The sequence below is a fragment of the Candidatus Didemnitutus sp. genome, from assembly GCA_019634575.1.
Taxonomy (GTDB): Bacteria; Verrucomicrobiota; Verrucomicrobiia; order Opitutales; family Opitutaceae; genus Didemnitutus.
In genome coordinates this window covers 1488951-1546422 of record JAHCAY010000001.1, presented here as the reverse complement: position 1 = coordinate 1546422, position 57472 = coordinate 1488951, and the positions used below count along the sequence as shown (strand labels likewise).

Annotated in this window: 54 protein-coding genes and 1 tRNA gene (2 of these 55 only partly in view); 26 read left to right on the top strand and 29 right to left on the bottom strand. The window is 66.2% G+C overall.

All coding sequences use genetic code 11. The features are described from left to right. The 11 genes from KF715_06580 to KF715_06530 form a co-directional block, all read left to right on the top strand. Positions 1-1546, top strand: partial view of a TAT-variant-translocated molybdopterin oxidoreductase gene (locus KF715_06580; protein MBX3736331.1) — the 3' end only. The gene continues 1778 nt to the left of window position 1, outside the view; the window shows 1546 of its 3324 coding nt (coding positions 1779-3324); its start codon lies beyond the left edge, outside the window; it ends in the stop codon at positions 1544-1546. Continuing rightward, the gene (nrfD, locus tag KF715_06575; GenBank protein MBX3736330.1) at positions 1546-2967 is read left to right on the top strand and encodes a polysulfide reductase NrfD; all 1422 of its coding nucleotides are present in this window, start codon (positions 1546-1548) and stop codon (positions 2965-2967) included. Before KF715_06580 ends, nrfD begins: the two co-directional genes overlap by 1 nt. Positions 2968-2982: 15 nt before the next feature. Then, positions 2983-3513, top strand: coding sequence for a DUF3341 domain-containing protein (locus KF715_06570; protein MBX3736329.1), 531 nt, complete (start codon positions 2983-2985; stop codon positions 3511-3513). A 3-nt stretch (positions 3514-3516) separates the two neighbouring features. After that, positions 3517-4149 (top strand): cytochrome c, encoded by a 633-nt coding sequence (locus KF715_06565; protein MBX3736328.1) that lies wholly within the window; start codon positions 3517-3519, stop codon positions 4147-4149. Position 4150: 1 nt separating this feature from the next. Next, a complete protein-coding gene (locus KF715_06560; GenBank protein ID MBX3736327.1) occupies positions 4151-5443 on the top strand; it encodes a hypothetical protein in 1293 nt (430 codons plus the stop codon). Position 5444: 1 nt separating this feature from the next. Beyond that, positions 5445-5786 (top strand): hypothetical protein, encoded by a 342-nt coding sequence (locus KF715_06555; protein ID MBX3736326.1) that lies wholly within the window; start codon positions 5445-5447, stop codon positions 5784-5786. Between the two features lie 7 nt (positions 5787-5793). Continuing rightward, positions 5794-7257, top strand: a complete 1464-nt coding sequence (locus KF715_06550) for a cbb3-type cytochrome c oxidase subunit I (protein MBX3736325.1) — start codon at positions 5794-5796, stop codon at positions 7255-7257. Beyond that, entirely contained in the window at positions 7254-7907 is a 654-nt protein-coding gene (locus tag KF715_06545) for a cbb3-type cytochrome c oxidase subunit II (protein MBX3736324.1), read from the top strand. Before KF715_06550 ends, KF715_06545 begins: the two co-directional genes overlap by 4 nt. A 1-nt stretch (position 7908) precedes the next feature. Next, positions 7909-8541: a cytochrome c gene (locus KF715_06540; GenBank protein ID MBX3736323.1), complete on the top strand. Its 633-nt coding sequence runs from the start codon at positions 7909-7911 to the stop codon at positions 8539-8541. A gap of 124 nt (positions 8542-8665) precedes the next feature. Then, positions 8666-9631 carry a LysR family transcriptional regulator gene (locus KF715_06535; GenBank protein MBX3736322.1) on the top strand — a complete coding sequence of 322 codons (966 nt, stop codon included), beginning with the start codon at positions 8666-8668 and terminating at the stop codon, positions 9629-9631. Between the two features lies 1 nt (position 9632). Beyond that, positions 9633-10304: a hemolysin III family protein gene (locus tag KF715_06530; protein MBX3736321.1), complete on the top strand. Its 672-nt coding sequence runs from the start codon at positions 9633-9635 to the stop codon at positions 10302-10304. 6 nt (positions 10305-10310) lie between these two features. On the opposite strand, the gene KF715_06525 is transcribed toward KF715_06530, so the two are convergent. From KF715_06525 to KF715_06505, 5 genes are all read right to left on the bottom strand, one after another. Beyond that, on the bottom strand, positions 10311-10532 hold the full coding sequence (locus KF715_06525; protein ID MBX3736320.1) for a tryptophan-rich sensory protein: 222 nt from the start codon (positions 10530-10532) through the stop codon (positions 10311-10313). 48 nt (positions 10533-10580) lie between these two features. Next, on the bottom strand, positions 10581-10787 hold the full coding sequence (locus KF715_06520; protein ID MBX3736319.1) for a tryptophan-rich sensory protein: 207 nt from the start codon (positions 10785-10787) through the stop codon (positions 10581-10583). Positions 10788-10821: 34 nt separating this feature from the next. Continuing rightward, positions 10822-11346: a chemotaxis protein CheD gene (locus KF715_06515; protein ID MBX3736318.1), complete on the bottom strand. Its 525-nt coding sequence runs from the start codon at positions 11344-11346 to the stop codon at positions 10822-10824. A 193-nt stretch (positions 11347-11539) separates the two neighbouring features. After that, entirely contained in the window at positions 11540-12025 is a 486-nt protein-coding gene (locus tag KF715_06510) for an asparaginase (GenBank protein ID MBX3736317.1), read from the bottom strand. 60 nt (positions 12026-12085) lie between these two features. Further along, positions 12086-12478 (bottom strand): hypothetical protein, encoded by a 393-nt coding sequence (locus KF715_06505; protein MBX3736316.1) that lies wholly within the window; start codon positions 12476-12478, stop codon positions 12086-12088. Positions 12479-12577: 99 nt separating this feature from the next. Between KF715_06505 and KF715_06500 the strand changes: the two genes are divergently transcribed. Continuing rightward, entirely contained in the window at positions 12578-13795 is a 1218-nt protein-coding gene (locus KF715_06500; GenBank protein MBX3736315.1) for a sulfatase-like hydrolase/transferase, read from the top strand. Between the two features lie 149 nt (positions 13796-13944). On the opposite strand, the gene KF715_06495 is transcribed toward KF715_06500, so the two are convergent. The 11 genes from KF715_06495 to KF715_06445 form a co-directional block, all read right to left on the bottom strand. Then, a complete protein-coding gene (locus tag KF715_06495) occupies positions 13945-17874 on the bottom strand; it encodes a response regulator (GenBank protein ID MBX3736314.1) in 3930 nt (1309 codons plus the stop codon). Positions 17875-17972: 98 nt separating this feature from the next. Beyond that, entirely contained in the window at positions 17973-20777 is a 2805-nt protein-coding gene (locus KF715_06490; GenBank protein ID MBX3736313.1) for a hypothetical protein, read from the bottom strand. An 82-nt stretch (positions 20778-20859) separates the two neighbouring features. Next, positions 20860-22839 (bottom strand): DUF4340 domain-containing protein, encoded by a 1980-nt coding sequence (locus KF715_06485; protein ID MBX3736312.1) that lies wholly within the window; start codon positions 22837-22839, stop codon positions 20860-20862. A gap of 141 nt (positions 22840-22980) precedes the next feature. Continuing rightward, the gene (locus tag KF715_06480; protein ID MBX3736311.1) at positions 22981-24462 is read right to left on the bottom strand and encodes a GldG family protein; all 1482 of its coding nucleotides are present in this window, start codon (positions 24460-24462) and stop codon (positions 22981-22983) included. 4 nt (positions 24463-24466) lie between these two features. Then, positions 24467-25228, bottom strand: a complete 762-nt coding sequence (locus KF715_06475; GenBank protein MBX3736310.1) for an ABC transporter permease subunit — start codon at positions 25226-25228, stop codon at positions 24467-24469. Positions 25229-25374: 146 nt separating this feature from the next. After that, on the bottom strand, positions 25375-26397 hold the full coding sequence (locus tag KF715_06470; protein MBX3736309.1) for an ABC transporter ATP-binding protein: 1023 nt from the start codon (positions 26395-26397) through the stop codon (positions 25375-25377). 139 nt (positions 26398-26536) lie between these two features. Further along, positions 26537-27532: a biotin--[acetyl-CoA-carboxylase] ligase gene (locus tag KF715_06465; protein ID MBX3736308.1), complete on the bottom strand. Its 996-nt coding sequence runs from the start codon at positions 27530-27532 to the stop codon at positions 26537-26539. A 61-nt stretch (positions 27533-27593) separates the two neighbouring features. Further along, positions 27594-28175, bottom strand: coding sequence for a hypothetical protein (locus tag KF715_06460; GenBank protein MBX3736307.1), 582 nt, complete (start codon positions 28173-28175; stop codon positions 27594-27596). A 22-nt stretch (positions 28176-28197) separates the two neighbouring features. After that, on the bottom strand, positions 28198-28617 hold the full coding sequence (locus KF715_06455) for a hypothetical protein (GenBank protein MBX3736306.1): 420 nt from the start codon (positions 28615-28617) through the stop codon (positions 28198-28200). Beyond that, positions 28614-29630 (bottom strand): adenosine kinase, encoded by a 1017-nt coding sequence (locus KF715_06450; GenBank protein MBX3736305.1) that lies wholly within the window; start codon positions 29628-29630, stop codon positions 28614-28616. Before KF715_06450 ends, KF715_06455 begins: the two co-directional genes overlap by 4 nt. A gap of 43 nt (positions 29631-29673) precedes the next feature. Further along, positions 29674-30057 carry a hypothetical protein gene (locus tag KF715_06445; protein MBX3736304.1) on the bottom strand — a complete coding sequence of 128 codons (384 nt, stop codon included), beginning with the start codon at positions 30055-30057 and terminating at the stop codon, positions 29674-29676. A 127-nt stretch (positions 30058-30184) separates the two neighbouring features. Here KF715_06445 and KF715_06440 point away from each other — a divergent pair, with 127 nt between their 5' ends. From KF715_06440 to KF715_06430, 3 genes are all read left to right on the top strand, one after another. After that, positions 30185-31789, top strand: coding sequence for a CTP synthase (locus KF715_06440; GenBank protein ID MBX3736303.1), 1605 nt, complete (start codon positions 30185-30187; stop codon positions 31787-31789). A 109-nt stretch (positions 31790-31898) separates the two neighbouring features. Beyond that, entirely contained in the window at positions 31899-32693 is a 795-nt protein-coding gene (gene kdsA, locus KF715_06435; GenBank protein MBX3736302.1) for a 3-deoxy-8-phosphooctulonate synthase, read from the top strand. Between the two features lie 120 nt (positions 32694-32813). Then, positions 32814-33299 (top strand): E3 binding domain-containing protein, encoded by a 486-nt coding sequence (locus KF715_06430; GenBank protein MBX3736301.1) that lies wholly within the window; start codon positions 32814-32816, stop codon positions 33297-33299. 105 nt (positions 33300-33404) lie between these two features. Here the strand turns inward: KF715_06430 and KF715_06425 are convergent, their stop codons facing one another. After that, on the bottom strand, positions 33405-34163 hold the full coding sequence (locus KF715_06425) for a 16S rRNA (uracil(1498)-N(3))-methyltransferase (protein MBX3736300.1): 759 nt from the start codon (positions 34161-34163) through the stop codon (positions 33405-33407). A gap of 108 nt (positions 34164-34271) precedes the next feature. On the opposite strand from KF715_06425, the gene KF715_06420 reads away from it, so the two are divergent. Beyond that, positions 34272-34359 (top strand) — tRNA-Leu (locus tag KF715_06420). Positions 34360-34527: 168 nt separating this feature from the next. Here KF715_06420 and KF715_06415 read toward each other — a convergent pair. Genes KF715_06415 through KF715_06405 form a run of 3 tightly spaced genes read right to left on the bottom strand, consistent with a single transcriptional unit; the run spans position 34528 to position 37685 of the window. Then, complete coding sequence (locus KF715_06415; GenBank protein ID MBX3736299.1) at positions 34528-35784, bottom strand: SgcJ/EcaC family oxidoreductase; 1257 nt, start codon at positions 35782-35784, stop codon at positions 34528-34530. Next, on the bottom strand, positions 35781-37022 hold the full coding sequence (locus KF715_06410; protein ID MBX3736298.1) for a YceI family protein: 1242 nt from the start codon (positions 37020-37022) through the stop codon (positions 35781-35783). The genes KF715_06415 and KF715_06410 overlap by 4 nt, the downstream gene beginning before the upstream one ends. 33 nt (positions 37023-37055) lie before the next feature. Next, the gene (locus KF715_06405; protein ID MBX3736297.1) at positions 37056-37685 is read right to left on the bottom strand and encodes an NAD(P)H-dependent oxidoreductase; all 630 of its coding nucleotides are present in this window, start codon (positions 37683-37685) and stop codon (positions 37056-37058) included. A 130-nt stretch (positions 37686-37815) separates the two neighbouring features. On the opposite strand from KF715_06405, the gene KF715_06400 reads away from it, so the two are divergent. Next, a complete protein-coding gene (locus tag KF715_06400) occupies positions 37816-38754 on the top strand; it encodes a LysR family transcriptional regulator (protein MBX3736296.1) in 939 nt (312 codons plus the stop codon). A 136-nt stretch (positions 38755-38890) separates the two neighbouring features. Here the strand turns inward: KF715_06400 and KF715_06395 are convergent, their stop codons facing one another. The 4 genes from KF715_06395 to KF715_06380 form a co-directional block, all read right to left on the bottom strand. After that, positions 38891-39862: a hypothetical protein gene (locus KF715_06395; GenBank protein MBX3736295.1), complete on the bottom strand. Its 972-nt coding sequence runs from the start codon at positions 39860-39862 to the stop codon at positions 38891-38893. Between the two features lie 373 nt (positions 39863-40235). Continuing rightward, positions 40236-40982: an IS21-like element helper ATPase IstB gene (gene istB / locus KF715_06390; GenBank protein MBX3736294.1), complete on the bottom strand. Its 747-nt coding sequence runs from the start codon at positions 40980-40982 to the stop codon at positions 40236-40238. Then, positions 40979-42541: an IS21 family transposase gene (istA, locus tag KF715_06385; GenBank protein MBX3736293.1), complete on the bottom strand. Its 1563-nt coding sequence runs from the start codon at positions 42539-42541 to the stop codon at positions 40979-40981. The genes istB and istA overlap by 4 nt, the downstream gene beginning before the upstream one ends. Before the next feature lie 65 nt (positions 42542-42606). After that, on the bottom strand, positions 42607-43551 hold the full coding sequence (locus tag KF715_06380) for a LysR family transcriptional regulator (GenBank protein ID MBX3736292.1): 945 nt from the start codon (positions 43549-43551) through the stop codon (positions 42607-42609). Positions 43552-43617: 66 nt separating this feature from the next. On the opposite strand from KF715_06380, the gene leuC reads away from it, so the two are divergent. Together leuC and leuD are read left to right on the top strand one after the other, a co-directional pair. After that, a complete protein-coding gene (leuC, locus tag KF715_06375) occupies positions 43618-45036 on the top strand; it encodes a 3-isopropylmalate dehydratase large subunit (protein ID MBX3736291.1) in 1419 nt (472 codons plus the stop codon). A 112-nt stretch (positions 45037-45148) separates the two neighbouring features. After that, a complete protein-coding gene (gene leuD / locus KF715_06370) occupies positions 45149-45751 on the top strand; it encodes a 3-isopropylmalate dehydratase small subunit (protein MBX3736290.1) in 603 nt (200 codons plus the stop codon). A 166-nt stretch (positions 45752-45917) separates the two neighbouring features. Here leuD and KF715_06365 read toward each other — a convergent pair whose 3' ends face one another. Beyond that, positions 45918-46832 carry a DMT family transporter gene (locus KF715_06365; GenBank protein ID MBX3736289.1) on the bottom strand — a complete coding sequence of 305 codons (915 nt, stop codon included), beginning with the start codon at positions 46830-46832 and terminating at the stop codon, positions 45918-45920. After that, a complete protein-coding gene (locus KF715_06360) occupies positions 46829-47803 on the bottom strand; it encodes an acetyl-CoA carboxylase carboxyltransferase subunit alpha (protein MBX3736288.1) in 975 nt (324 codons plus the stop codon). Before KF715_06360 ends, KF715_06365 begins: the two co-directional genes overlap by 4 nt. Before the next feature lie 212 nt (positions 47804-48015). On the opposite strand from KF715_06360, the gene KF715_06355 reads away from it, so the two are divergent. Continuing rightward, positions 48016-49044 (top strand): hypothetical protein, encoded by a 1029-nt coding sequence (locus KF715_06355; protein ID MBX3736287.1) that lies wholly within the window; start codon positions 48016-48018, stop codon positions 49042-49044. Positions 49045-49256: 212 nt separating this feature from the next. Here KF715_06355 and KF715_06350 read toward each other — a convergent pair whose 3' ends face one another. The 3 genes from KF715_06350 to queA form a co-directional block, all read right to left on the bottom strand. Continuing rightward, entirely contained in the window at positions 49257-49616 is a 360-nt protein-coding gene (locus KF715_06350) for a hypothetical protein (protein ID MBX3736286.1), read from the bottom strand. Between the two features lie 83 nt (positions 49617-49699). Beyond that, a complete protein-coding gene (locus KF715_06345) occupies positions 49700-50284 on the bottom strand; it encodes a YceI family protein (GenBank protein MBX3736285.1) in 585 nt (194 codons plus the stop codon). 186 nt (positions 50285-50470) lie between these two features. Continuing rightward, positions 50471-51559, bottom strand: coding sequence for a tRNA preQ1(34) S-adenosylmethionine ribosyltransferase-isomerase QueA (queA, locus tag KF715_06340; GenBank protein MBX3736284.1), 1089 nt, complete (start codon positions 51557-51559; stop codon positions 50471-50473). 87 nt (positions 51560-51646) lie between these two features. On the opposite strand from queA, the gene KF715_06335 reads away from it, so the two are divergent. From KF715_06335 to ilvC, 6 genes are all read left to right on the top strand, one after another. Beyond that, complete coding sequence (locus tag KF715_06335; protein MBX3736283.1) at positions 51647-52630, top strand: putative sulfate exporter family transporter; 984 nt, start codon at positions 51647-51649, stop codon at positions 52628-52630. Between the two features lie 297 nt (positions 52631-52927). Beyond that, positions 52928-54601 carry a dihydroxy-acid dehydratase gene (ilvD, locus tag KF715_06330; GenBank protein MBX3736282.1) on the top strand — a complete coding sequence of 558 codons (1674 nt, stop codon included), beginning with the start codon at positions 52928-52930 and terminating at the stop codon, positions 54599-54601. A gap of 34 nt (positions 54602-54635) precedes the next feature. After that, complete coding sequence (gene ilvB, locus KF715_06325; protein MBX3736281.1) at positions 54636-56528, top strand: biosynthetic-type acetolactate synthase large subunit; 1893 nt, start codon at positions 54636-54638, stop codon at positions 56526-56528. Positions 56529-56546: 18 nt separating this feature from the next. Then, a complete protein-coding gene (gene ilvN, locus KF715_06320; protein MBX3736280.1) occupies positions 56547-57122 on the top strand; it encodes an acetolactate synthase small subunit in 576 nt (191 codons plus the stop codon). Continuing rightward, positions 57119-57259: a hypothetical protein gene (locus KF715_06315; GenBank protein MBX3736279.1), complete on the top strand. Its 141-nt coding sequence runs from the start codon at positions 57119-57121 to the stop codon at positions 57257-57259. The genes ilvN and KF715_06315 overlap by 4 nt, the downstream gene beginning before the upstream one ends. A gap of 53 nt (positions 57260-57312) precedes the next feature. After that, positions 57313-57472 carry the 5' portion of a ketol-acid reductoisomerase gene (gene ilvC, locus KF715_06310; protein MBX3736278.1) on the top strand. 851 nt of this gene lie beyond the right edge of the window, so the window shows 160 of its 1011 coding nt (coding positions 1-160); its start codon is at positions 57313-57315; the stop codon falls past the right edge of the window.

Below are 57472 nucleotides of genomic sequence, written 5' to 3'. Positions count from 1 at the left end.
AGAGTGCCCGGACCCGATCACCAAGATCTCCTGGGACAACGCCATTCTCATCTCCCCGCGTCTCGCGAAGGAGCTGAAGGTTTACCCGCACGGCAGCAACCCGCAGGTCGCGCGTGTCGAGAATGCCGATTTCCCGCAGGGCAAGGAACTCGCCTACATTGGCGAAGTGGCGATGGCGGACGGCCGCAAGGTCTCCGGCCCGATCCACATCCAGCCCGGTCTGGCGAATTACACGATCATCCTTCCGCTCGGCTACGGCCGCACGCATGTGGGCCACGTCGGCAACGGCGGCGGCTTCAACGCCTACTCGGTCCGCACCAGTGCCGCGATGTCGTTCGCGACCGGTGCGAAGCTCACGGTCACCGGCACGAAGCAGAAGCTCGCGAACACGCAGGAGCACTGGTCGATGGAAGGCCGCGACATCGTGCGCGAAGCCAACCTCGACGAGTTCAGCTCCAATCCCGCGTTCGTCGCCGGCATCGGCATGGAGTCCCACACGCCTGCCGTTTACGGCAAGGACAAGGACCAGCCGCTCGCCTTCAAGGCGACGAACACGCCGCGCGGCAACTCGCTCTACGAGCAGCCCAACTTCGACGGCATCCACCAATGGGGCATGTCGATCGACCTCAACACCTGCATCGGCTGCAACGCCTGCGTCATCGCCTGCCAGGCGGAAAACAATATTCCGATCGTCGGCAAGGACCAGGTCATGCGCGGCCGCGAGATGCACTGGATCCGCCTCGACCGTTACTACAGCGACGGCAAGGCCGACGCCGCAGCGTTCGGCGGCGAGGGCAACAAGGAGATTCCGGAAGATCCGCAGGCGGTCGTGCAGCCCATGACCTGCCAGCACTGCGAAACCGCGCCGTGCGAAACCGTGTGCCCCGTCAACGCCACCGTGCACGACGACGAAGGCATCAACACGATGGCTTACAACCGCTGCATCGGCACGCGTTACTGCGCCAACAACTGTCCCTACAAGGTCCGCCGCTTTAATTATTTCGATTTCAACAAGCGCGCGACCGACGCCCTCTACATGGGCCCGCTCGGCCACCAGAAGGAGATGCCGGAGCTGGTCAAGATGGTGAAGAACCCGGACGTCTCGATCCGCATGCGCGGTGTGATGGAGAAGTGCACCTTCTGCATCCAGCGCATCAATCAGGGCAAGATCGCCCAGAAGCGCAAAGCCGGCGCCAGCGGCGATGTCGAAGTGCCGGACGGCACGATCCGCACCGCCTGCCAGCAGGTCTGCGCGGTCGACGCCATCGTGTTCGGCAACATCAAGGACCCGCACAGCCAGGTTTCGCAACTCAAGGCGCAGGAACGCGACTACGCGGTGCTCGGTTACCTCAACGTTCGCCCGCGTCTCACCTACCTGGGCAAGATTCGTAATCCCAACCCGCACATGCCGGACTATCAGGCCCTCCCGTTCAGCCGGGTGGAATACAACAGCAAGAATCACCCGTCGCACGGCGGCAGCGAAGGCCACGGCGCCTCGCACGGCGAGCACGCGGCGGGTGAAGCTCATCACGGAGGGTCGATCTAATGGGCGCACACTCCGCTGAGCACGCTGCTCACCCGATCCTCGCCGAGGTCAAGCCCGCGATCCTCCCGCGCGCCGAGCTCGTCGAGCACCATCGCGACTTCAAGTGGATCACCGACAAGATCTGCGGCATGGTCGAAGGCACCACGCCCGCGTGGTGGTGGTGGTGCTTCGGCATCGCCGCCTTCGTCGCGTCGTTCACCGTCGCCGGCCTGATCTACCTCGTCGGCACCGGCGTCGGTGTCTGGGGTCACGCCAATCCGGTCAACTGGGCGTGGGACATCGTCAACTTCGTCTTCTGGATCGGTATCGGCCACGCCGGCACGCTCATCTCCGCGATCTTGTGCCTGCTGCGTCAGAAGTGGCGCACGTCGGTCAACCGCGCCGCCGAGGCGATGACGATCTTCGCCGTCGTTTGCGCCGCGATCTTCCCCGTGTTCCACGTCGGTCGCGTGTGGATGGCCTGGTATCTCTTCCCGATCCCGAACGCCAACTACATCTGGCAGAACTTCCGTTCGCCGCTCGAGTGGGACGTGTTCGCGGTCTCGACCTACGGCACGGTTTCGGTGCTGTTCTGGTATATCGGTCTGATCCCCGACCTCGGCACGCTGCGCGACCGCTTCACCGCGGCCGGCAATCTGCTGAAGGCGCGCATCTACGGTTTCTTCGCGATGGGCTGGCGCGGTTCCAACCGCCACTGGAGCAACTACGAAATGGCTTACCTCATCCTCGCGGGTATCGCCACGCCGCTCGTGCTCTCGGTGCACACGATCGTTTCGTTCGACTTCGCTGTCTCGCTGCTCCCCGGCTGGCACACGACGATCTTCCCGCCCTACTTCGTGGCGGGCGCGATCTTCTCGGGCTTCGGCATGGTGCTCACGCTCATGCTGCCGCTCCGCGCCATCTACGGCCTCGAGGACCTGATCACGCAGTATCACATCGACTGCATGACCAAGATCACTTTGGCCACCGGCACGATGGTCGGCTACGCCTACTCGATGGAGTTCTTCATCGCGTGGTATGGTGCCAATCCGTATGAAGGCTTCGCGTTCATCAACCGCGCGTTCGGCCACTACGCCTGGGCCTACTGGATCATGATCGGCTGCAACGTCATCACGCCGCAGTTCTTCTGGTTCAAATCCATCCGCCAGAACACGACGCTCGTCTGGATCCTCTCGATCTTCGTCAACGTCGGCATGTGGTTCGAGCGCTTCGTGATCATCGTCACCTCGCTCGCCCGCGACTTCCTGCCGTCCTCGTGGGGTTACTACTCTCCGTCGATCGTCGAGATCTTCACGTTCTTCGGCACCTTCGGCGTCTTCTCGTTCCTGTTCCTCCTCTTCATCCGCTTTGTGCCCATCATGCCGATGTCGGAAGTGAAGGCGGTCATCCCGCAAGCCGACCCGCACGGCGCGGGCCACTAATCGGAGGCCACGACCATGAAAAAGACTTACGGACTCATCGCCGCCTTCGACACCGTGCCCGCGCTCTACCATGCGTGCGAGCACGTGCGCGACGCGGGCTACTCCAAGTGGGACTCGCTCACGCCGTTCCCTGTGCACGGCCTCGACGCCGCCATGGGCATGCGCCGCTCGCGCGTGCCGCGCTTCTCGCTCGCCGGCGGCATCACTGGCTTCTGCACCGGCATGAGCCTCATCTGGTTCACCGGCGCGTTCGACTATCCCCTCATCGTCGGCGGCAAGCCCTACTTCTCGCCCATGTTCGCCTTCCCGGTGAGCTACGAGCTGACGATTCTCTTCACCGCGTTCGCGACCATCATCGGCATGTTCCTCCTCAACGGTCTGCCGATGCACTACCACCCGGTGATGAAAGCGCCGCAATTCGTGCGCGCGCTCGACGACCGCTTCTTCATCGTGATCGAGGCCAACGACCCGAAATTCAACGCCTCCGCCACTCGCGAGCTGCTCGCGAAGATCGGCGGTCAGGACATCGCGGAGCTGGAGGAATAACCCATGCGTTACGCCTACTACACGCTCCTCTTCGCCGTCGCCCTGACGATCTCCATCGCGGGCTTCCGCGGCATGCGCTCCACGCAGCCGCCGATCATCGTGTTCCCCGACATGGATTTTCAGGCGAAATACAAGCCGCAGGCCGCCTCGAAATTCTTCGCCGACGGCCGCGCCGATCGCCCTGCTCCCGCCGGCACTGTGCCGCGCGGCCGCAGCACTGCCGCCGACCCGGATTTCCTCCGCGCCGACGACGCGCACTACCTCGGCAAGGCCGCCGACGGCTCCTTCGTGAAGGGCTTCCCGATCCCCGTCACCGAGACGATGATCCGCCGCGGCCAGAACCGCTTCAACATCTACTGCGCGCCGTGTCACGGCGTGAACGGCGACGGCCAGGGCATCACCAAAGCCTACGGCATGGTCGCCACGCCGACCTACCACGACGACCGCCTCCGCAACATGGCCGAAGGCGAAATCTTCAACACGATCACCAACGGCAAGAACACGATGTCGCCCTACGCCGACAAGCTCTCGCCCGACGAGCGCTGGGCCGTCATCGCCTACGTCCGCGCTCTCCAACGCGCCCACAATGCGAAGCTCGACGACGTCCCGCTCGCGAACCGAGGGGAGCTGAAATAACATGGCCACTTCGTCCACTCCCGTCGCTCCCCAGACCGGCACCGCGCTCGTCGTCGGTGTCGCCGGCCTCGCGGTCACCGCGCTCGGCCTCGCCGTCTCGCCGGTCCAGCACGTCGCCACGTCCTACCTCGTCGGCTTCGCTTTCTGCACGGCCATCGCCATCGGCATGCTGATGTGGGTGCTCATCCACCACATCTTCGACGCCGGCTGGTCCGTCGTCCCGCGCCGCCAGCTCGAGCACGGCCTCGCCGCGTTCGTGCCGCTCGCCGTTCTCTTCCTTCCGTTGCTCATCTCGGCATGGGTGAAGCCTGGCCTCATCTGGTCGTGGATGGACCTCAGCCATCCGCTGCACGGCGGCCACGGCACCGTCGCCGATGACCCGCTCTACGTGAAGAAGGCCGGCTTCCTCAGCCGGAACATGTTCACCGGCATGTCCGTCGCGTTCTTCGCGATCTGGATCTGGCTGTCGGCCCGCCTCCGCAAGGCCTCGTTCGCGCAGGACAAGGATGGCGACGTGAAGTGGACGCTCAAGAGCCGCGTCACCGCCGCCATGGGCATTCCGCTAAACGCTCTCGCGCTCACCTTCGCGGCGATCTTCTGGATGAAGAGCCTCGAGTATCACTGGTTCTCCACGATGTATGGCGTGTGGTTCTTCGCGAACTGCATGCGCGGCGCGCTCGCCGTGCTCGTGTTCATCATGATCTGGCTGCTCAACCGCGGCGACTACAAGGGCGTCGTGAACACCAACCACTGGCACTGCGTCGGCACGCTCTCGCACGCGTTCACGATCTTCTGGGCCTACGTCACCTTCTCTCAATACTTCCTGATCTGGAACGCCAACGTCCCCGAGGAAACCTTCTGGTATAACCTCCGCGAAATTAACAACAGCGACGGCCTCCCAAATCAGTGGAAGTATGTCGGCATGGTGATCCTCTTCGGTCACTTCTTCCTGCCGTTCCTCTATCTCCTCAGCTATCGCTTGAAGAGCACGCCGCGCGGCCTCCGGTTCATCAGCGTCGCGATCCTCACGACGATCCTGATCGACCTCTGCTACAACATTCTTCCCGCGCTCAAGAACGAGCACGGCGACCCGCTGCCGTTCCTCTCGCTGAACCTCCTCTGGGTGCTCAGCACTGTGGTCGGCGTGGGCGGCTTCGGCGTCTGGGCTTACCTGCGCAGCTTCGCCACCGCCGACGCGAAACTCATCCCGATCCGCGACCCGCGTATCGTCGAATCCCTCACGCATCACGACGCCACCGCCCCGGAAGCCGGCGCCGCCTCCACCGCCCACTAACATGAGCGACAACCCGCAAGCCTACGCCTTCCCGCAGCGCACGCCGGTGTTCACCGCCGTCGTGGTGATTCTCGTCGCCGTCCTCTGCGGCTGGCTCGTGAACCGCTACTATTCGCCCGCGCCGGCCTTCGACAATCGCGGCACCGTCAACCCCGCCGATTTCGACGAGGCCACGCGCTGGAAATTCACCGCCGAAGGCCGCGCCAAGGCCCTCGCCGATCTCCAGCAGAAGGCACAGGCCGACGCGACCACCTACGGGTGGGTCGACCAGCCGAAGGGCGTCGTCCGCCTCCCGGTCGACCGCGCCATCGAGCTCACCGTCCAGGAGCACGCCCGGAAGTAATTTGCCGATGAATTCCACCGTCCCCAACGCTCGCGCCGAGCAGCAGGAGATCGACGCCTCCGCCAAGTGGCCCGTTCTCGTGTTCTTCAGCCAGGCCATCGCCTGGTTGATCATCGGCGGCGCGCTCCAACTCATCGCCGCCACGCAGCTGCACACGCCGAACTTCCTCGGCTTCCTGTCCGGCTGCGAGTGGTTCACCTACGGCCGCGTCAACGCCGCCGCAAATTTCCTCCTCGCCTACGGATGGGGCTTCAACGCCGGCCTCGGCGTCGCCCTTTGGCTGATGGCCCGCCTTTCCGCCGCCGCGCTCCGCCACGGCGGCTGGCTCATCGTCGCCTGCAAGGCGTGGAACATCACCCTCGGCCTCGGCATGCTCGGCATCCTCATGGGCGGCACGACATCCTTCGATCTCCTCGAGATGCCGCGCTGGATCACCGTCATGATGCTCGTCTGCTACGCCGCCATGGGCGTGTGGGCGATCACGACCTTCAGCGTGCGCAACACCGACAACGTGTTCGCCGCGCAGTGGTATATCTTCGGTGCCGTCCTCTGGTTCCCGTGGCTCTTCGCCGTCGCGCAGACGATGCTCTTCAACCTCCCGACGCACGGCGTCGTGCAGGCGATCGTCGGCGCGTGGTATGTGAACGGCATCTATGGGCTGTGGTTCACGCCGCTCGCTTTGGCGTGCGCCTACTACTTCGTGCCGAAGATCACCGGCCGGCCGATCAACCATTACTACCTCACCGGTGTTTCGTTCTGGTGGTTCATCGTCACGACCGCGTTTGCCGGTGGCTCTCGCCTGCTCGGCGGTCCGGTTCCCGCGTGGGTGTCGACCGTCGGCACGACCGCCAACTTCCTGCTCGTGCCCGCTCTCGTGATCATCTTCGTGAATTTCTTCCGCCCGCTCGCCTCCGGCTTCGAGACCGCGAAGGGCAGTGTCTCCTTCAAGTTCATCGTGCTGAGCATCGTCGCCTTCTTCTTCGCGGCGGGCCTCAACCTCGTGCTCGCGAACCGTCCGCTCGCCGCCGAAATGCAGTTCACGCTCATCCCCGAGTTGCGCGATTGGGTGATCGCCTACGCGTGCTTCTCCACCGCGATGTTTGGCGCCGCCTACTTCATCATCCCGCGGCTCGCGGGCCGTCCGTGGCACTCCTCGGCGTTGGTCGGCATCCACTACTGGCTCACGCTCGTCGGCATCGTCGGCATCGTGGTCGGCGTAGGTTACGCCGGTTCCGAGCAGGGTCGCATGCTGAACACCAACGTGCCCTTCGCGGACATCACCGCGATGCTCAAACCCTGGCTCGCGTTCCGCACCGTCACCCTGATGGCACTGCTCGTCGGCCACGTCGCCTTCGCAATCAACTTCTTCTGGACCGCCTTCAACTCCGTCATCGAGACGGGACCGAAGGCCGAGTTCGCCAACCCGCCCGCCATGGCCGCCACGACCGCCTCGGAGGGGCAGCACGCATGAAAAACGGTCTCGCCCTCTTCTTCGGCGCCTTCGCCATCCTCGCGCTCTCGACCGGCGCCGTCCTCTATTCCGCGCACCAGCAGCTCGGCTCGCTGACGCAATACAAGGACCCCGTCGACGAGGCGCTCCACCCCGCGCCGCTCACCGGTCTCGCCGATCAAGGCCGCGCCGTTTATCAGGATCTCGGTTGCGCCTCCTGCCACACGCAGCAGGTGCGCCGCGAAGGCTTCGGCGGCGACACCACCCGCCAATGGGGCACGCGCCAGAGCGTCGCCCGCGACTACATCCGCGAGAAGACGGTGTTCCTCGGCAACAGCCGCCTCGGTCCCGATCTCCGCAACGTCGCCGCGCGCGCCTACGCCGACGAGACCTACCTCTACACGATCCTCTACGCGCCGCACGCCGTCGCCCCCGGCACGAACATGCCGAGCTACGACTTTCTCTTCGACGTCCGCCCGGCTCGGCCCGGCCAGGCTTCCGCGTATGCGTTGAAGCTCTCCGGCAAAGCTGCCGCTCCGGCCGGCGCCGAGATCGTCCCGACGCACCGCGCTCGCGCCCTCGTCGCGTATCTCCGCAGCCTGAACGACTCCTACGAGTATCCCGAAGCCAAGCCCTTCGTCCCCACGACCGCCAAGGAGGAGGGCAAATAAGATGAGCGACGAAAAACACTCTCACCTCGAGCAGTCCGGCGCGTCCGACGAGTCGATCCAGCAGGTTCATGCCCGCGAGCAATCCTCCACGGCGTGGCACGGCAGCTTCTCGCTCACGCTGATCGGCGTCATGTGCATCGCGATCTATCTCGGCGCGATCTACCTGGTCAACTATTCGGGCCACTTCGATCCCTCGATCTACAACGAGCATCAGAAGCCTTCCCTGCAAGCCGCGGCCGGTCCGACGCTCACGCCCGCGATGTTCGGCAAACGCGTGTTCACCGCGAACTGCATGGCCTGTCACCAGGCCACCGGTCAGGGCGTCCCCGGCGTTTACCCGCCGCTCGCCGGCTCGGAATTCGTGCTCAAGCCCGAACACGAAAAGCACATCATCAAGATCGTCCTCTTCGGCCTCAACGGCCCGATCACCGTCAAGGGCGCGAATTTCAACAACGCGATGACACCCTTCGGCAGCCTCCTGAAGGACGAGCAGATCGCGCAAGTGCTCACCTACGTTCGCTCCGAGTGGGGCAACAACGCTCCCGAGATCAAGCCCGAGCAGGTCGCCGCGATCCGCGCCGAACTCGGCGCGCGCGGCCCGTGGACCGTCGAGGAACTGCTGAAGACGCCGTAAGCACTGGAACTGCTCCCGCTTTTCAAGGCCGCCCGCGAGGGCGGCCTTTTGCTTTCCCGCGTCCTTTGCTCGGCGCCACAACGCAGGCTCGACCTGAACGAAATTAACGTTACGCCTCACTAACGTGAAATCTGCTCAAGGCGCTGCGAGCGATCCCTTCACCCGCTACACCGGGGTGGAGCTGCGGCACCTGCGCCTCGTCTGGACCGTCGCGGAGGAACGCAGTCTCACCCGCGCGAGCGAGCGCCTCAACCTCACGCCCTCCGCGCTCAGCCATCAGCTCCGTGTGCTGGAGGAGATCGTCGGCGGTCCCATCTTCCATCGTGAAGGCAAGACCATGCGCCTCACGCCCGCCGGCGACGTGCTCCTCGACGCCGCCGTGCGCGTGCTCGGCGCCGTCGCGGACGCCGAGGACCGCCTCGCCAAACTCAAGCAAGGCCGCGCCGGCACCGTGCGCCTCAGCACGCATTGCTACACCGGCTACCACTGGTTGCCGGCCGTGATCCGCTCCTTCCGCGCCGAGCATCCCGAGGCCGACGTGCGTGTTGTCGGCGAGGTCACGCACCGCTCGCTCGAGGCGCTCTACAACCGCGAAATCGACCTCTCGATCACGACCGAAAAGCCCGAGCGCACCGGCATGCTCGCCCGCGCCGTGTTGCGCGACGAGGTGCGCCTGCTCGTGCCGCACGATCATGCGTTGGCCCGCAAGCCCTGGCTCGAGCCCGGCGAAATCGCGCGCGAGCACCTGCTCATGTATGCCGCCCGCCCTGAGGAGTCGTCGCTCTGCATCGACATACTTCGCCCCGCCGGCGAGTGGCCGCGCCGTTTCACCTGCGTGCAACTTACCGAAGCGATCCTTGAGCTCGTGAAGGCCGGCATGGGCGTCGCCGCGCTCGCCGAGTGGGCCGTGAAGCCCGCGCTCGCCGACGGCCAGCTCGTGGCCAAGCGCATCACGCGCAAGGGCTGGCACCGCACGTGGCACGCCGTCACGTGGCCCAAGGCCGAGGCCGGCCCGCTGGTGATGAATTTCGTCGACCACCTCGCGACCGAATTCGCCTCGCGTGGGAAGGCCGAAAAAATCTCCGCCTGAAATGTCCGCCTCCGCCAAACACGTTCCCGACAGTTATCCGCCGCTCGAGGAGCTGGCGAACCGCCTCACGCACGGAGTCGGCGCGCTGCTCTCCATTGCGGGCCTCGTGTTCCTCGTGGTCTACTCTTCGCTCTACGGTAACGCGTGGCACGTCACGAGCACTGCGATCTACGGCGCCACGCTTGTGCTGCTCTACAGCGCTTCCACGCTTTATCACTCGGTGAAATCGGAGAAATGGCGCCGTCGCTGTCAGCGTTTCGACCACGCGGCGATCTTTCTGCTCATCGCCGGCACCTACACGCCGTTCGTGCTCGGACCGCTCCGCGGCGGCTGGGGCTGGAGCCTCTTCGGCGTCGTCTGGGGCTGCGCGGTCGCGGGCGTGATCCTGAAATTTTTCTTCGCCGGCCGCTTCGATGTGCTGTCGACCGTCATCTATCTCGCGATGGGCTGGCTCGTGATCATCGCGGCCAAGCCTCTGTTCGCCGCGCTGCCCGCCGGCGGCATCTGGTTCCTGCTCGCGGGCGGGCTGTGCTACAGCTTCGGCACGATCTTCTACCTCTGGGAAAAACTGCCGTTCAATCACGCGGTCTGGCACCTGTGGGTGCTCGCCGGCAGCGTGTGCCATTGGGTGGCCGTGTTCGGCTACGTCGTGCCACGCGCGGCGCTGCCGTAACCGCGCTCAGCGGTTGAGCCACCACACGGTGCCGTTCAGCACCGACGCGAACGACACCCAAGCGAGATACGGCACCCACAACGCGCCGGCGAAGCGGTCGAGGTGCGCGAATTTCAGCCCCGTGATCACGAGCGCAATCCAGAGCGCGATCACCTCGGCGAACGCGAGACCGGGATTCCGCAGTCCGAAAAACAGGCACGCCCACAGCGCGTTCAAGGCGAGCTGCACGAAATACCATGTCAGCGCTGAGCGCCGCACCGCCGATTCAGCGCACCGCTAGACGCGCCACGCGGCGATCGCCATCAACGTGTAGAGCGCCGACCACACCGGCGCGAACAACCAGCTCGGCGGATTCCACATCGGCTTGTGCAGCGTTGGATACCACGTGACGACGCTGCTGCTTGTCGCGGCACCGCCGATGCCGGCGGCCGTAAACGTCACAACGAGAAACCCGAGTAAGACCAGCCCTGAACGTGCGCGCATGGCGGCAGGCTAGCCGCTTCCGGCGCTGCGCCAACTACGAGTTCAGGGAATGCTGGATGTTCTCCGTCGGCGTCTTCATCGACACCTGGCCGGAGCTGACCTCGAGGTGAACCGTGCGGTTGATGTTGCCGCCGGTTTCCGTGCGGCGAACGAGGTATCCTTGCTTCGAAAGATAATCGAGTGTCACCCGCGAATTGCGCTCGCCGATGCGGAACGGGTCCGTGCCCGCGATGACGCTGGCGCCACCGGCGACGAAAATTCTCAGTCGCGAGCGCTCGGCGCGCAGGCCGGCGAGGGCCTTGAAGAAGGCAGGCAATCCCGTGTCGGCGAACATCGCCGGTTGGCGCGCGGCCTTGTCGGGCGAGATCGAGGACTCCGGCAACATCAGATGCAGGATGCCGGCGGCCTTTACCGCCGGATCGTAAGCGATCACGCCGATGCAGGATCCCAACGCATAGGTGCTGAGGATGACCTGCGAGTTGTTCGAGACGGCCATGTCCCCGACGCCGATGACGACGCGTTGGGCAAACAGCGAAGCGACTGTGGGAGAGCCGGCCATAGGTCAGGCGGGCACGTCGCGGAAAGGGCGGCTTGCGGGCGCGTTGGTAACGGGAAAAAGCATGGGCGCCGGGCGCAATTGCCGGCTCACTGTGGTTCGGCTCCCGTCGGGCCAACTTTAGGGGATTCCCCGTAACCGGGTTATTTCCCTCCTGAGCAGCAGGCAAATAAGGCCGGTTCTCGGTGGCTCGGCGCTAGCTTTTTGGCTCGAAACGGCTCGCAGCGCGGTTCTTGCGCACCGTATCAGCGGCGGCGACGACGCCGTTCATGGCGATGTAAACGCCCGGCGGCAGCACTTGCAGAGCGCCGATCGCGCAGCCGACATTGAAGACCGCGTCGCTGTCGCGAAAGCGGGCCGGTTGCATGGCGCCTGTAAAAACAACCGTCTTGTCGACGATGTCCTGCAGCTTGGCTGCGGTGGCCGTCATCGTGTCGGTGCCGTGCGTGATGAGGATGAGCTTCTCCGGGGCCGCTTCCACGCGGGCGCGGATCAAGGCGCGGTCCTCATCGGTCATCGCGAGGCTGTCTTTTTGCAGCACCGACTCGACGACGAAGTCGAAGGTGACGTTCGAGTCCCGCAGCAACGGGCCGATCTGGGGCTCGCCGACTTCGTAGGTGCTGGCGGCGTCGAAGTAGACCTTGTCGATGGTTCCACCGGCGGTGATGACACGGAGGCGCATGGGCGGACGATGAAGCCGAAGCCGGTCCGGCGGCAAAGATTTTCCGTTCCGCCTTCCGGCCTAAAAAAGGCCGCGTGCCATGCCGGCGAGCCACGGGGCCGCCGCCAACACGAGCATGCCGAAGCCGAGCAGTCCGCCGCGGCGGAGATCGAACTCCGCGAAGACGCGCGGCCACGAGGCGTGAAACAGTCCGCGGCCGACCCACACCTCGAACACGAACATGAGCCCGAACCACAAGGCGCCGACGGCCCATGCGGACGCGGCGCTCGGAGCGGCGAGCCACGGCGCGGTAAGCCAGGCGATGGCGAGGATGAGCGCCGATCCGGTGAAGACGCCGACCTGTCGCGCGCGAAGGTCGCCGAGCGGGCGGTTCAGATAACGCACGCGCAAGCTGCCGTGCACGGTCTCCGCCAGCGCGATCAGCGCGAAAATCGCCAACGCTTTCCACCACATGCCGCCAGCTTAGCGGGTCGGCGCGCGCGTGGCTCCGCAGCGATTGCGGTCCGGCTTTTTTGTGCGCCTTTTCCGCGTTTTGTGGCCAAGTTCCCCCTCGTGCCGCAACAGCCGAACATCCTTTGGATCGTGACCACCCAGTGGCGCGCGCAGGCGTTCGGCCGGACCGGAGATGCGAACGCGCGCACACCGTGGCTCGACGGATTCGCGAGCGAAGCGGTGGACTTCGCGCAAGCGGTCACGCCGCACCCGCTCGGTCCGCAGGCGCGCGCGGCGCTGTTGACGGGAAAACTCTGTCCGGAGAGCGGAGTGAGCGACTACTGGGACGCGTTGCCGGGCACATCGCGCACCGTCGCGCACGCGCTGGGCGATCGCGGTTATCGCACGGCGTGGTTCGGCAAATGGCATTTGAGTGCGCGCGATCGCACGGCACCATTCGTGGGCGAGGCGCACGCGAAGCAGCTCGTGCCGCCGGAAGCGCGCGGCGGTTTTGCGCTCTGGGAAGGGTTCGAGGGCGGATTCCTGCTCAACGATCCGTGGCTCCACGGCACGCGCCTGCCAGAGCCGAAGCACTTCAAGGGTTACCAGGCGGATGTGTTGGTGCAGCGTGCGGCGGATTGGCTGCGCGAGCCGCACGACGCGCCGGCATTTTGCGTCGTGAGCCTCGAGGCGCCGCATCCGCCGTATCACGCGCCCGCGCCGCATGTGCGTGAGGTGCGACCGGACGAGATCGAATTGCGGGCGAACGTCCCATTGGGCGGCGACGCGGAGAAAAAGGCGCGCGACGAGCTCGCGGGCTACTACGCGCACATCGAGGCCACGGACCGGGCGATCGGGCGCTTGCTGGCGGAGGTTGACCTGAGCGGGACGATCGTGGCGTTCACGTCGGTGCACGGCGACATGCACGGCAGCCACGGTTTGTTTCGCAAGGCGTGGCCGCACGAGGAAAGCGTGCGCGTGCCGCTGTTGATCAGAGGACTGAGAGCGGAGAACCGAGGACGAAGCGACGATGCGCCCGTGAGTCTGGTCGATTTGCCGCACATGGCGGTGGCGTGGGCGGAAGGGCGCGAGTGGGTGTGCAAACGCGACAGCGCGGCGATCTCGATGCCGAGCGCGACGGAAATTCCGTTGCAGTGTCCGCACGCTTGGCGCGGTTTCCGCACCGCGCGGCACAAGCTCGTGCTGCGCCGCGCGCCGGACGGACGCGAGTTGCCGTGGCTTTTTTTCGACCTCGCGCGCGACCCGCTGGAAATGAGAAACCTCGCCGACGAGCCGGCAAGGTCTGAGGAAATGCGCGAGCTGCTGCGCTGGCTCTGAGGTGACGAGGAGTGCGTCGCGGGTTCAGCCGGACTCAGGCAGTTGGGCGCGCTTCTCGACTCTAGCGATCCGCACTGAAAAGTCGTCGTTGCCGGTCCTGACGACGACTGGCGTCGGCAGGGACGCCGACGCCCACCCACTGAATGAGCTCAGGTCTTTTCGGCGAAGTATTTCCGCACCATGGCGTGAAGGTCGTCGAGCTTCACGGGTTTCGGCAGATAGTCGTCCATGCCGGCGGCGAGGCAGCGTTCGCGGTCGCCTTGCACGGCGTTGGCGGTGAGGGCGACGACGATGGGTTGGCGCGGTTTGGGGAGGCGGTTGCGAATCTCGCGCGTGGCGGTCAGGCCGTCCATTTCGGGCATCTGGACGTCCATGAAAACCAGGTCGTAGTCGCGTTGCTCGATCGCGCGGATGGCTTCGAGACCGTTGCTGACGGCGTCGGACTGGTAGCCGAGGCGGTTGAGCAGGTGGAGGGCGACTTTCTGGTTAACCGGATTGTCCTCCACGAGGAGGATGTCGAGCGGGATGCTGCGGGCGAGTTCGCTGTGCGGTGCGACGGCGGTGGGCGTGGGCGGGGGCGCCAGGGCGCCGCCTTTCATCAGGCGCGAGAGGCATTCGCCGAGGAAGGTCGGCTTGATCGGCTTGGGCAGCCGCATAATGAACGGCTCGGCGCTCTGGCCTTGGCGAACGCCGTCCGATGCGGCGGTGAGCAGGACGATGGGCAGGCCCGGCTGGAGCGCGTGGAGCTGCTTCACGAGTTCGTCGCCGGCGGTGCCGGCCAGATCGTGATCGACGATCGCGATAGCGGGGCGGCGGTCCGCGGCGGCGGCGAGGGCTTGGGCGGCGTTTTCGGCGAGGACGGGCGTGCAGCCCCATTGGTGCAGGCAGGTGCCGAGCGCGTGGCGGTTCACGGCGTGATCGTCGACGGCGAGCACGGCGACGCCGGCGAAGTTCAGCACGCGGCCGCCGGTGGGGACTTCGGCGCGTTCGGTCTGAATGTTGAAACGGAAGCGCGAGCCGTGGCCGAGCTGGCTGGTGACGTCGACGGTGCCGCCCATGAGCTGCACGAGGCGGTCGCAGATGGCGAGGCCGAGGCCGGTGCCGCCGTATTTGCGTGTGGTGGACGAGTCGACCTGGCTGAACGGCTTGAACAGTGCGCTCTGGCGGTCGGCAGGAATGCCGATGCCGGTGTCGGTGACGATGAAGTCGAGCAGCAGCGCGCCGTCGCCCGGCGTGCCGGCCTCGGCGGCGAGTTTCACCTCGATGGTGATGAAGCCGCTGGGGGTGAACTTCACGGCGTTGTTGACGAGGTTCACGAGCACCTGGCGCAGGCGCGTGATGTCGCCGACGATCCAGGTCGGCACGGCGGGGTCGATGGCGTAGGCGAGCTCGATGCCCTTGGCGGCGGCCTGCAACGCGAAGATGTCGAGTGTCTCCTCGACGCATTGCGAGAGCTCGAATGGGTGGCGCTCGAGCTCCATGCGGCCGGACTCGATCTTCGAGAAGTCGAGAATCTCGTTGATGATCGAGAGGAGTGCGTCGCCGGAGGTGCGGATCGTCTGGACGTAATCGCGTTGCTCGGGCGTGAGCGTCGTCTCCATCAGCAGACTCGTCATGCCGATGACGCCGTTCATCGGCGTGCGGATCTCGTGCGACATCGAGGCGAGGAACTCGGACTTGGCGCGCGAGGCGGAGTCGGCTTCGGCCTTGGCGCGGCGGAGCTGTTGCTCGACTTCAACGCGCGAGGTGATGTCGGTCTCGATGACGATGAAGTTCTCGACTGCGCCCTCGTCGTTGAGCACCGGCTGGAGCTCCAAGTGCACGTGGTAGCGCTTGCCGCTGCGGGCGTGGTGGATGACGTCGGTGGTGATGGCTTCGCGGCGGGCGAAGGCGCGGGTGACGCGTTCGACGGCGGTGAGATCGTCCTCGGGGCTGGAGAGGAGTTCGACGAATGGACGGCCGCCGATGTCCTCGAGGGTGTGCTCGGCGAGGCGGCTGAAGCTCTCGTTGACCCATTCGACGCGGCCGTCGGAACGGGTGATGACGACGGCGTTGTCGGTGCGGCTGGCGACGAGGGAGAGTTTGCGCGTGGCGGCCTGCGAGGCGCGGAGGGCTTCCTGCTGGGATTTGCGCGAGGTGATGTTCTGGCAGGTGCCGGCGATGCGGAGCGGGCGGCCGATGCGGTCGGTGCCGACGCATTTGGCGCGGAGGACGAACCACTCCCAGTTGCCGTTCTGGTGTTTCACGCGGAACTCGGATTCGAAGAGCTCCGCCTTGCCGGTGAGGTGGGCGTCGAGGGCGGCGTGGTAGCCTTTGAGGTCGTCCGGGTGCACGAGGCGGAGGAGGGACTCGTGGATCGCGGGCATGAACCCGGCGTCATAGCCGAGCGAGTTCCAGAAGCCGGCGCTGTAGATGGCGCGGCCGTCGTTGAGATTCCACTCGATGACGCCGATGTGCGTGGCGTCGAGGGCGAGGTTGAGGCGTTCGTCGGTGACCTTGAGGCGGGCCTCGATGCGGCGGCGTTCCTCGTTCTCGGCGCGGAGTTGTTCGGAGGTGGATTCGGCGGCGCGTTGGCGGTTGCGGGCGGATTGGGCGAGGTTGACGACGAGGCCGAGCAGCAGGGAAACGCCGAGACCGGAGGCGAGCGCGACCTCGGGGAGATACTGGCGGTTGGGCGCGATGAATTCCGGCCGGGGCAGGAGTTCGAGCACGACGCGCTGGCCGAGGAGGTTGAAGGTTGCGGATTGGCGCAGGCGCTCGTTGGGAGTCGCGACGTGTTCGGCGGATTGGAAGACGATGACGTCGCGGGCGGTGGGTTGCGCGGCCTGCGGGTTGAGGAAGCGCGCGGTGAATTCGTAGCGCGAGGAGATGTTGAGGCGGTCGTCGATGGCGTCAAAGACCTTGGGCAGGCCGAGTTCGCCGACGATGAAGCCGTCGAAGGTGCCGCCGCTCAGCACGGTGGCGTAGACGGCGAGCGAGGGAGGTTGGACCGGGGAGACGATCGGCGCGGCGATGGCGAAGGCGAGCGTCTCGCGTGCGGAGGTGAGCGCCTGGAGGCGCAGCGGGTCGCGGCGGTGATCGAAGGACGCGGCGTCCTCGTTGCCTTCGCGCGGCCAGAACCAGCGGGTGCGGAAATTGGCGTCGACCCAGCTGATGGAGCGGTAGGCGGGGAAGTCGGCGGCGTGGGCGCGGGCGTCCTTTTCCCAGCTGGCGAGGGGCGTGCCGCCGGAGTCGGTCCAGCGCTCGGCCATGCGGCGGAGGTTGTTGATCTGGGCTTCGGTCTCGGCCTTGAAGGCGGAGGCAACGGTGTTGATCGTGAGATTGGTGGTGGTGTTGAGGTAGGCGGTCTGCTGGCCGCGGAGCGACACCCAGAAGAGGATCGTGATGGTCGCGCTCGCGGTGACGACGGGGAGCCAGAGCCAGCGCGGGCCGGCTTCGTCGGTGGTGTCGGCGGCGTCGCGCGCAGCGAGCAGCACGAGGGCGGCGCCGAGGAGTTGGAGCGCGAGGGCGGCTTGGGGGCCGATGTGGGCGTGCGTGGACCAGAGATCGATTTGGGTGAGGCCGATCCGGCCGGCGAGCACGGCGGTGAAGCCGTAGGCGCCGGCGAGCGAGCCCACGAGCGCGAGCAAGAGCGGGCGGCGCGGGTCGATGCGCACGGTGCCGAGCCACGCGAGGAGCGCGCCGGTGGCGACGAGGATGACGCCGAGAAACAGCGGGACGCGGCCGATGTTGTTGCCCTCGATCAACTGGTCGTGGTGCGTCAGCAGGTTATCCACTTCGGGCCACCAGCGCAGGCCGGAGCTCGCGAGTGCGAGCAGCGCCAGCAGTGTGGCGACCAGCGCGGGAAGCGCGGAGAGGCGCCGGCCCGGCAGCACGGCGAAAAGGAAGGGCGAGAGGCCGAGCGCGAAGAAGCAGAAGGCGGCGTTGGCGGGCAGCGGCAGATCGTAGGCGCGCGGTTGCACCCAGTTCACCTGACCGGTCCACCAGCCGAGCAGAACCAGTCCGCCCAAGAACGCCAGCGCCAGGAAGGGCAGCAGGTGCAGGTTGCGCAGCAAAGTGGTCGAGGTGACCTTCGACATCGAGCCCCAGAAGCTACGTGGAGCCCGGCGCGGTTAGCAATGAAATAGGTGTTTATCCCTAGCAACGGCTTCAGTCTTCGGGCGCGGCAGCTGAGGCCTTATCGCCCGCCGGTCGATTTGGCTTCGGGCTCGGGTTTTTTCTCGGGAACTGGAGGCGGCGCGGCGGGTTTTTCGGGGGCGCGGCCGGTGCCGCCGGCACCGAGGATCGTGACGGACCAACTCGGTTTCTGGATCGGTCCGGTGAGGCGGAGGTCGAGGATGCTGGCGAGGGGATTGACGACCATGCCGACGACGAAGGTGAGCGGGTTGCGGTTCTCTTCGTAGGGCTTGAACTTGGCGGTGAAGTTGAGCGTGCGGTCGCTGAGGCGGTAGTCGCCCTTGCCTTCGATGAGGGCGGTCGGGCCGGTGACGCGGACGTCGGGCACAGTGACGAGGCCGTTCGCGAGTTTGTAGCTGGCGCGCAGGGTATCGAGTTTCAGCGACGAGAAATTCAGGGACAGGCTGCTGAGCACCTGCGACAGCAGGCCGAAGAGATGCACTTCGCCGAGCTCGGCGCCGGCGAGCTGGACGTTGCCGCTGCCGATGAAGGACTTCAGGTCGTCGGGATTGCCCTGTGCCGAGATGGCGAACTGGAGTTTGCCGCCGCTGGCGCGTTTGAGGAGTTCCTTGTTCGGCGAGGTGTTGGCGTCGGTGCTGCCGCGTGTCGCCTCGTATTCGTGCATCGCGCGGATCGCACGCACCATGTCGGCGTTCTCGATGTAGAAATCGAAGCCGAGCTTTCGCCCGTCGGCCGCGCCGGAGTAGGAGGCCTTGGCGGTGCCGCGGCCGCCGGCCACGCCGATGAGGATGCGATCGAGGCGCACCTCGGTGCCGCTGGCGCCGCCTTCGGCCTCGATGCTGTCGAGGGGGAAACCTTCGTAGCGCAACCCGCCGTTGGCGGAACCGGTGAAGCGCAGCTCGGGCGAGCTCCTGCCGTTGGCGAAATCCGTCGCGCCCCAGAAATGCACGTCGGCGGGCCGGCTGAAGATCCACGGTTTCAGCAGCGTGTCGGCCGTCTCCTTGCCGAGGTGGTGCAGGGTCGCGGGCTCGAGGTTGCCGGCGAGGTCGAACTCGAGGCGGCGCTGCTCGCGCGTCGCAGGATCGGCGAAGCGCTTGAACCAGCCGCTCGCGCGCTGGGCGCCGCCGGCGCGTTCGACGCGGAGGTCGAAGGCGTGGACGAATTGCGGCCGGAGGAAAACGATGGCGTGCGCGCGCTCGAAATCGGCGCCGAGGACCTGGGCGTCGACGGCGTCGGTGCTGCCGTAGTAGGCGACCTTGGTGACGTTGTGCCAGTTGCCGAGCACGTCGACGTCGGCGCGGGGCGGCGCGCTGGCGAAGCCGAAGTTGGTCTCCCAGAATTTCGGCCACCAATCGGAACGGAACCAGCCGGAGATCGATTCGGGATGCAGGGCGCCGCTCAGCAGGAAGCGGTAGTCCCACGTGCGGAAATTCATGAAGTAGCTGCCGCGGCCGTAATTCTCGCCGATGCGCGCGAGGGCGTCGTAGGCGAGGAAGTTGCCTTCGCGGTCCACGTCGATGCGGCCGCGGGCGTGCGTGACCTTCACGCCGCGCGAATCGAGGCGCTGCACGCGCACGCGGGATTGCAGGGTCTCGAATTTCCAGCCCTCGTTGAACCGCACGTCGGCGTGCACGGCGACGGGATCGCCGAACACGAAATACGGGGCGAGCTTCGGCGTGCGGACGGGGAGCACGGCGTCGACGAGCGACGGCGGCACGCGGCCGTCGAAGTGGAGTTGCGCGGTGGCGTGGGCGAGGTCGATCTCGGTGGCAAGCGCGAAGGCGACTTGGTGCGCGCGGAGCGCGAGGTTGGCGCGGAGGGGTTGGTCCTGGGCCCAGTTGAGCTGGAGCACGGGTTGCTCGACCTGTTCGTCGTAGGCGGCGATGCGGTCGGCGGCGAAGCGCACGACGGCGGCGTGCGGCCGCGTGGGAGCGAGCGGGGTGATTTCCGTCGTGACGAGGCCGCGGGGCTGCTCGATCACGATGTGGTCGCGCACGGTCGCGCGGTCGGCGTGGAAGCGGATGCGGAGCGGCCGGGCGTCGGCGCCGTCGAGGCGCAGGGTGCTGCGGGCGTGGAACGCGGTCGCGACGAGCGGCCAGTCGCCGGTGGCGCGCACGGCGTCGGCGGTGAGATCGAGCGCGGCGACGTGACCGACGCCGGGGCGGAACTCGATCGTCGCGGAGAGGTGCGGGTGTTCGAGCTGTTCGAGCTGGGGAAGCTCACGGACGAGGCGTTGGCCGTAGCGGAGCGCTTCGCCGATGATTTTCGCGGGGTCGGGCGGCGTGCCGGTGCGCGGTGGCAGTTGGATGTCGCCGCGGGCGGTGACGAGGAGGTTGCCGGCGCGGAAGTTGAGCTGGTCGAGGTGGAGCAGGTTTTGCTCGAGGCGGAGTGTGGCGCAGATCTCGCGGAGCACGGGCTCGGCGGTGCCGCTGGGCGAGAGCAGGGCGGGGAGTTGGAGCGTGCCGCCGTCGAGGCGGATTTCCTCGGGGGCGCGCTGGCCGGAGAGATAGGCCCAAATGCCTTTGCGCACGTAGAGGGTGCGGCCGGTGAGCAGCGGGTCGTCGAATTGGCGCGAGCGGAGGCGGATGCCTTCGAGGAGGATTTTGCCGGTCGGGTCGAACTGCGCGCGGGTGAAGGTGGCGGCGAGGTTGGCGTCGGCGAGGCGCGTGTCGATGGTGCGCGTGACGAAGGTCGGGACCGGCAGCTCGTGGGCGAGGGCGATCCAGATCTGCGCGGCGAGCGTCAGGCTCAGGATGATCCACAGCGCCCAGCACGCAATCGTCGCCGCGCAGGAGAGGCAGAAGCGCGTGGCGGAAGCGACGTGACCTGGGCGTTGGTTGGGCAAGGCGGCGGACGAGGGACGGAGGACGGAGCGCGGGCGCGGCGGCGAGACGAGGGAGGCGTCTCGCGGTGGCGGCGAAGCGGAATCAGCCCTTGGGCTTTTCGGTCGGGGCGGGCGCCGCGGGTGGGCCGGGGTCGTGCTTTTCGGCGTAAGTCAGGGCGAAGAGCGCGTCGACGAGTTCCTGGGGCGCTTCGTAGGTGACGCCGCCGAATTCCTCGGTGCCGGCGAGCTGGGTGGTGCCGCCGAGGCGCTCGGTCAGGTAGAGCTTGGAGGTGACGGTCTGCGCGTTGCCGCCGGCGAGGATGAGCGCGACGTCGAGCCGGTAGCGCCAGGCGGGGTTGGTGCCGTTGTAGGTGGCGCGTGCGGGATCGAAGGTGTCGGTGACGAAGCGTTTGGCGCGGAGCTTGCGCATCTCGGCGAGGAGCGTGGCGAGGTGCGGGCGCTTGGCTTCGGGGGCATCGGAGGCGGCGATGCTGGCGGCGGTGAGCTCGCCGCCGGGCGCGGCGTTGAGGGCGAGGACGACGGTGTTGGGGGAGAGATCGGTGAGGGTGAGGCCGACGACGTGGGTGCCTTCGGGGAGCTCGCGGAGGATGCGTTGGCGGAAATTCAGCGCGGTGACGGGGACGTCTTCGAGGAGGTCGGTGTCGATTTCGTAGACGTAGGGGGCGTTGGCGACGCGGGCGTAGGCGACGCCGGGTGCGGCGGGTTTGGTGCCGATCTGGAGCGTGGCGGTGGAGGCTTCGTCGCCCTTGGGGCCGCCGCCGGTGCGGAGGTTGAGGGTGATTTCGCGGTCGGGGCGATTGAAGCCGAAGCTCTCGAGGTCGGCGGCGGAAGGGGCGTCGCTGAGGAATTGGGTCGCGGAGAGGAGTTTCAAGCGCTGGAGAAAGTCCTGCACGATGGCGGTGTCGGCGGGGATGGTTTGCGGGGCTTGGCCGGTGGCACCGCGGACGACGACTTGCCAGGCTTCGGTGGCGTCGAGGCGTTGGAGGGTGAGTTCGGGGCGGTCGGGCGCAGCGAGAGTGAGCGAGGTGACGTCGACGAAATCGAAATCGAGGACGTGGCGGTCGCGGAGGGTTTCCTGGGCGCGGGCGAGGCGGTCGAGGAGGCCCATCTGTTCCTTGTTGCTCTGGCTCTGGCCGGCGGTGAGGCGGGTGACGAAAACGGCGGGCTTGTCCTCGAGTTTGGCGTAGACTTCGACGGTGCCGATGGTGCCGGGGGCGGGGGCGGCGGAGACGAGGTTGCCGAGGAGGAGGGTTTCGCGGCGGGCGTTGCCGTCGAGTGTGAGGCGGAGTTGCGGGGAGCCGAGGCCGGTCTTGGCGGGGTCGGCGTCGCGGGCTTCGAGGAAGCGGCTGACTTGGAGGCCGGTGAGGGCGGCGATGGTGGTCTCGGTTTCCGGTTTGTTGCCGCGGGTGTTGATGGGCGTCTCGAAGGTCCAGTGTTTCGGGTCGCGGCGGATGCGGACCTTGGCGCTGGAGGTTTGGACGACGAGGGCGCGCACTTCGAAGACGGGAACGGTGAAGATGGCTTCGGAGCGGAGTTGTTCGGCGGAGAGGCCGAGGCTGTCGGCGAGCGCGCGGCTGACGACATGGATGCGCGTGCCGTCGGGGGAGAGGACGTAGAGGCGGTTGGCGGTCTCGGTGCCTTTGCCGATCTTGAGCGCGTAGTCCTTGCCGGCGGAGGTGAAGGTGAAGGTCATCACCGGGTCGGTGAGATCGTAGTCGGCGAGGGAGCGGCCGCTCTTGTCGAGGTCGGCGACGGCGAAGCTGGTTTCGTTTTCGAGGAGCTGGAGTTCGTTGAGGATGCGGGCGACGGCGTGGGGATTGGCGGGCCAGGCGAACGGCTGGGTGACGATCCAGGCGCCTTCCTTGTTCTTTTCGACGGAGATGGTGGGGGCGTTGCGGCTGGTGCGGGTGAACTTCTCGATGTTGGACGTCTCGGAGCCGAGCACGCGGCGGCGGGTCTCGAGCTGCGCCTTTTCCGCGCGCCACTGTTCCTCGTAGCGGAAGATGTAGAAGAACAGAACGACGTTCAGGAAAAGGAGGACGACGGTGACTTTGGAGCGCATGGCGAGGGAGCGATCAGCGGTCAGCTTTCAGCAGTCAGCTGTCAGCGAGAGACAAGGTGGAACGAGGGCGATGGCGGCGAGGGAGGCGTGCAACGGAAGGGGAGGTTCGGGAGCTGATGGCTGAAAGCTGAGCGCTAATCGCTAGCTGCGCCGGGTCCAGTAGACGATGAGGCCGAGGAGGGCGACGGCGCCGGGGACGACCACGAGGAGACCGAGGCGCAGGCGATTGAGTTCCTCAGTGGAGAGGGCGAGTTGGAAGCGCTCAACGGGGCGCGCGGGGATGTTGAGATTCGGATCGCGATCGGAGGCCCAGTTCACGGTGGCGATGAAAAGCGGGAGATTGCCGATGGCGGCGATGCGGTTGTTCGTGACGAGGTCGGAGGTGCCGAAGACGGCGAGGCGGCCACCGGGCACGCTGAATTCGAGTTTGGCGGGTTTGACGCGCTCGGCGACGGTCAGCACGCCGAGCGGGCCGCGGAGATCCTGCCCGGGCGTGTAGAAGTGCGGGGCGGGGAGCCGATATCCGCGTTCGCCCCAAGCGGTGTTGCTGGTGGTGACGAGAGTTTGGACCTTGATACCGTCGGCGACGGGGGCACCGGGGTCGGCGGCGACGGTGCGCGCCAAGCCGACGAGGATAGGCGTCTGGTTGTTGGCGAGCGTCTGGACGATCGGATGCTGGGGGAACGGATAGCCGCGGAGCAGCATCTCGCCGGTCTCGGCGCTGAAATCGCCGCTGTTGTCGTTGATGACGTCGTCGTAGGCGATGATGCCCCAGTCGAACAACAGCACGTCGAGACCGTGCTGCTTGCCGGGGTCGAGCATGAGGATGATGCCGCCGGCGCGGGTCTGGAGGTAGTCGCGCAGCAATTCCTCCTCGAAGCGCTGGAAGCGCGCGGTGGAAGGACCGACGATGAGGAGCAGCGCGGCGTCGGCGGGGATCTTGCGGTTGCGCGTGAGGTCGAGGGCGTCGAGCTGGTAGTTGCGCTGGCGGAGCGCGTCGCGGAGTTGCGACAGTCCGCGGTCGGTCACCACGTCGGGCTGGGCCTCGCCGTGGCCTTGGACGAAATAGATTTTCTTCGGTGCGGTGGAGGTGACGTCGAGGATCGCGGCGGTCAGCGCGGACTCGCCGCGGAAGGCGTCGCGGACCGTGGCGCGGTCCTTGAGGCGGTAGAGTTCGTCGATCGTGACGAGCCGCCGTTTTTCCCCGGAGGCAACCACGACGACGGCATCCATGCCCTCGACGCCCTGCTTCTGCGCCTCTTTCGGGCTTTGGTAGATGTCGATGAAGCTGGCGGTGATCGGCGCGCGCTCGTTGTTGCGCGAGGCGAAGACGTATTCGCGCAGCAGGCCGCGGAGATCGAGGTAGGCTTGGGCGATCTCCGCGCTGTCCTTGTCGTCGCGGAAGGTGACGTAGATGCGGACGGGCTGGTCGAGGCGCTCGAGGTAGGAGCGGGTTTCGGCGGAGAGCGAGTAGCGGCGTGAGTTGGTGAGGTCGAAGCGGCCGAAGTGGTTTTGCGCGACGTAATTCAGGCCGGCGAAGAGCGAGAGGAAGAGCGCGGCCTGCAGCAGCAGGTTGATGATGCGGACCCAGCGCGCGGCGCGGAAGCTGTCGGCGAAGTGCATGCGGTCAGCCTTGGAGGAGCTTCGCCTCGACGCCGAGGATGCTGAAGATCAGCGCGAGCACGGAACCGGTGAGGTAGAAAAACACCTGGCGCGTATCGATCACGCCGTGGCTGAAATCCTCGAGGTGCGTGAAGGTTTGCAGGTTTTCCACCGTCGTGCGCACGGAGGCGAAACCCTCCTGTTGCAGGAGCGGGGTGTTGCCGAGGAAGTAGACGCCGGCGGTGAGCGCGAAGAGCGCCGTGAAACTCAAGATGCCCGCGACGGCCTGGCTGCGGGTCAGCGCGCTCGCGAGGATGCCGATGGCCACGAAGAGCAGGCCGCTGACGGCGATGAAGGTGTAACCGCCGACGAGCGGGCCCCACTCGAGCAGGCGCGCGTCGCGCGAGTAGTGGTGCAGGATGTAATGGAAACCGCCGGTCGAAGCCCAGAGCAGCAGGTAAAGGAGGTAGGCGGCGCCGAATTTCCCGAGCACGACTTCGGTCGTCGTAACCGGTGTGGTGAGCAGGGTCTCGAGCGTGCCGAGGCGGCGCTCTTCGGCGAGGCTGCGCATGGTGAGCAGCGGCACCATGAAGTAGACCGGGATGATGAAATACTGGAAGAACTGCTGCGCGGGCTGCTGCTCCTGCGGGTGCGTGCTGTAGTTGTTGAGGATGCCGGCGAAGATGAAACCCATCACGCCGAGGAAGAGCACCGCGGCGACATAGGTGCTCGGGTTGAAGAGCAGCGCGCGGATCTCGTGGGCGAGGATGGTGAGGAAGTGGCGCATGGTTGAGCGGGAGCAGTCAGCGATCAGCGGTCAGCTTTCAGCTCGGAAGAGCGGTGCAGTGCGGTCGGCCGCGGCCAAGTGCGGATGTTCAGGCAACCGCAATCGTCGGCCGGAAGCTGACGGCTGAGAGCTGATCGCGGACGGCTTCATATCTTTGGCAGCGGCGGGCGGCTGGGGGCGGGGCCGGCGGTGTCGGGCGCGCGGGCGTCCCAGCTGCGGCGGGTGGCGGCGAGGAAAACGTCTTCGAGCGTCGGCAACGAGCGGCTCAGTGCGCGCAGGCGGTAGCCGCGCGTCGGGAGCGCTTGCAGGAGTTTTTCGCCGAGGTCGGCTTCGGAGTTCGTGGTGAGCATCACGACGCAGAAGCCGTCGGGCGCGCAATCGCTGACGCTGGCGACCTTCAGTGTGCCGTCGATGTCGGCGAGCAACACGGGGAGCGCGGCGCTGTCGCCGCTGAGTTCGAGGCGGTAAGTCGAGTGGCCGAAGATTTCCTGGCGCAGGTGCGCGGGCGAGCCTTGGGCGACGATGCGGCCGCCGTTGATGATGAGCACGCGGTCGCAGGTGACCTCGATCTCGGGCAGGATGTGCGAGGAAATGATCACGCTCATGCGGCCGCGGAGGCTGGCGATGAGGTCGCGGACGATGAGGATCTGGTGCGGATCGAGACCGATCGTCGGCTCGTCCATGATGATGACGTCCGGTTCGGCGAGGATCGCCTCGGCGATGCCGACGCGCTGTTTGTTGCCCTTGGAGAGGCGGCCGATGATCTTGTGGCGGTTGCGCTTCAGGTCGCAGAGTTCGAGGACTTCGTCGATGCGGGCGCGGAGTTTGGAGCGCGGCATCTCCTTCAGACGACCGCGGAACCAGAGATATTCCGACACGCGCAGGTCCTCGGGCAGCGGATTGTTTTCCGGCATGTAGCCGAGGTGGCGCTTGGTGATCTCCGGATGACTGGCGACGGGATGACCGCAGATGCGCACGGAGCCGGACGTGGCGGGCAGGTAACCCGTGAGGATGCGCATCGTGGTGCTCTTGCCCGCGCCGTTCGGTCCGAGCAGGCCCACGATCTCGCCGCGCTTCACGGAGAAGCTGATGTCGTTCACGGCGGTGAGGGAGCCGTAATTCTTGGCGAGGTGCTCGACCTCGATGGTGATGTCGTTGGGTTCTGCCATGCGGCAAATTGCAGACGCTGCGCCATTAACACGGGCTTTGCCCCCGCATCGCAAGCGTCGAGTCGGAGGTCGGTGCCACGCGATTTCCGGGCGCGGAATCCCGTGCTCGGAGAGCCCGGGCTACCAATAAAACCACGCGTCAGGTCGCATCCTTGCCCAACGTGACCTCGCCGGCGCGGAAGCGTTCCGTCGGGCCCGTGTCGGTGCGCACGATGAGCGAGCCTTCGTCGTCGATGCCCATGGCGGTGCCGCGCACGGTGCGGTTGCCTTGGATCACCGTGACGGGCCTGCCACGGAGGAGGTCGTATCGGTTCCAGAGGTCGGCGAAGCGGGCGCGATACGAGCCGTCGACGAACTGCGCGTAGGCTTGCGCGATGCGACCGATCAGCGCGGCGGCGAAGCGATTGAGATCGAACGGCTCGCCACGCGCCTCGGCGAGCGAGGTGGCGATGCGGCGCAGGTCGGCGGGCAGGTCGGCGTGGCGGCCGTTGACGTTCAGGCCGAGGCCGAAGACGAGATCGCGCACTTGGTCGGCGTCGATGCGCGCTTCGGTGAGCATGCCGCCGGCTTTGCGGCCGTCGATCATGAGGTCGTTCGGCCATTTGAGCTGGGGCGCGAGGCGGCAGAAATTTTCCACCAGCTCGCAGACGCTGACGCCGGCCCAGAGCGTGAAGTCCTGCAGGCGCGCCGGCTCGAGTTGCGGGCGCCAGACGAAGGTGACGTAGAGGTTGCCGTTGGCGGCGCTGTGCCAAGTGCGCCCGCGGCGGCCGCGGCCACGGGTCTGCTCGCGCGCGAGGATGGCGAGCGGCAGCGGTTCGTCGGCGGCGAGGCGGCGCTCGGCTTCGCTGTTGGTGCTGTCGACGGTGTCGAGGCACACGAGGTGCGGCGCGCGCGTGCGGCCGAGGTGCGTGCGGATGAGTGCTTCGTGCAATTTGTCCGGCGGCGCGATCAGGCGGTAGCCCTTGCGCGGCTCGGACTCGATGACGAAGCCCTCCTCGATCAGCCGCTTGAGGTGAAAGAAGACGGCGACGCGGGTAATGCCGAGCTGCTTGGCGAGCCGGGTGCCGGGGACGAGTTCGCCGGGGTGGGCGAGGAATTCGCGGAGGATGACGACGTCGGTGTCGGACTCAGGCACGGCGGAAAAGTTGGTGCGACGCGCGCGCCGTGGCAAGCGGCAGACGGCGCATGCGGCGGCGCTATTTTTTCGCGCCGTTGGAGACGTCGATCACGTGCTGGAGGCGCTCGTTTTCCTCGGCGTTCTTCTGTGCCTCGTAGGCGGCGCGCGCGCGGTCGGCGAACGAGGGCGAGAGGAAAGGGATGTGCCAGCGGTTCAGCGCCATGTCCAAGGCGTTCATGTTGGCCTCGGCGAGGCGGATGGCCTTTTTCGTGATCTCCTGCTGGCTGAGCGCGTCGTCGCCGCGGAGTTCCTGCTGCTTTTTCTCCACGACCTTGTAGTCAGGCAGGTGGACGACGCCGTCCTTTTCGGTGGTCTCGGTGTTGCCGGAGGGTGCGGCGGCGGCCTTGCGGGCGGCTTCCTCGGCGGCGGCTTTGCGCGCGGCGTCGCTCTTGGCGGCGTTGAATTTGGGCAGACGGGAAAGGAGCGCCTCGTTGGTGCGGACGGAGGTCGTGGGTGTTGCGGGCTGCGGATCGGCCTTGAGCGCGGGGATCGCGCAACCGAGGACCGTGAAGAGCACGAGGTAGCGTCGGGTCTGGCGCATCGATGAACCGACAATGCGTTTCTTGTTATGTTCGGTCAAATCTGGACGGCGCTGAGTCATGGTGCCGCCTCCGCGGGGACGCTCAACGCTTGCCGGGAAAAATCTCAGTTTCGCTTGCCGGCCCAATCGGAATGACCTCGATTCCATCGGCGTCGATTTCAAGGATGCCACCTGGTGCGGCGGGCGAAATCCGCAACTGAACGACTTCGTTCTCACGTAGGTCGACCGGGACCAGATTCGAATGAATGAGCGAAGCGACAGAAAGGCTCCCGTCATGGATACGCATAGGCAGAGGGAAGGTGTGGTGGACGCGCCGAACGCCCTTCAGCGAAATCTCCAAATCCTGCCAGTAGCCTTCGCCTGCATCCACTCCCACTTGTCCCGAGGAGGCGTGGATGTAAGCGGGACGCAGCACGAGCACGCATTCGTTGTCGTGGTGCTTCATTTCCGCCAGAACGGAATCGTGAAGCTCGAGATAGCGAAACACGGAACCGCGGGTCACGGCTTCCCGAAATCCTCCGCGTGGGCTCGGAGGCGCGGCCAGTGGATGTCGGGGATCGAGGCGCCGAGGTGTTGCACGGTTTCGGCGCCCAGGCGGGAGCCGATCGCGCCGGCGAGGGCGAGCGATTTGCTGCGCAAGTAGCCGTAGAGGAAGCCGGCGGCCCAGGCGTCGCCGGCGCCGGTCGTGTCGACGACGTGTTTGACACTCACGGGGAAGATGCGGTGGAGCTCGCTGCCCTGCGCGACCCACGCGCCGTCCTTGCCCATCTTCACCGCGGCGATGCCGCCGAATTGGGCGAGCTCGCGGGCGTAGGCGTCGTAGGAGTCCTCGCGGCGGAAGAGGGCCTTGGCTTCGTCCTCGTTGCCGATGACGACGTCGAGGCCAGCGCGGAGTTGTTCGAAGATCCAATCGCGGGCGACGTTGACGACCTCGAACGACGCGAGATCGAGGCTGATTGTGCAGCCGGCGGCGCGCGCGGTGTCGACGACCTTCTGGGCGAGCGCGGGGTTGAAGAGCAGGTAGCCTTCGATGTGCGCGTGGCGGCAGCCCTTGAAATCGGCGAGGGTAATCTCGTCGGGGCTGAGCGTCATGGCGGCGCCGAGGTGCGTGCGCATGGTGCGCTGGCCGTCGGGCGTGACCATCGAGAGGCAACGACCGTTGGGGAGCACGGCGCGTTTGAAGCGCGAGCCGTCGCCGCCGGCGGCGACGAAGTTTTCAAAATAATGCTCCGCGGTGATGTCGCCGCCGATTTTGCCGAGGAAGGTGGTTTTCAGGCCGAGCTTGGTGGCGCCGAGCGTGGTGTTGGCCGCGGAGCCGCCGGGCATCATGGCGATGCGATCGCCGAGACGGTGGAGCAGAGAGACGATGTCGGCATCGTCGACGAGCACCATGCCGCCTTTGTCGCCGGCGACGTGTTGCTTGAGGAACGCGTCGTCGACGTGAGCGAGCAGATCCATGATCGGGTTGCCGACGCCGATGAGTTCGAATTTGTGCGATGCGGTGTGCTTGGCCATGGGCGAGAAGAGGGGAGCTAGGAGCGAGGAGGGATGACGGGCGTCACAGCGTGACGGTCATGCTCGTGGCTAGGATCGGTTCCTCGTCGACCTCAATGAGGATCGAGTAGTCGCCCGGTTGCGAGAAGGTGAGGTTGCTCAGCTCGTTGATCAGGTTGATGCGATGGAGCGGGCTGCCGGACTCGAACTCGCGGTGGATGAGCTCGCTAAGGCGCGTGGGGTCGAGGCCCATGGAGATTTTCACGCGGTGCTTGCCGGGCTGCACGTCGGTGAGCGTCATGAACCACACCATGTAGGGGTGGGTGAGCGGGAAGGCGCGGCCCTTGATGTTAGAGAAGACGCCGAGGATGGTGTGTTTGCCGGTGGCGGGGTCGATATGGACGCCGTCGCACGTCAACCAGACGAGGAGCTGAGGTTTGGCCTGCACAGTGCGGCAAAATCCGGGCCCGCAGCTGAACTGGCAAAGCAATTTCTCGGGCGGCGGCGCGATAAAAGCAGTCACGTCCAAGCTTTTTCTTGTGTCACGACTCCGCCCCACCAATACCGTAAAGCCCGTGAAGTATATTTTCGTCACAGGCGGTGTGGTTTCATCCTTGGGCAAGGGTCTCACGGCGGGCTCGCTCGGCGCGTTGCTCGAGACGCGCGGACTCTCGGTGCGAATCCAAAAATTCGACCCTTATCTCAACGTCGATCCGGGCACGATGAGCCCGTATCAGCACGGCGAAGTCTACGTGCTCGACGACGGCGCGGAGACCGACCTCGACCTCGGTCACTACGAGCGCTTCACGAGCGGCAAACTCAGCCGTGCGAACTCGCTTTCGTCCGGCCAAATCTACGAGGCCGTGATCGCGAAGGAGCGTCGCGGCGACTACCTCGGCAAAACCGTGCAGGTGATCCCGCACGTCACGAACGAGATCAAGGAGCGCATCTACAAGGGCGGCAAGGGCGTCGACGTGCTCATCACCGAGATCGGCGGCACGACGGGTGACATCGAAGGCCTGCCGTTCATCGAGGCGCTGCGTCAGTTCGCGCTCGAAGTCGGTCCACGCGAGTGCTGCTTCATTCACGTCACGCTCGTGCCTTGGGTGAACGCCGCGGGCGAGATGAAGACGAAGCCCACGCAGCAGTCCGTCGCGAAGCTGCGCGAGATCGGCATCCAGCCGCACATGGTCGTGTGCCGTTGCGACCACCCGTTGCCGCTCGAGATGCGCGAGAAGATTTCGATGTTCTGCAACGTCCCGGTGAAGGCCGTCATCGCCGCCGAGGACGTCGAGTCGTCGATCTACGAGCTGCCGCTCATGCTCCAGAAACAGGGCATGGACCAGATCGTGTGCGATCTGCTCGGCATCAAAAACAAGGCGCCCGCGAAAAACATCTGGGTCGACATCGTCCATCGCATCAAGTCGCCGAAGCACACGGTGAACATCGGCGTCGTCGGCAAATACATCGAGCTCCAGGACGCCTACAAATCCGTCTACGAATCGCTCGCGCACGCCGGCATCGCGAACCATTGCCGCGTGAACATCATTCGCGTCGACGCCGAGGACCTCGAGAACAAGTCCGGCCTCGCCGCGCTCAAGAAGCTCGACGGCATCCTCGTGCCCGGCGGCTTTGGTGACCGCGGCATCGAGGGCAAGATCGCCGCCGCGAAATTCGCGCGCGAAAACAAGATTCCCTATTGGGGCCTCTGCCTCGGCATGCAGGTCGCCGTGATCGAGTTCACCCGCAACGTCCTCGGCCTGAAGAAGGCGAACTCGATGGAGTTCGACGAGAAGACGCCGGACCCGGTCATCGCGCTCATGGACGAGCAGCGCAACGTCGTCCAGAAGGGTGGCACGATGCGCCTCGGCGCCTACGCCTGCCAGCTCAAGGCCGGCACGCTCGCCCGCCGCGCCTACGGCCAGGACACCGTCACCGAGCGCCATCGCCACCGCTACGAGGTGAACAACGACTACCTCGAGCGCCTCGAGAAAAAGGGCATGGTCATCTCCGGCTGGAATCCGAAGCGCGGCCTCGTCGAGGTCATCGAGTTGAAGGACCACCCGTGGTTCGTCGGCACGCAGGCACATCCGGAATTCCAGTCGAAGCCCAACAAGGCTCACCCGCTCTTCGCGTCCTTCATCGCCGCCGCGATCAAGCGGCACGACGCGAAGAAGTGAGTTTGAAACCACAAATGAACACGAATGGACACGAATGTGGGCACGGCATTCGTCGCGTTTCACTCATTCGTGTGAGTTCGTGTCCATTCGTGGTTAGTTTTCCGTCCTCATGATTTTCGATCCGAATAAGCTCCTCCTTATCGCCGGCCCGTGCTCGCTCGAGAACGAGACCGTCTGCCGCGCCGTCGCGACAACGCTGAAGCAGCTCGCCGCGGAACACCGTGAGCTGAACATCATCTTCAAAGGCTCGTTCGACAAAGCCAACCGCACCTCGCTCGGCGGCGATCGCGGCACCGGCATGGAGGAAGGCCTGAAGCTCCTCGCGCTCATCAAGCGCGAGTTCGGATTCCCGGTGCTCACCGACATCCACGAGCGCCAGCAAGCCGCGCCCGTCGCCGCCGTGTGCGACGTGCTGCAGATTCCCGCCTTCATGTGCCGGCAGACCGACCTGCTCCTCGCTGCCGCCGCGACCGGCAAGACGGTCAACGTGAAGAAGGGGCAGTTCCTTTCGCCGCAGGAAATGGAGTTCGTTGTCGCCAAACTCCGCGACGGCCAAGCCGCCGAAATCTGGCAAACCGAGCGCGGCACGACCTTCGGCTATCAAAACCTCGTCGTCGACATGCGCTCCTTCGCGATGATGAAGACGCTCGGCTATCCCGCGATCTTCGACGCCACGCACAGCGTGCAACTGCCCGGCGCCGCCGGCGGCAAATCCGGTGGACGCCGCGAATTCGTGCCGCCGCTGGCCAAGGCCGCGCTCGCCGCCGGCGCCGACGGCCTGTTCATCGAGACGCATCCCGATCCGGCGAATGCGATTTCCGACGGCCCGAACATGATTCCGCTGCCGGAGCTGCCGAAGCTCATCGCGCAATGCCTCGCCATCTGGCGCGCCGCGCGCGGGTGAATTAGTCTCAGCCCGCCACCCCGGCGGGCTTTTTCATACCTGCCGACGCGAACTTTCCTCGCCGGGCGCGGCATTGACCGCCGCGGCGCACCGCCGCAATTTCGCGGTAAAGAAACACCCATGCCCACGTTCCAGATCGACGTTCCGATGCCCTCGATGGGCGCCACGGTGAGCGAGCTCACCATCATCAACATCGTCGTCGCGCCCGGCGCCAAGGTCGCCAAGGGCCAGAAGCTCGCCGAGCTCGAAAGCGACAAGTCCGCCTTCGATTTCGAGTCGCCCGCCGAGGGCACGATCGTCGCCGTCAAAGGCAACAAGGGCGAAGTGAAACGTTCCGGCGATGCGCTCTTCCGCATGGAGACGAGCGATCAAAGCCTGCAGCACCTCGCGATTGCCACCGCGCAACACGATGCGCAGGCGGCGACGCAGGCCGCGCCCCACGCGCCGGCGGCCGCGGCCAAGGCGCTCGTCTGGACGCCGCGCGCGACGAAGATGGCGCAGGAAGCCGGCCTCGATCCGACGACGATCTCCGACATCGAAGCCACCGGCCCCGGCGGCCGCGTGTCCGGCGACGACGTCGCGAAATATCTCGCGAGTCGGAAGTGACGGGCGCTTCACCGGCATCCCTGCCGCGCAACGGGTGACTTATGGAGGCAGCGAGCTTGCTCGCGCCCGCCGCGGCGTGGCGTGACTGAACTCGCGGTCCGCGGCTTACTGCGCGCTCAGCTCGTAACTGAGCACGCTCAACGCCGCGACGGCGGCCGTGTCGCAACGCAGCACCAGCGGCCCGAGTGTGACCGGTGCGCAGCCGGCCATGACGCAGGCGGTGATTTCCGCCGCCGAAAAATCTCCCTCCGGCCCCACGAGCCAGAGCACGCGCTGCGGTGCGCGTCCATGGTGCGTGCGCCAGTGTTCCAAGACGCTCCGCAGCGGCTTCGCTCCAGCGTGCAGGCTGGCGACGAGCTTGAGGTCGAAATCCTTCGCGCTGCCGGCGAGCAACGCATCGAGTTTGGTCAGCGGCGCGATTTCCGGCACCCACGGGTTGCCGCATTGCTTGGCCGCCTCGATCGCGGCGGTGCGCCATTTCTCGATTTTCTTGTCGGCGCGATCGGCGTCGAGGTGCACTTGGGTCCGCTCCGTGATCAGCGGCACGACGCAGGCGGCGCCGAGCTCGGTGGCTTGACGCACGATCTCGTCCATCGTCGCGCCCTTGGGCATCGATTGGGCGAGGGTGATCGCGCAGGGCAGGGGGGCGGCTTGGTGCGTCGAACGCACGCGGAGCACCGCGCCGGCTTTGGCGGGGTCGACGCACTCGCATTGCCACTCGCGTCCGTGGCCGTCGAAGGCGATGACCGGATCGCCGCGTTGGCAGCGGTTCACCGCGACGAGGTGGTGACTCTCGTCCGCACCGAGGCGGATTTCCGTCGCGGTGGCGGACACCGCCGGGGCGTAGACGCGAAAGTCGGGCATGGCGCGAGCTTCGCGGGTGCGGCGGGCATCGTCAACGTCGCGACCGCGGACCGCAAAAATCAGGGTTTACTTCGCGGGCGGGCGAGGTTTCTTTCGCGGCCTTGGCTCGCCCGAATGGCGGAATTGGCAGACGCAACGGACTCAAAATCCGTCGCCCTCTAAAGGCGTGTGGGTTCGACCCCCTCTTCGGGCACCAAGTTTTTCAGTGCAAAATGGACTGAGCGGGAGACGGCGGAGAAATTGCCCGCACATTCTGGAGGGCGCGTTTCGCGCGAGGAATTCGAGCGCCGTCGCCGCATGGTGCGGGCGTGGGGCGCTGCTCCGGTTGTATCGTCCCCGCGCTCGGTTGGCGTCGGTGCGCCGATCAGTCGCCGGTGTCCATGTCCGCCACGACGCGCCACTCGCCGGCGAGCCGACGCCAGAGCACGAGGTATTTGCCGGTGACGGTGACCGGTTGTCCTGTGGCCGCCTGTGTGACGGTGTAGCGACCGGAATCGACGGCGAGGTCGTCTGCGGAGTGCACGACGAGGTGCGGCTGGAAACTCACGCGCAGGCCGGGCGTGGCGAGCAGTTGCGTCCAATGAGTGCGGATCGCCTCCGCGCCGCGGCACACCGGGCCCTGCTTGGGCAGGTAGACGGCATCGTTGGCAAAGATGTGGCGCATGATCCACGACAGGTCGCCTTCGTTCATGGCGACGCTCCAATCGTGGACGAGCTGGGCGAGCGTGGCGCGGTCCTGCTCCGGCGAGCGGGCGGCGGGGCCGCGGAAAAGATTTTCCACGCTGGAAATATTGAGTCCGCCCAATCCTGCTGCGAGGGCGTGAGTGAGCTGGCGTTGGGCGGCTTGGGTGGCCGGCAGCACGGCGCCGGCGGGCTCCGCGCTGGCGAGCAGGTAGCGCAGGTCTTTCTCGAGGATGGCGACGGGGGCTTGCGGTGCGTGATTGCCCGCGCCCATCGCGCGGAGGAGGCCGACCGCGGACGGGCCGGCTACAGGCAGGGTGGCGAGCAACTCGGCTGCGCGTGCGCGTTCGAGGCCGAGCTGCTCGGCGGCGCCCAGCAACTCTCCGAGGCTCACGGCTTGGAGGCCGAAGAAGGCGTTGATCAACAGCTTCAGTTTCAGGCCTTGTCCGGCGGGGCCGACATGATGGACGAGATGGCCCATCACCGCGAGCAGTGGCCGGATGCGGTCGAGCGCGACGTGTTCGCCGCCGACCAGAAAAACGAGTTGCCCCGTGTCGGCGTGGGGGCGGCTGCCGGCGACGGGAGCATCGAGCAGGGCGAGGCCGCGATCCGTGGCAGCTTGGGCGATGCGTGCCAGTCCGGCGAGCGAGAGCGTGCTGCACTCGACGGCCAACGCCCCGGCGACCATGCCGGCAAGCGCTCCGTCGGTTTCGTGCAGCCAGATTTGGGCGGCCGCCTCGTCGTCGGTCACCATGCTGAAGACCACCTCGGCCGCGGCCACTGCCTCGCGCGGCGTGCGGGCGCGGCGCGCGCCGCAGGCCACCAACTCGGCCACGGGAGCGGCGGAGCGGTTGTAGACAGTGACCAAATGGCCCGCCGCGACGAGGCGGCGGGCCATCCGACTGCCCATGGCCCCAAGGCCGAGGAAGGCAAGGTTCATGAACCGGACTTCAATTTCTTGATCCACTCGAGCGCGGTGGCGGGCTCGAGGCGGCGACGATAATCGATTTGCACGAAGGCTTCGCGGATCTTGCCGTTCTGGTCCACAAGGTAGGTGGCGGGCACCGGGAGTTCGTAAGTGTCGGTGCCGTTCTGCTTCACGAGGTCGATGCCGAAGGATTTGTAGATCGGGCGCAGGGACTCGGGCAGGGCGAAGACCAGGCCGAACTGGCGGGTGATGCCGAGGCCGGAGTCGGAGAGAACCGGGAAGGCCAGGGCGTGTTTTTCCTGCATGGAGAGGGAGTTGTCGGGCGTCTGCGGGGAGATGGCCACGAGGTTCGCGCCGAGGGCCTTGATCTCGCCGAGGTGGTCCTGCAGGGCTTGGAGGGCGAGGTTGCAATAGGGGCACCAGTTGCCGCGGTAGAAGGTGACGAGCAACGGCCCGTGCTGGAGGAGCTCGCGGCTGCTGACGAGCTTGCCGGTCGGGTCGGGCAGGGAGAATTCCGGCATCTTGTCGCCGACGGCGAGCGCGTGGGCGAGCTGGCCCGAGGCTTCGAGTTGGGCGGTGGCAGCTTCCATGGTGGCGAAGACTTCACCGGGGATCTGTGCGCGGACGCTGGCGGTCACGGCGCGCAGTTGGGAGTCGAGCGTGGGCGCGGGTGCGGGGACGATCTCGGCCGAGATGTCGATGGTGACTTCCTCGCCGAGCGCGACGCCGCCCTCGTCGAGGGCCACGTTCCAGGAAACGCCGAAGTCCTTGCGGTTGATTTTCGTGGTGGCGGAGAAGCCGGCGTGGCGGACCTTGAACGGATCGGTGCGTGCGCCGAAGTAGGTGACTTGGAGCGGCACGGTCTTGGTGATGCCCTTGATCGTGAGCTGGCCGTCGACGGTGACAGGTTGGTTGATCTTCACCGCGGCTTGATCGAGCGCGAAGGCGATGGTGGGGAATTTCTCGGCGTCGAAAAAGTCGGCGCTGCGCACGTGCTGGTCGCGCTTCGCGTCCTTGGTGTCGACGGACTTCACTTGGATCGCGACGGCCAGTTGCTTGAGCGTGCCGGTGGCTTCGTCGAAGTCGACGGTGCCGGTGAAGTCGTTGAAGGTGCCCTTGGCGTTGGAGACCATCAAATGCCGGACGGAGAAGCCGATCTCGGTATGGACGGTGTCCAGCACGAAGGGGGCGGCCTGAGCGGTCAGGGCGGCGCCGGCCAGCAAGAGGGCGGAGAGGAGGCGGGATTTCATGTTTTGATTAGAGTGGGTGCAGGGAGAAATATTTCAGGCGGCGGCGACCTCGCGCTCGACGGCGAGAAGGGCGGCTTTCATGTTCGCTTCCACGGTGGCGGCGTCGGCCGTGGTTGCTTCGACCGGGATCACGCGGACGTCGGCGACGCCGAGGAAACCGAAAAGGAGTTTGAGGTAGGGCGTGAGGTGATCGAAGGCCGCGAGCCCGCCACCGGCGCCGTAGCCGCCCGCGCCGTAGGACGTGAGCAGGTAGACGCGCTTGGTCTTGAGCAGGCCGGTGAAGCTCTTGCCGTCGTAGGCGAAGGTGCGTCCGATGCGCACGATCTGGTCGATCCAGGCCTTGAGGGCGGACGGGATGGAGAAATTGTAGATCGGCGCGCTCACGATCACGATCTCGGCTGTGGCGAGTTCTGCGATCAGCGAATCCGAGAGCGCGGTGGCTTGGGTGAGGTCGGGCGTGAGCTGATGGGCCGGCGTGTAGAAGCCGGTGATCGTGTCGGCGACGATGTGCGGAACGGGAGTCTTCGCGAGATCGCGGACGACGAAGTTGTCCTGCGGGAAATGCTGCTGCCAGGCCTGCTGGAAATGATCGGCGAGGGCGCGGGAGTGCGAACCGACGGTGCGGGCACTGCTATCGATGCGGAGAATGCGGCGGGAGCTCATGAAGGGTGCGATGGATGTTGAAGCGGGTTGTTTTTGAGTTCGCGCCCACGATAATTCATGCGTAATTTTTAAACAATTAACCGTATTACATAACACCTTTGCAGAAAGCGCATCAATGGAGCTACGCAGCTTGGAGATACTCGTGGAGGTCATGCGGCGGGGGAATTTTTCGGGCGTGGCGAAGGCTCGGAAATTGGATCCCGCTACCGTTTCGCGGCTTATCGCGGCCGTGGAGACGGAGTTGGGCATGCGTCTTTTTCAGCGAACGACCCGGCAACTCCGTCCCACCGAGGCGGGTCTGGCGTATTTCGAAAGAATCGAGCCGCTGGTGGAAGCCTTGCGCCAAGCCAACTCCGCGGCGGAGCAGCTGATGGAGGCTCCGCGTGGACGCCTGAAGATCGCGTCCCCCGTGAGTTTCGCCGAGGTGAACCTCGTGCCGTTGTTGCCGGATTTCACCGCGCAATATCCCCATCTCGATCTGGATCTCGTGCTCACGGACAACGATCTCGATCTCGTGGCGGAGCACATCGACGCTGCGATCGTCATCGGCGCGCTGCGCGACAAGACCAGTGTTGCCCACCGCCTGAGCGACTACGTTCCCGTGGTCTGCGCCAGTCCCGAATACCTGCAAAAGCACGGTCGTCCGACGGGCCCGACGGACCTCGCAGGACACAAATGTCTCTCGCTCGCCTTGCGTGGCTTCGCCGCCGGGCAGTGGAAATTCACCTGTCGCCAGACCGAGAAAACCAAGCGCGTGCGCATCAACGAACACCTGCGAACCTCGAATGCGATGGCGCTCAAGCAATGTGCGTTGCGCGGCATGGGCATCACGCTGCAAGCGCGTTGGATGATCGGTCGCGAACTGCGCGAAGGCCGGCTCGTCGACCTTTTCCCGGAGTTTGAGGTGACCGCGGCTCTCGGCGACGTCGCGGCCTGGCTCGTCCATCCCTCGCAGGACTACTTGCCGAAAAAGGTGCGCGTCTTCGTGGATTTCCTACGGGCGCGCTTTCGCGATGGGCCACCGGGCGATCGCGATCCGCGGGTCGAAGCGGCCAGCGGCGCGCCGTAATGCGGTGGCTCTTTGCGCCATCGCGCCGGCGCGTGCAGTCTGGCCTGCGGCGGCGGGCGTGGGCGCCTGCGTGGTGACCGCGCTTTCCGTCGGACTCGCGGACGCAAACGAATCCGCCGGCGCGAAGCCGGCGGGGCTATTTTTTCACCGGCTTGGTCGTCGGCTCTTCGATGCCGAGGATGATCAGCTCGCCCGGAGTCGCGTGGCCTTGGCGGACCTTGGCTTGCATCGTGGTCGGGGCACCTGTGGTTCGGCCGAAGAAATTGGCGCCCACCTGTCCCATGCGGTTCAGTGCGATCGAAAAATTGGTGCCGGCGGCGCGGATGTTCAGGTGCGCCACCCAGACGGGGCGACGCTTCTGGCCGGGTTGAAGGGGCGTCTTCAAATCGTAGGCGCAGACGATGACGAGGTAGCGCTCGCTGGTGAGATCGGCGCGCAGCGTGTCCTCCTCGGCGCTGCCGAAGGCCTTGGCACCGAGCTGGCGCAGCGACTTCGTGTAGCCGAGCAATTGCGCGTTGCTCGCCTCGCTGAAGTTACGCGCGGCCTCGTCGTTGAAACCCTTGATCGTCTCGAAACTGGGCGAGATTTCGGTTTCGCGCAGCGAGGCGGCTATTTCCCCCGGCGACGGATCGCCTGCCCCGCCGTTGTCGTTGGCTGGTGCGGGATCTTTGAACAGCTGGTCGGATGCGGTGGATTCGATGTGCGGAGTGTCGCGCGGGTCGAACGATAGGGTGGTGATGTTCTGAGCATCGCGCAGCGATTGATGGGGCGTCGTGACACCCCAGTGGACCACGAGCAACAAGTCCGCGGCGCCGAGATCCTTCGCGGGCCAGTATTGCTGTCGCGCCAATTCCGGGGCGAGCGCCTCGACGACTTGCCGGAATTTCATGCGGTCGAGCGAGCCGTCGGCCGTGATGCCGCCGAAGTAACTGCCTTCGCCGAAGACGTAGCTCTCGGGGCGCACTTTGTCGCCGCCGAATTTGCGTTGCGTGTAGCTATCGTCGGCCCGCGCACTGACCACCACGTGGTCGTCGCCGCGCATCTCCCCTACGGCAATGCCGGCCATGACCAGCACGAGCAGCATGCGGAGCGCGGGGTTCGGACTCATCGGGGCGAGGGGCAGGCAATTTGAGAGCAGCGAAGCGATCGGTTCAAGGATGCGCGGTCCGTGCTTCGTCGGTCAGTCCGACTGGGCGGCAGGATGCAATGCCGCGCGGCGAAGCAGCGCGGTGCATTCGCGCGTATGGCATCGCGCGCCTGACCTGACTCAATTCGCCTCGGTGTCACCGCCGGGGTTAAATGCCGCCACGCGCGCCGGGGTTAAACGCCACCACCCCTAAGCGAGTGGATTGCTCATGAAGGATCGGTGAGGTGGGACAAGGTTAAAGCGCTCGCACGCGAGCTGGCGGAGCGAACCGGGACGGTTCGCGGGAGGGGCTCGCTCTCCTTGGGGAGAGCGCGGGGTGAGAGGGGTTGGGTTGTCACTTGGACTTCACTTTGCCGGCGGCGGCGTCCTTCAAGCGGTAACTCTCGCCGGTGATGGCGATGACGGTGGCGTGATGCAGGAAGCGGTCGAGGACGGCGCCGGCGGTGGGCACGTCCTGGAGCAACTTGCCCCAGTCTTCGAGCGGTCGGTTGCTGGTCATGATCGTGGAGCGCGTTTCATAGCGGCGCATGATGACTTCGAGCAGATACTCGCCGGAGTGCTTCGGCAAAGCGCGCAGGCCCATGTCGTCGATGATGAGCAGATCAGGTTTGATGTAGCCGCGCAGGACGCGATCGCGCTGCGCGAGCGCGTCCTCGGCGAGGAAGTCGCGCACGAGGTCGAAGATCGAGCGATAGCACACGACGAAGCCCTGCTTGATCGCCTCGTAGCCGATCGCCTGGGCCAAGTGACTTTTGCCGACGCCGGGCGGTCCGATGAACAGCACGTCGGTTTTCGCGCGGATAAAGTGCCCGGCCGCCAGTTCGTAGATCTGCTTGCGGGAGATCGAAGGATTGAAGCGCCAATCAAACTCATCGAGCGGCTTGAGCCGGTTGAAGTCGGCGAGCTTCACCCGACGCTGGATCTGGCGCTGCTGGCGCACGTTGACTTCGTCCTGAAGCACGAGGGTCAAAAACTCTTCGGGTGCGAGTCGATTGGCGGCGGCTTCTTGCAGCCGCACGGACAACGTCTCGCGCAAGCCGGAGAGTCGGAGTTCATGCAGGAGTTGATGGAGTTGGTTCATGGTTCGATCTGGTAATGCCGCAGGTCGCGGATGAGCGGGTGGGATTGCAGGAAGTCGATCTGCACGACGTGCTCGTCGGGTTGGGTGAGTTCACGCACCTCACGCAGGCGCCAGCGCCCGAGATGCACGGCGCGACCACATGCGCGTTCCAACTCCGCCACCGGGTGCTCGCGCGCCAGCGCCAGCAATCCCTGCATAATGCGCAATCCGATGGGGCCGCGATTACGGAACATGCCCTCGGCCCACGCGCCGGTGTGCGGGCCGATCAACCGACAGCGTTCCAACAGATACTCGGCGCCGCGCTCGACGACGGAGCGTTTGCGGCTGTGCAGGTGCGCCGCCGCCGTCGCGAAGCGTCCCGGCTCCGCTCGCGCATGCACCGCGATCGGCTCCATGCGCACGTTGAACACTCGCACCAATCGCGCCTCCGCCCGCACCCACACCTCGCGGCCGACATACTCCGGCGGCGCGGAGTAATACGATTGGCGGAACGCCACGTGTCCGTCGCGATGCACCGTGCGCTTCGCCTCCTCGAAGCACGGGAACAGGCTCGCCGGCAACGGCCGCAACGCGCCGCGCTCGGCTTCTAGGAAGTAGCGTCCGACCTGTTGGCGGATCGTCCCGTGGATGCGCGTGTCGGCGACTGTGCGCTCCCAGTCGGTGAGGAACGCGTTCTGCGCGGCGAGACTCTCAAACTCACGACCCTTGAGCGCGTTGTTCTGGGCATATTTGACGCCGGCCTCGACCTTGCCCTTGTGCTCCGGCTTCGCCGGCCGCGTCGGCAGCAACGCCGTGCCGTAATGCGCGCAAAACTCCCGCAGCTTCGGATTGAGTTCCGGATCAAACCAGTCGGCCTCGATCACCGCGGCCTTCATGTTGTCCGGCACGATCGTCGCCGGCACCCCGCCGATGGCGCGGAAGGCGTTTTCCAGGCAACGGATCACCGTCTCGGTGTCCTGTCGCCAGACCACTTCGCTGTAGCCTTTGCGCGAGTGCGAGAGCACCGCTCGGAACAGATGCGGTCGGCGACGCCGGACTTCGCTGCGCACCCACGCCCCTTGGCCAAAATCAAACTGCATCTCCGCGCCCGGCTCGCACTCCATCCGCCGGTGCGGCAACTCGACCGTCAGCCGCAGCCGCGAGACGAACAGCTTGACCGCACTGTAGCCGCCGGCGAAGCCCCGCTCACGCAGGTCCTGATGGATGCGCTTCGCCGTCAGCCCCGCCTCCACCGCCTCCCGGATGGACGCCTCATACGGCGCGCACCGACTCGCCGGCCCCGGCCGCGAGCCGACGCCGGGGTTACTGGCGGCATTTGACCACGACTCGGAGCCGACGCCGGGGTTCGTGGCGGCATTTGGCTCACCCCCAGCGTCGTCTCCAGCCGGCGGCCCCGCGCCGGCCGAGCCGAGGGCGGGGTTCGTGGCGGCATTTGCCGCCACGTGCCGATCCACCGTCCGACGGTCCACCTTCAGCTCTCGGGCGATCCGACGCTTCGACCAGCCGCGCTCGGCCAGCACTATTATCGACTGTTGGAGGTTCACTTTGATGCGGTTCATTACCCCTCCGGCGAAGCACAACTTCGCCTTCGGCGTAAACTACCCCGCTCAAAGGTGGTGGCATTTCACTCCGGCGCGCCTGGTGGCATTCGCCCCGGCCGTGACACCTCGGCTCCGGCGACGAGCAGAAAGGCGTTCAGTGCCGGCTCAGGCGGGGCGTCCTTGCGCCAGCCGAGCACGAGGCGGCTTTCCGGCGCCGGGCCGCTGAGCGGGCGGAAGCTGACCTCGCCCGGCAGTTGGCGCGCCTCCGAGGGGCACATGAAGGTGGCGCCGAGTCCGGCGCGCACGAGGCCGATGGCGTTGGCGCGCGGCCAGACCTCGTCGGCGATGCGCGGCGTCACGTTCGCCTGCTGGAACGCCGCCAGCACGCGGTCGTAGAAGCCGGGATTGTGCGCGCGCGGGAACATCACGAACGGCGTGCCGGCGAGGTCTCGCAGCCGGAGTGCCTTCGCGCGTGCGAGCGGATGGTCGCCGGGAAGGAGCACGCCGTTCTTCTCCCGCAGCAGCACCTTCGTGCGCAGTCCGGCGGGCGTCTGCTCGTCGGGGTGGAAGAAACCGCACGCGATCTCGCCGGCTTTCAATGACTCGAGCTGCGCGGATGTTGGAGATTCGTTCAGCTCCACGCGCACGCCGGGATAGCGGCGATTAAACTCGCGCAAGATGCCTGGCAACACGGTCGCCATGGCCAGGCCCGTGAATGCCACGCGCACATGGCCGGCCTGGCCGCCCGCGAGCGCCTGGATGTCTCCCGGCACGGCCGCGAGCGCGCGCAGCAGCGGCTCGATGCGCTCAAGCAGGGCCTTGCCGGCCGCCGTCAGCTCGACGCGGCGCTGCGTGCGGTTGAGGAGATCGACCCCGAGCGAGAGTTCGAGCTGTGAAATCGTGCGCGAGAGCGCCGGCTGCGCGATGGCGAGCGACTCGGCGGCCTTGCGGTAGTGGAGCTGGCGCGCGACCTCGCGGAAGTAGACGAGGTGGCGCAGCTCGAAGGGATATTGATACTCGCGAGGCATCAATCGTGATGAAAGAGGTATTTCCGGTTATGGCAAGAAGCTGGTAAGCTCCGCGCCTTTCCCACCATGTCCGCCCCGAAATCGCTCTTCGAAAAAGTCTGGGACGCCCACGCCGTCCGAAAACTGGCCAACGGCCAGACGCAGCTGCTCATCGGCACGCACCTCATCCACGAAGTCACCTCGCCGCAGGCCTTCGGCATGTTGCGCGACCTCGGGCTTCCGGTGCTGATGCCGCACCGCACGTTCGCCACGGTGGACCATATCGTGCCGACCGACCAGCTCGTCGAGCCCTACGCCGATCCGCTCGCGCAGGCGATGATGGATGAACTGCGGAAAAACTGCGCGCAGTTCGGCATCACGTTCTTCGACCGCGCCAGCGGCAAGCAGGGCGTCGTGCACATCGTCGGTCCCGAGCAGGGCATCACGCAGCCCGGCACCACGATCGCGTGCGGCGATTCGCACACGAGCACGCACGGCGCGTTCGGCGCGATCGCGTTCGGCATCGGCACCTCGCAGGTGCGCGACGTGCTCGCCACGCAGACGATGGCGCTCGGCCAGTTGAAAGTTCGCCGCATCGAGGTGAACGGCAAACTCCGCGCCGGCGTCTACGCGAAGGACGTCATTCTCCACATCATTCGCGCGCTCGGCGTGAATGGCGGCACGGGCTTCGCCTACGAGTATGCCGGCAGCGTGTTCGACGGCTTCTCGATGGAAGAGCGCATGACCGTGTGCAACATGTCCATCGAAGGCGGCGCGCGCGTCGGCTACGTGAATCCCGACGAAACCACCTTCGCCTACTTGAAGGGCCGTCCTTATTCGCCGACGGGCGCCGCTTGGGACGCCGCGGTGGCGAACTGGAAGTCTTTCGCGAGCGACGCCGGCTGTCGTTACGACGACGTCGTGAAGATCGACGCTGCCGACATCGCGCCGACCGTCACCTGGGGCATCAATCCCGGCCAAGGTATCTCGATTTCCGAAAACATCCCGAGCCCGGACACCGCCACCTCGGCCGACGACAAGGCCGGCATCATCGAGGCGCTCGCCTACATGAAGCTCCCCGCCGGCGCGCCCATCAAGGGCACGAAGATCGACGTCGCGTTCCTCGGTTCGTGCACCAACGGCCGCCTTTCGGACTTCCGCGAGGTCGCCAAATACGTCAAAGGCAAGCGCGTCGCCCCCGGCGTGAAGGCCATCGCCGTGCCCGGCTCGCAGATCGTCGCGCTCCAGTGCGAAAAGGAAGGCATTGATAAGGTCCTCGCCGAAGCCGGATTCGAGTGGCGCGGCGCCGGTTGCTCGATGTGTCTCGCGATGAATCCCGACAAACTCGTCGGCGATCAGCTCTGCGCCAGCTCGTCGAACCGCAACTTCAAGGGCCGCCAAGGCTCCGTCACCGGCCGCACGATCCTCATGAGCCCCGTGATGGTCGCCGCCGCCGCCGTCACCGGCACCGTCGCGGACGCGAGGGAGGTTTTCGCGGTCAACTGACCGCGCAAACCTCCGGTTGAAGTGGAAAGTTGAAGTTTAAGTCACCGACTTCCGCTTCCCGCTTAGCTGACCGGCGCAACTTAAACTTAAACTCTCAACTTAAACTAGTCCTATGGCTCTCGCCAAAATCTCCTCCGTCACCGGCCGCGCGGTTTCCGTGCCCGGCAACGACATCGACACCGACCGCATCATCCCGGCGCGCTTCATGAAGTGCGTCACGTTCGACGGTCTCGGCGAATTCCTCTTCCACGACGTCCGTCACAACCCGGACGGCTCCAAGGCCGCGCACCCGCTCAACGAGCCGCGCTACCAAGGCGCGACGATTCTCCTCTCCGGCGCGAACTTCGGCTGCGGCTCCTCCCGCGAGCACGCGCCGCAGGCGATCCAGAAATACGGGTTCAAGGCCGTGATCGCGGAAAACTTCGCCGAGATTTTCTTCGGCAACAGCACGACGCTCGGCATGCCCTGCGTCAGCGCGAAGCGCGAAGACATCGCGCAGATCGCCGCCTTCGTGCAGGCGAATCCGTCGGCCGAGATCACGATCGATCTCGCGAAGCTCGAAGTGCGCTTCGGCGGCGCGAGCGTGCCGATCACGCAGCGCGACAGCGCGCGCGACGCGCTCGTGAACGGTCGCTGGGACGCCATCGGCGAGCTCCTCGACGGCATCCCGGCCGTGAAGGAGACCGCGAAGAAGCTCCCGTATCTCGCTGCGTGAGAGAGTAGCGCAGGCATCCTGCCTGCCACGAATGCCGGTGCAGGTGCCGGTAGTGTTCAGGGCGTCCGGGTGTGGGAGCGTGCTTGCGCGCGACAGTCGCGACCAAGGTCGCTCCCACAGTTTCCGCGCGTTAGCTTATCCTAGGCGCGGAGTCCGCACCCTAACATTACTTCGCGGCGACTTTGGTCTGTCGCAGCTCGTGCGTGAGCATGAGGAGCGAGGCGCTGAGAATCAGCGCGGCACCGAGCCAGAGGTAGCCGCTCGGGGCGTAGCCGAAGAAAATCCATCCCGCCAACACGTTCAGCGGCAGCTTCAGGTCGTCGAAGGGTTGCACGTAAGCCGCGTCGGCGACCGAGTAGGCGAGCGTCAGGAAATGTTGGCCGGCGGCCGTCAACACGCCCGCGACGAGGAGAAGCGCGAACGCCGTGCCAGTCGGCAAGGCGAGTCCGCCGCCGGTGCCGAGTGCGAGCAGGCCGTTGAGCGGGGTCAACAGCAGCAGCAGCCAAACCGTGATGGTTTCCGGGCGCTCCTGATGGGTAAGGCGCTTCATCATCAGCGAGGCCACGCCCCAGAGCAGGGCGGCGGCGATGGGCAGCAGGCTGTAGGTCGTGAATGCGTCGGACCACGGTTGCAGGATGATCATCACGCCGGCGAAGCCCAGGCTCGTGGCGAGCCAGCGCATCGCGCCGACTTTCTCGTGCAGAAAGAGCCGCGCGCCCACGATGATGAAGAAGGGCGACGTCATGACCAAGGCGATGGCCTGCCAGATTGGGACGTGGGCCAGACCAGCGACCCAGGCTTGCACCCCGAGCGCGGCGAGCGCGACGCGCACGAGGTGGTAGATCGGTCGCGACGTGCGCATCGCGCCGAGGCCGAGTTTGCGCAACAACGGCAGCGAGAGTGCGAGCGCGAAGGCGTATTGCCAGAACGCCACGGCAGTCGACGCGAGCGAGAGGCGCATCGTGAGCCATTGGGTGGCCACGTTGAGGAGCGCAAAAGCGATGCCCGCGAGGACCATCCAGCTCGCGCCGGCGAGGGCGCGCTGGGAGGCGGTGCGCGCGGCTTGAGCCCCGCTGCTCACTTCGTCGCGACTTCGCGGTATTGGCCGAGTTCGCGGTAGCGCTCGTAGCGGCCGTCGAGGAGTTCGTCCTCGGATTTTTCGAGCAGCTCGTCGAGGTGGCGTTTGAAGGCGTCCTTGAGCGCGGCGGCGGCGGCGGCCGGGTCGTTATGCGCACCGCCGAGCGGCTCGGGGATGACTTCGTCGACGACGCCGAGCTCCTTGAGGTTGGCGGCGTTGAGCTTCAGCGCCTCGGCGGCCTTCGGGGCGTGCACGCGGTCCTTCCAGAGGATGGCGGCGCAGCCTTCGGGCGAGATGACCGAGTAGTAGGCGTTTTCGAAAATGAGCACGCGGTCGGTGACAGCGATGCCGAGCGCGCCGCCGGAGCCGCCTTCGCCCACGACGACCGCGATGGACGGCACCTTGAGCAGGGCCATTTCGCGGAGATTGACGGCAATGGCTTCGGAGACGTGGCGGGCCTCGGACTCGACGCCAGGATAGGCACCCATCGTGTCGACGAAGGTGAGGACAGGCAGGCCGAATTTTTCCGCGAGTTTCATCAGACGGAGGGCCTTGCGGTAGCCTTCAGGCTGGGGCATGCCGAAATTGCGAATGATGTTCTCTTTGGCGTCGCGGCCCTTCTGCTGGGCGATGATCATGACGGCGCGGCCTTCGAAGAAGGCGGTGCCACCGATGAGCGCCTGGTCGTCCCTGAATTGCCGGTCGCCGTGCAGCTCCTGGAAATCCGTGCACAGCGCCGCGACGTAATCGAGCGCGTAGGGGCGCTTCGGGTGGCGGGCGACTTGGACGCGCTGCCACGGCGTGAGGCTGGAGTAGATTTCGCGGCGGGTGACGTCGATCTTCTGCTCGATGGCCGCCAGCTCGGCGGACATGTCGATGTTGTTCTCCAGCGATTGCTGGTGCAGCGCGTCGAGCTGTTTTTCCAGTTCGCGGAGCGGCTTCTCGAACTCGAGCAGGTAGGCGGGACGATCCATAAGGTGCGGAGGGTAGGGAGGCGCGCGGGCGCGTGTCAACGGGCGGCCCGAGCGGCCCGGGACGCGCCTGAGCGAGAATTGCCTTGATGACTAGGGTGTTTTCCCGTGCAGTCTCGGGCGTGGGCCAAACCTCGGGCGATCAATCACCTCCGCAACCGCAAGACGCGAGTTCGGCGGGGGCGTCGCCGCCGGCGGGCGGGAGTTGGCCGCCCGTGCCGCCGCCCGTGGTGAACCGGCTGGTGTCGTCCGCGACGGCGACGCCGTTCGTGCCGGAAGAGCGGCCGGCGATTTCGCAGATTCCGTTTTCCTGTGTGGTCGATCCGCCGACGAAGAAGGCGCGCGTGCGCATCGTGCCGGCGGAAGAAAAACCGGAAGAGGCACCGCGCCCGAGCGTTCCCGCGGCGCCACCGAGCGGCCCGCGGACGCCGATCGCGGCGAATCCGGCGCTGACCGCCCAAGCGCGGGTGCTGCTCACCGGCGCGGATGCGACGATCCCGCCCATGCCCGCGCCGATGGCGACCACGCCGCCGTTTGTCGTGGGGACGAGCGCCGCGCCGTTTTCCAGCACGGCGACGCCTTTCGAGTTCAACACTCCGAAACAGCCGCGGGTGCGCTGGTGGACGGGCTCGACCGTGATCCTGCTCGTCGGATGCGTGGCCGGCATTTTTCAATATAACCGCATCCAGCGCGCGAAACTCGAGAGTCCGCCACCGCCGGTGGCGGCGCGTGCGGCCGAGGACAAGACGGCGGGCGCGGCGTCCAGTTCCTCGGCGATGCCAACGCCGTTCACTGCGCTGAAGCAGGCGAAGGCGACGATCAAGGACGCCGGTGAAAAGCACAAGGCGGCCTACGATCTCGTCGAGAAGATGCTCGATGACCCGAATGCCGCCGTGGATGCGGTGCCGAAACCCGTGGTGGCACCACCGGTCGCACCAGAGCCGGAAGCGACAAGCAGGCCAAAGCGCGACGCAATCGCGGTGCTGCTCGGCAGCGACGGCGAATTCGTGGTGCCAGCCGGTTCGCCGAAGCCGAGCGTGGCTTTCGCGCGCTGGTTGAAGGCGGTGAAGATCGGCGGGGCGCGTCTGACCGGTCAGCCGCGCGTGTTGATCGGCGCGAGCGCGTATACGTTCGGCGATGTCGTCGAACTGAATCTCGGCGTCGTGCTCGAAGGCTACAACGCCGAGACGCGTGCGCTCCGTTTCAAGGATCCGTCCGGCGCGGTGATCGAGCGGCGGATTTGAGCGCGGTGCGCCGTGCGCCGTGCGCCGGGCATCCGGCAACTTTCGCCCGGCCAAGCCGGACCCATGCAATCGAGGCGGACGAGGTGAGGCTACCGGACGCGTGTCGACCGACGTTGCCCCGAGTCGCGGGAGGTTTGGTGCGAGCAAGCTCGCTGCCTGCGGCTTCCGATCGATGTCAGGCGACCGAGGAAGGTGCGCCGGCAGAGGCGGGTTTACAGGCCGCCTTGGTGTGCGGCGGGGTTTTTCAGCTGATCCTTCCAACTCGCGATCTTGGCCTGCGCGCCGAAGTGTTCGGCTTTGGCCTTGTCGCCTTTTTCCATCCAGACGCGCGAGAGGGTGGTGTTGATGAAGAGGTCGTCGGGCTGCAGGCGGTGCGCTTGCTCGGCGGCGCGGAGCGCGTCGTCGAAGCGGCGCAAGCCGAAGTTGATTTCCGCGGCGGCGTGCCAGGCGGCGAACGAGTCGGGCGCCGCGGCGGTGGCGCGCGCGAGCTTGGCGAGGGCGGCGTCGTTGTCGCCCATGGTGTAGTCGAAGGTGGCGTCTTCGATCAGGTGTTGGAGCTCGTCGGCGGTCACGCGGCGGAACGTAGCAAGGCGCGGCCAAAAAGAAAGGACGGCCTCGCGGCCGTCCGGAATTACGTGGAAAATTTGCGAGGCGCTCAGCTCTTCGCGGCGGCGGCGGGTTTGTGGCCGGCCTCGATCGCGATGTTGAGCGTGACTTCGTCGCCGAGGATCTTCGGACCGTAGGAGACGCCGAAGTCGTTGCGATTGATCTTCGTGGTGGCTTCCCAGCCGGAGACGGTCGCGCCGCCCATGCCGGGGCCGGTGCCGAGGAGCGTGACCTGCAGGGTGACGGGCTTGGTGACGCCCTTGATCGTGAGATCGCCGGCGACGTCGAAGGTGTTTTCGCCGGTCTTCTTCCACGCGGTGGACTTGAAGGTGGCGGTGGGGAACTTGGCCTCATCGAAGAAGTCGGGGCTCTTCAGGTGGCCTTCGCGTTTCTCGTTGGCGGTGCTGACAGAGCCGATGCTGACCGTGGCCTCGACGCTGCTCGCTTCGGGCGCGGCGGCGTCGAAGGTGACGGCACCCTCGACCTTGGTGAAGCTGGCGGAGAACTTCGAGACGAGGTGGCGGAGGCTGAAGCCGACCGAGGAGTGGACCGGGTCGATCTTGTAGGTGACGGCGTCGGCGCGGACGGCGACGACGAGAGCGAGCGTGGCAACAAGGGTAAGGAGGCGTTTCATGTGGTTCAGTGGTTGAGGACGCAGACGGGTAGCGCAGTTTGTTGCGGTTGCAACTAATTTATTTGCCCGCGCTCTTCGCCGCGTCGTGCGGTCCATAGCCTGCCGTGGCGCACTCGGGAAGGGCCGCGCGCAATTTGCCGTATTACGGCAAATTGCGGGAAGGCGCGTGGGGAATGCGGCTGCCGTTCAGAGGATCAGCATCGCGTCGCCGTAGCTGAGGAAGCGGTAATCGTGCGCGGCGGCTTCGGCGTAGATCTCGCGGAACCACGCGATGCCGTCCGTGCGGCCGGGGGCGAGGAAAGCGGCGACGAGGCAGAGCAGGGTGGAGCGGGGTTGGTGGAAGTTCGTGATCAGCGCGTCCGTCGCGGCAAAGGTCGCCGGTGGGTGGATGTAGATGTCGGCTTCGCCGAGGAAGTCGCGGCCGAGCGGCGCGGCGTGGCGGCGGCGGAAGTCCTCGAGCGTGCGCAGCGAAGTCGTGCCCACGGCGATGCGGCGTGCGGCGGCGTGGCCGGCGGCGGTGGCGGCGAAGAGTGCGGTCTGGGTCGCGGCGGGGACTTCGTAGAGCTCGCGATGGATGACGTGGTTCTCGACATTTTCCGCTGTGATCGGGCGGAACGTGCCGAGCCCGACATGCAGCGTGACGTCCGCGGACCGGACGCCGGCGCGGGCGAGTTGATCGAGCAACGCTGGCGTGAAATGCAGGCCGGCGGTCGGGGCGGCGGCGGCGACTTGGTGCGCACGGTCGGCGTAGACGGTTTGGTAGCGCTCGCGGTCGAAAGCCTTCGCCGAATCATCCGCGCGCTCCGCGATGTAAGGCGGGAGCGGCATCTCGCCGATGCGATTGGCGATGGTGAGAATGTCGGCGCCGTCGTCGCCGGCGAAGGCGACCCGGAACAGGCCCTCGGCGTTTTTCTCGCGCACGGTGGCGGCGAACTGCCCGGGCAAGCCGAAGGTCTCGCCCGGTGGCAGTTTACGGCCGGGGCGAAGCAGGCACCACCATTCGTCGTGCGCGTTGACGGCCGGGCGCAGCAGCAGGCACTCGACGACACCGCCGGTCGGGCGGCGGGCGTGCAGGCGCGCGGGGATGACGGCGGCATTGTTGCGGAAAAGCGTGTCGCCGGCGCGCAGGTAGTCGCCGATCTCGTGAAAATGGCGGTGCTCGATCCGGTGCTCCGCACGGTGGACAACGAGCAGGCGCGAGGCGTCGCGCTGCGCGGCGGGCGTCTGCGCGATGAGGTGCGCGGGGAGCGGGTAGTCGAAGAGGTCGGTTTTCACGCGACGGAGCGGGCGCGCGGCCGGCTACTTGCGCATATGCGCAAATGACGAATTTTGCGCATCGGGTGCGATGTTATTGTGTTCAGCATGGTTTCCCGGCTGGAGTTGCCGGGCGAATGCTGGCAACCGTGGGAGATGCCCGAGGCTTCGCCAACTTGGAAAACACCAGCGTTGTGGTTCGCCGCGGTCGCGTGCGCCCTGCCGTGGGTAACACCGCCCGTGGCTCTGTTCGCGGGACTGGTCTTTGCGATTTTTGTGGGCAACACCGATGCGAAACGCGCGGCGAAGGTGCAGAAATACCTGTTGCAGGCGTCGGTCGTGGGTCTGGGCTTCGGCATCCAGTTCAGCGCGGTGGTGAGGGCGGGTTCGACGGGTGTCGTCACGACGGCGCTCACGCTCGCGGCGACGATCGGTCTAGGGGTGTTGCTCGCCCGGCTGTTCGCGGTGGAGCGCACCACGGGGCAACTCATCTCGACTGGCACAGCGATTTGCGGCGGCAGCGCGATCGCGGCGATGGGGCCGGTGCTGGGCGCGGAGGCCGGAGTGATGTCGGTCGCGCTCGGGTGCGTGTTCGTGCTGAACGCCGTGGCGCTTTTCCTGTTTCCCGCGATCGGCCACGTCGTCGGCCTGACGCCGGAGCAATTCGGTTACTGGTCGGCCATCGCGATTCACGACACGAGCTCGGTCGTAGGCGCGGCGGCGAAATACTCCGCGGCATCGCTCGCCATCGCGGTGCCGGTGAAGTTGGCGCGGGCGCTGTGGATTCTGCCGATGGTCGCCGTCGCGGCCTGGATGGAAAAGCAGCGCGGCGCGAAGGCGGTGATCCCGTGGTTCGTGCTGTTGTTCATCGCCGCCTCGGCGCTCGCCTCGGCGTTCCCGGCGGGGGTGCAAGTGTATCAATTCTGGGTCAGCGCGGCCAAGGCGGGGCTCGCGGTGACGCTGTTTCTCATTGGGGCGAGCCTCTCCCGGGAAAACCTCCGCTCCGTCGGCTGGCGGCCATTTGCCATGGGAATCACTCTGTGGCTGGCAGTTAGCGTCGTGTCGCTATTCGTGATCCGTCGCGTGGTCTGAGTGCTGTCATAAAGAAAGACCGCCGTTGACCGATTCTCCTCTGACCCGCAGAAATTCGTCCGTCTCTTTTTTCGAATGACGTCGAGCACCAAGCTCTCCCTTCACCTCTTCACCGCGCTTATTATTGCGGTCGTCATTCTGCTTACCCCCTCCACCGGGCGGCTTTCGCACAACTAAAGAGACTCAAATCTCCCAAGTTCCGAAAAGGCCGCCCAAACCGGGTGGCCTTTCTTTTTTCCGAATGAAAACAGTCCCCAACCACCACCTCAACCGCCCCGCCACGGGGGCTGCACGCGCATGAGCGAAGACCTGCGCAAGAACTCCCGGGCGATCACCGAGGGCGTCAGCCGGGCGCCCGCGCGCGCCATGCTGAAGGCGGTCGGCTTCACCGACGAGGACCTCAAGAAGCCGCTAATCGGCATCGCGAACACCTGGACCGAAATTGGTCCATGCAACTACCACCTGCGGGAACTCGCTGAGGCCGTGAAGGCCGGCGTCCGCGCCGCGGGCGGCACGCCGATGGAGTTCAACACCGTCTCCATCTCCGACGGCATCACGATGGGCACCGAGGGCATGAAGACCTCGCTCATCTCGCGCGAAGTCATTGCCGATTCCATCGAACTCGTCGCGCGCGGCAATTACCTCGACGGCCTCGTCTGCCTTTCCGGCTGCGACAAGACCAACCCCGGCGTCATGATGGCGCTCGCCCGCGTCAACATCCCCGGCCTGGCGCTCTACGGCGGCTCGATCAACCACGGCGACCACCACGGCAAGGCGCTCACAGTGCAGGACGTGTTCGAGGCCGTCGGCGCGTTCAACGCCGGTAAGATCGACGAAAAGGAATTCAAATGCGTCGAGAACGCCGCGTGCCCGACCGCCGGCTCATGCGGCGGACAATTCACGGCGAACACGATGGCGACGGTCATGGAGGCCATCGGCATCTCGCCCGCGGGCCTGAACGGCATCCCCGCCGTCGATCCGAAGAAAATCGAAGCCGCGCGCCGCTGCGGCGAGATCGCCGTCGATCTCGTGCGCCGCGACCTGCGTCCGTCGCAGATATTCATCCGCCCCGCGTTCGAGAACGCCATCCGCGCGGTCGCCGCTTCGGGTGGTTCGACCAACGCCGTGCTGCACCTCATCGCGCTCGCGCACGAAGTCGGCGTGGCGCTCACGCTCGAAGATTTCGACCGCTTGAGCGACCAGACGCCGACGATCGCCACGCTCAAACCGGGCGGCCTCTACACCGCACCCGAGATGCACGCCGCCGGCGGCATCACGCTCCTGCTCCGCCGTCTCCTCGAGGGCAACATGCTCACCGGCGGTTGTCCGACCGTCACCGGCCGTTCGCTCGCCGAGGAGGTTAAGAACGCGCCGGAGACGCCTGGCCAGCAGGTCATCCGTTCGGTCGAGAAGCCCTTCAAGCCGCATGGCGGCCTCGTCATCCTTCGCGGCAATCTCGCCGAGGAAGGCTGCGTGCTCAAGGTCGCCGGCAGCAGCGTGCAAAAGCACCGTGGTCCGGCGCGCGTGTTCAACTGCGAGGAGGACGCCATGGCCGCGGCCACGGCGCAGAAGATCAAGGCGGGCGACGTCGTCGTCATCCGCTACGAAGGTCCCAAGGGTGGCCCCGGCATGCGCGAGATGCTCGGCGTCACCGCGGCACTCGCGGGCGCCGGCCTCGCCGACTCGGTGGCGTTGCTCACCGACGGGCGCTTCTCCGGCGCCACGCGCGGCATGTCCATCGGCCACGTCGCCCCCGAGGCGTTCGTGGGTGGCGCGATCGCATTCGTGCGCGAAGGCGACATCATCGAGATCGACGTCGCTGCGCGCAAATTGCACGTCGAGGTCGCGGCCGTCGACTTCACCTACCGCCGCCAAGGCTGGACGCCGCCCGTGCCGCGTTATCAGCGCGGCGTGATGGCGAAATACGCCAACACCGTCTCCTCCGCCGCGCAGGGCGCGGTGACTTCCTGAAATTCTCCAACAATCCCCAATCCTCATTTCACGCATGAAACTCACCGGCGCAGAAATCATCTGGGAATGCCTCATCCGCGAAGGCGTGGATGTCGTGTTCGGTTACCCGGGCGGCGCGATCCTCCCGACCTACGACGCGATGACGAAGTATCCGCAGATTCATCACGTCCTCACGCGCCACGAGCAGGGCGCCACGCACATGGCCGACGGCTATGCGCGCGCCAGCGGCAAGGTCGGCGTCGCCATCGCGACGTCGGGCCCCGGCGCCACCAACATGGTCACCGGCATCGCCACCGCGATGATGGACTCGTCCCCGATCGTGTGCATCACCGGCCAGGTCGGTTCGCGTGCGCTCGGCACCGACGCGTTCCAGGAGACCGACGTCACCGGCGTCACGCTGCCGGTCACCAAGCACAATTACCTCGTTACCAAAACCGCCGACATTGCGCGCGTCATCCGCGAGGCTTTCTACATCGCGAAGAGCGGTCGCCCCGGTCCCGTGCTCGTCGACATCACGAAGGACGCGCAGCAGCTCACCGCTGAGTTCGATTGGGAAGCCGCCGCACCCAAGCTCCCGGGTTATCGCCCGAGTCTCCGCGCGCTCCCGAGCGAATACGAGCGTGCGCTCGAGCTGATCAATTCCGCCAAGCGCCCCGTCATCCTCGCGGGCCAGGGCATCAAGCTCTCCGGCGCCACCGCGCAAGTGCTCGAACTCGCCGACACCGCGCGCATCCCGATCGCGGTCACGCTGCTCGGTCTCGGCGTCGTGCCGGCGTCGTCGCCGTTCAACCTCGGCATGATGGGCATGCACGGCGAGGCGTGGGTCAATCAGGCCATCCAACAAGCCGACCTGCTCATCGCGCTCGGCATGCGCTTCGACGATCGCGTCACCGGCAACCTCAAGACCTACGCGCCGCACGCGAAAAAGATCCACGTCGAGATCGATCCGTCCGAGGTGAACAAGAACGTCCACGTCGACGTGCCGCTCATCGGCGATCTCCGCGAAGTGCTCGAGGAACTCCTCCCGAAGGTCCGCACCTCCGATCGCGGCGAGTGGTGGGCCAAGATCGCCGAGATGAAGGGCGACTCCGCCGTCCGCGACATCCAGGCGCTCCCCGACAACGGCCACCTCTACGCCGCACACGTGATCAACGATCTCTGGCGCGCCACGAAGGATCGCGAGACGATCGTCGTCACCGACGTCGGCCAGCACCAGATGTGGGAAGCGCAGTATTATCGCCACGAGAAGCCGCGCTCGCTCATCACCTCCGGCGGCCTCGGCACGATGGGCTTCGCGCTCCCCGCGGCCATCGGCGCCAAGTTCGCCTGCCCGGAAAAAGACGTGTGGGTGGTCGTCGGCGACGGCGGCTTCCAGATGACGTCGTGCGAACTGGCCACCGCCGAGCAGGAAGGCATCAAGGTCAACGTCGCGATCATCAATAACGCCTTCCTCGGCATGGTGCGCCAGTGGCAGGAGTTTTTCTACGAGAAGCGCTACGCCGCCACACCGATGACCGGTCCGGACTTCGTCAAACTCGCCGAAGCCTACCGCCTCAACGGTCTGCGCTGCGACAAGCGTGCCGAGGTCAACGCCACCGTGAAAGCGACGCTCGCCGACAAGCGCACGACGGTCGTCGACTTCGTGGTCGAGCAGGAGGACGCCGTGTTCCCCATGGTGCCCGCCGGCGCCGACCTCGACGCCATGATCCGCCGCCCCAAGCGCGAAATCCTCGCCGAGTCCGGCGCGGACAAGGAGTGGCAGATGCCGAACGGCGAGAGCGCCGCCGTCTCCGAGCTCGCGCTCACCGGAGGCCCGTCGAAGGCCGCCTCCGTTCCCGCCGCGAAGCGCAAACCCGCGCCGTCGTTGAAGAAAAAATCCGCTCGCACCGCGCCCGTCGCGAAAGCCGGCAAATCGAAGCGCCGCTAACCCGAGGAAAATCCCGCCATGCCCAAACACACTCTCATCGCCTACGTCGAGGACGTGCCCGGTGTGCTGAACCGCGTCGCCTCGCTGTTCCGCCGCCGCAACTTCAACATCGATTCCCTCACCGTCGGCCGCACCGAGCAGGCCGGCGTCTCGCGCCTCACCGTCGTGGTCGACGCCACCGACGCCGGCGCGCGCATCGTCGAGGCCAACCTCTACAAGTTGGTCAACGTGCTCCGCGTCGACGATCTCACGCACAAGCCCGCGCTCAACCGCGAGCTCGGCCTCGTGAAGGTCAAGGTCACCGCCGCCACGCGTTCGCAGGTGCTCGAGTTCGTCGACATGTTCCGCGCCCGCGTCGTCGACGTGGACGAGGAATCGCTCGTCATCGAAGTCACCGGCACGCCGGAAAAAATCGGCAAGTTCGAGATGGTGCTCCGTCCCTACGGCATCCTCGAACTCGTTCGCACCGGCTCCGTCTCGATGGCTCGCGGCCACGACAAGCTCACCGCCAACCCGCCGCTCGTGCGCGCCGAAGTGCGCAGCGGCGCCGCGGCCGACGATCACAGTCACGCTGGCATTTCCATGTCCGTATGAAAAACGCCGCCACCGACGACCGCGCTCCGTCGTTGAACGAGTTCTTCGAAGAATCGTCCGCCGTCGACGCTGCACCCGTCGCGGCGGACTACGATTTCTTCGGCGACTCGCACTTCACGACGGAAGTCGCGCGCTAACGCTTCCTGTTTCTCTCAACCCTCATCTCTCCACTCCCAACTTTTCAACAACCATGGCTAAAATCTACTATGACAAGCAGGCGGACCTCTCGCTGATCCGCGCCCGCAAAGTTGCGATCGTCGGCTACGGCTCCCAAGGCCACGCCCACGCGCTCAATCTCCGCGACAGCGGCGTCGACGTGCGCGTCGGCCTCGCGAAGGACTCCAAGTCCC

Bases quoted from the DNA above. Each gene is read 5' to 3' on its own strand.
- KF715_06565 (MBX3736328.1), top strand. From the start codon at position 3,517: ATGCGTTACGCCTACTACACGCTCCTCTTCGCCGTCGCCCTGACGATC.
- ilvB (MBX3736281.1), top strand. From the start codon at position 54,636: ATGAAACTCACCGGCGCAGAAATCATCTGGGAATGCCTCATCCGCGAA.
- KF715_06415 (MBX3736299.1), bottom strand. From the start codon at position 35,784: ATGAACCTTGCCTTCCTCGGCCTTGGGGCCATGGGCAGTCGGATGGCC.
- KF715_06360 (MBX3736288.1), bottom strand. From the start codon at position 47,803: ATGGATCGTCCCGCCTACCTGCTCGAGTTCGAGAAGCCGCTCCGCGAA.
- KF715_06395 (MBX3736295.1), bottom strand. From the start codon at position 39,862: ATGAGTCCGAACCCCGCGCTCCGCATGCTGCTCGTGCTGGTCATGGCC.
- KF715_06480 (MBX3736311.1), bottom strand. From the start codon at position 24,462: ATGCACTTCGCCGACAGCTTCCGCGCCGCGCGCTGGGTCCGCATCATC.
- KF715_06520 (MBX3736319.1), bottom strand. From the start codon at position 10,787: ATGCGCGCACGTTCAGGGCTGGTCTTACTCGGGTTTCTCGTTGTGACG.
- leuC (MBX3736291.1), top strand. From the start codon at position 43,618: ATGTCCGCCCCGAAATCGCTCTTCGAAAAAGTCTGGGACGCCCACGCC.
- KF715_06515 (MBX3736318.1), bottom strand. From the start codon at position 11,346: ATGGCCGGCTCTCCCACAGTCGCTTCGCTGTTTGCCCAACGCGTCGTC.
- KF715_06505 (MBX3736316.1), bottom strand. From the start codon at position 12,478: ATGTGGTGGAAAGCGTTGGCGATTTTCGCGCTGATCGCGCTGGCGGAG.
- KF715_06560 (MBX3736327.1), top strand. From the start codon at position 4,151: ATGGCCACTTCGTCCACTCCCGTCGCTCCCCAGACCGGCACCGCGCTC.
- KF715_06475 (MBX3736310.1), bottom strand. From the start codon at position 25,228: ATGCGCCACTTCCTCACCATCCTCGCCCACGAGATCCGCGCGCTGCTC.
- KF715_06530 (MBX3736321.1), top strand. From the start codon at position 9,633: ATGTCCGCCTCCGCCAAACACGTTCCCGACAGTTATCCGCCGCTCGAG.
- kdsA (MBX3736302.1), top strand. From the start codon at position 31,899: ATGATTTTCGATCCGAATAAGCTCCTCCTTATCGCCGGCCCGTGCTCG.
- ilvN (MBX3736280.1), top strand. From the start codon at position 56,547: ATGCCCAAACACACTCTCATCGCCTACGTCGAGGACGTGCCCGGTGTG.
- ilvD (MBX3736282.1), top strand. From the start codon at position 52,928: ATGAGCGAAGACCTGCGCAAGAACTCCCGGGCGATCACCGAGGGCGTC.
- KF715_06380 (MBX3736292.1), bottom strand. From the start codon at position 43,551: ATGCCTCGCGAGTATCAATATCCCTTCGAGCTGCGCCACCTCGTCTAC.
- istA (MBX3736293.1), bottom strand. From the start codon at position 42,541: ATGAACCGCATCAAAGTGAACCTCCAACAGTCGATAATAGTGCTGGCC.
- KF715_06430 (MBX3736301.1), top strand. From the start codon at position 32,814: ATGCCCACGTTCCAGATCGACGTTCCGATGCCCTCGATGGGCGCCACG.
- KF715_06450 (MBX3736305.1), bottom strand. From the start codon at position 29,630: ATGGCCAAGCACACCGCATCGCACAAATTCGAACTCATCGGCGTCGGC.
- KF715_06540 (MBX3736323.1), top strand. From the start codon at position 7,909: ATGAGCGACGAAAAACACTCTCACCTCGAGCAGTCCGGCGCGTCCGAC.
- KF715_06410 (MBX3736298.1), bottom strand. From the start codon at position 37,022: ATGAAATCCCGCCTCCTCTCCGCCCTCTTGCTGGCCGGCGCCGCCCTG.
- istB (MBX3736294.1), bottom strand. From the start codon at position 40,982: ATGAACCAACTCCATCAACTCCTGCATGAACTCCGACTCTCCGGCTTG.
- KF715_06405 (MBX3736297.1), bottom strand. From the start codon at position 37,685: ATGAGCTCCCGCCGCATTCTCCGCATCGATAGCAGTGCCCGCACCGTC.
- KF715_06345 (MBX3736285.1), bottom strand. From the start codon at position 50,284: ATGAAACGCCTCCTTACCCTTGTTGCCACGCTCGCTCTCGTCGTCGCC.
- KF715_06425 (MBX3736300.1), bottom strand. From the start codon at position 34,163: ATGCCCGACTTTCGCGTCTACGCCCCGGCGGTGTCCGCCACCGCGACG.
- KF715_06495 (MBX3736314.1), bottom strand. From the start codon at position 17,874: ATGTCGAAGGTCACCTCGACCACTTTGCTGCGCAACCTGCACCTGCTG.
- KF715_06335 (MBX3736283.1), top strand. From the start codon at position 51,647: ATGGTTTCCCGGCTGGAGTTGCCGGGCGAATGCTGGCAACCGTGGGAG.
- leuD (MBX3736290.1), top strand. From the start codon at position 45,149: ATGGCTCTCGCCAAAATCTCCTCCGTCACCGGCCGCGCGGTTTCCGTG.
- KF715_06550 (MBX3736325.1), top strand. From the start codon at position 5,794: ATGAATTCCACCGTCCCCAACGCTCGCGCCGAGCAGCAGGAGATCGAC.
- KF715_06485 (MBX3736312.1), bottom strand. From the start codon at position 22,839: ATGCGCTCCAAAGTCACCGTCGTCCTCCTTTTCCTGAACGTCGTTCTG.
- KF715_06470 (MBX3736309.1), bottom strand. From the start codon at position 26,397: ATGGCAGAACCCAACGACATCACCATCGAGGTCGAGCACCTCGCCAAG.
- KF715_06510 (MBX3736317.1), bottom strand. From the start codon at position 12,025: ATGCGCCTCCGTGTCATCACCGCCGGTGGAACCATCGACAAGGTCTAC.
- nrfD (MBX3736330.1), top strand. From the start codon at position 1,546: ATGGGCGCACACTCCGCTGAGCACGCTGCTCACCCGATCCTCGCCGAG.
- KF715_06555 (MBX3736326.1), top strand. From the start codon at position 5,445: ATGAGCGACAACCCGCAAGCCTACGCCTTCCCGCAGCGCACGCCGGTG.
- KF715_06545 (MBX3736324.1), top strand. From the start codon at position 7,254: ATGAAAAACGGTCTCGCCCTCTTCTTCGGCGCCTTCGCCATCCTCGCG.
- KF715_06315 (MBX3736279.1), top strand. From the start codon at position 57,119: ATGAAAAACGCCGCCACCGACGACCGCGCTCCGTCGTTGAACGAGTTC.
- KF715_06570 (MBX3736329.1), top strand. From the start codon at position 2,983: ATGAAAAAGACTTACGGACTCATCGCCGCCTTCGACACCGTGCCCGCG.
- KF715_06460 (MBX3736307.1), bottom strand. From the start codon at position 28,175: ATGACTCAGCGCCGTCCAGATTTGACCGAACATAACAAGAAACGCATT.